At 69.0% G+C, this 57,671-nt stretch carries 49 protein-coding genes (1 of these 49 running past the window's edge); 33 read left to right on the top strand and 16 right to left on the bottom strand.

All coding sequences use genetic code 11. The features are described 5' to 3' along the window. Positions 1–831, bottom strand: partial view of an NADP-dependent phosphogluconate dehydrogenase gene (gene gnd, locus GGD82_RS13600; RefSeq protein ID WP_150062781.1) — the 5' portion only. It extends 612 nt beyond the left edge of the window; only the first 831 of its 1,443 coding nucleotides appear in the window; it begins with the start codon at positions 829–831; its stop codon lies off the left edge, out of view. A gap of 307 nt (positions 832–1,138) precedes the next feature. Here gnd and GGD82_RS13595 point away from each other — a divergent pair, with 307 nt between their 5' ends. Then, positions 1,139–2,179, top strand: coding sequence for a LacI family DNA-binding transcriptional regulator (locus GGD82_RS13595; protein WP_150062780.1), 1,041 nt, complete (start codon positions 1,139–1,141; stop codon positions 2,177–2,179). Positions 2,180–2,217: 38 nt separating this feature from the next. After that, positions 2,218–2,775, top strand: a complete 558-nt coding sequence (locus GGD82_RS13590; RefSeq protein ID WP_150062779.1) for a gluconokinase — start codon at positions 2,218–2,220, stop codon at positions 2,773–2,775. Between the two features lie 69 nt (positions 2,776–2,844). Here the strand turns inward: GGD82_RS13590 and grpE are convergent, their stop codons facing one another. Beyond that, positions 2,845–3,597, bottom strand: a complete 753-nt coding sequence (grpE, locus tag GGD82_RS13585) for a nucleotide exchange factor GrpE (protein WP_246163920.1) — start codon at positions 3,595–3,597, stop codon at positions 2,845–2,847. Between the two features lie 80 nt (positions 3,598–3,677). Continuing rightward, positions 3,678–4,742: a heat-inducible transcriptional repressor HrcA gene (hrcA, locus tag GGD82_RS13580; protein WP_260178428.1), complete on the bottom strand. Its 1,065-nt coding sequence runs from the start codon at positions 4,740–4,742 to the stop codon at positions 3,678–3,680. Positions 4,743–5,125: 383 nt separating this feature from the next. On the opposite strand from hrcA, the gene GGD82_RS13575 reads away from it, so the two are divergent. The 17 genes from GGD82_RS13575 (at position 5,126) to mobA (ending at position 24,064) form a co-directional block, all read left to right on the top strand. Beyond that, entirely contained in the window at positions 5,126–7,516 is a 2,391-nt protein-coding gene (locus GGD82_RS13575; RefSeq protein ID WP_184013282.1) for a YdgA family protein, read from the top strand. Between the two features lie 67 nt (positions 7,517–7,583). Continuing rightward, positions 7,584–10,070 carry an AAA family ATPase gene (locus GGD82_RS13570; protein ID WP_150062776.1) on the top strand — a complete coding sequence of 829 codons (2,487 nt, stop codon included), beginning with the start codon at positions 7,584–7,586 and terminating at the stop codon, positions 10,068–10,070. 340 nt (positions 10,071–10,410) lie between these two features. Continuing rightward, positions 10,411–11,427: a TRAP transporter substrate-binding protein gene (locus tag GGD82_RS13565; RefSeq protein ID WP_150062775.1), complete on the top strand. Its 1,017-nt coding sequence runs from the start codon at positions 10,411–10,413 to the stop codon at positions 11,425–11,427. A 130-nt stretch (positions 11,428–11,557) separates the two neighbouring features. Continuing rightward, positions 11,558–12,199 carry a TRAP transporter small permease gene (locus tag GGD82_RS13560; protein ID WP_150062774.1) on the top strand — a complete coding sequence of 214 codons (642 nt, stop codon included), beginning with the start codon at positions 11,558–11,560 and terminating at the stop codon, positions 12,197–12,199. A 4-nt stretch (positions 12,200–12,203) separates the two neighbouring features. Next, a complete protein-coding gene (locus GGD82_RS13555) occupies positions 12,204–13,568 on the top strand; it encodes a TRAP transporter large permease (RefSeq protein ID WP_150062773.1) in 1,365 nt (454 codons plus the stop codon). A gap of 32 nt (positions 13,569–13,600) precedes the next feature. After that, positions 13,601–14,197 carry a BON domain-containing protein gene (locus GGD82_RS13550; RefSeq protein ID WP_150062772.1) on the top strand — a complete coding sequence of 199 codons (597 nt, stop codon included), beginning with the start codon at positions 13,601–13,603 and terminating at the stop codon, positions 14,195–14,197. Between the two features lie 96 nt (positions 14,198–14,293). After that, the gene (locus GGD82_RS13545) at positions 14,294–15,067 is read left to right on the top strand and encodes a sulfite exporter TauE/SafE family protein (RefSeq protein ID WP_311731955.1); all 774 of its coding nucleotides are present in this window, start codon (positions 14,294–14,296) and stop codon (positions 15,065–15,067) included. Positions 15,068–15,104: 37 nt separating this feature from the next. Further along, positions 15,105–15,782, top strand: coding sequence for an SCO family protein (locus GGD82_RS13540; protein WP_150062770.1), 678 nt, complete (start codon positions 15,105–15,107; stop codon positions 15,780–15,782). Between the two features lie 103 nt (positions 15,783–15,885). Beyond that, positions 15,886–16,611 (top strand): heme ABC transporter permease, encoded by a 726-nt coding sequence (locus tag GGD82_RS13535; protein ID WP_150062769.1) that lies wholly within the window; start codon positions 15,886–15,888, stop codon positions 16,609–16,611. A gap of 86 nt (positions 16,612–16,697) precedes the next feature. Then, the gene (ccmD, locus tag GGD82_RS13530) at positions 16,698–16,988 is read left to right on the top strand and encodes a heme exporter protein CcmD (protein ID WP_150062768.1); all 291 of its coding nucleotides are present in this window, start codon (positions 16,698–16,700) and stop codon (positions 16,986–16,988) included. Next, the gene (gene ccmE, locus GGD82_RS13525; protein ID WP_150062767.1) at positions 16,985–17,443 is read left to right on the top strand and encodes a cytochrome c maturation protein CcmE; all 459 of its coding nucleotides are present in this window, start codon (positions 16,985–16,987) and stop codon (positions 17,441–17,443) included. Before ccmD ends, ccmE begins: the two co-directional genes overlap by 4 nt. 202 nt (positions 17,444–17,645) lie before the next feature. After that, entirely contained in the window at positions 17,646–19,706 is a 2,061-nt protein-coding gene (locus GGD82_RS13520; protein ID WP_150062766.1) for a heme lyase CcmF/NrfE family subunit, read from the top strand. A 16-nt stretch (positions 19,707–19,722) separates the two neighbouring features. Then, positions 19,723–20,265, top strand: a complete 543-nt coding sequence (locus tag GGD82_RS13515; protein WP_150062765.1) for a DsbE family thiol:disulfide interchange protein — start codon at positions 19,723–19,725, stop codon at positions 20,263–20,265. A 32-nt stretch (positions 20,266–20,297) separates the two neighbouring features. Continuing rightward, positions 20,298–20,927 (top strand): cytochrome c-type biogenesis protein, encoded by a 630-nt coding sequence (locus GGD82_RS13510; protein WP_311731954.1) that lies wholly within the window; start codon positions 20,298–20,300, stop codon positions 20,925–20,927. After that, positions 20,924–22,579 (top strand): c-type cytochrome biogenesis protein CcmI, encoded by a 1,656-nt coding sequence (gene ccmI, locus GGD82_RS13505; RefSeq protein ID WP_150062764.1) that lies wholly within the window; start codon positions 20,924–20,926, stop codon positions 22,577–22,579. Before GGD82_RS13510 ends, ccmI begins: the two co-directional genes overlap by 4 nt. A 43-nt stretch (positions 22,580–22,622) precedes the next feature. Next, a complete protein-coding gene (locus GGD82_RS13500) occupies positions 22,623–23,438 on the top strand; it encodes a HesA/MoeB/ThiF family protein (RefSeq protein WP_150062763.1) in 816 nt (271 codons plus the stop codon). Beyond that, the gene (mobA, locus tag GGD82_RS13495; protein WP_150062762.1) at positions 23,435–24,064 is read left to right on the top strand and encodes a molybdenum cofactor guanylyltransferase MobA; all 630 of its coding nucleotides are present in this window, start codon (positions 23,435–23,437) and stop codon (positions 24,062–24,064) included. Before GGD82_RS13500 ends, mobA begins: the two co-directional genes overlap by 4 nt. Here the strand turns inward: mobA and GGD82_RS13490 are convergent. The 4 genes from GGD82_RS13490 to xseA all read right to left on the bottom strand — a co-directional run bounded on the left by GGD82_RS13490 (position 24,009) and on the right by xseA (position 28,795). Continuing rightward, positions 24,009–25,292: an MFS transporter gene (locus GGD82_RS13490; RefSeq protein WP_246163919.1), complete on the bottom strand. Its 1,284-nt coding sequence runs from the start codon at positions 25,290–25,292 to the stop codon at positions 24,009–24,011. The two genes, mobA and GGD82_RS13490, sit on opposite strands and share 56 nt — an antisense overlap. Before the next feature lie 187 nt (positions 25,293–25,479). After that, positions 25,480–26,544, bottom strand: coding sequence for a cytochrome-c peroxidase (locus tag GGD82_RS13485; RefSeq protein ID WP_150062761.1), 1,065 nt, complete (start codon positions 26,542–26,544; stop codon positions 25,480–25,482). Positions 26,545–26,863: 319 nt separating this feature from the next. Further along, a complete protein-coding gene (locus tag GGD82_RS13480) occupies positions 26,864–27,151 on the bottom strand; it encodes a contact-dependent growth inhibition system immunity protein (RefSeq protein WP_150062760.1) in 288 nt (95 codons plus the stop codon). Positions 27,152–27,154: 3 nt separating this feature from the next. Further along, on the bottom strand, positions 27,155–28,795 hold the full coding sequence (gene xseA / locus GGD82_RS13475; protein ID WP_150062759.1) for an exodeoxyribonuclease VII large subunit: 1,641 nt from the start codon (positions 28,793–28,795) through the stop codon (positions 27,155–27,157). A gap of 99 nt (positions 28,796–28,894) precedes the next feature. Between xseA and purD the strand changes: the two genes are divergently transcribed. Continuing rightward, on the top strand, positions 28,895–30,190 hold the full coding sequence (gene purD / locus GGD82_RS13470; RefSeq protein WP_150062758.1) for a phosphoribosylamine--glycine ligase: 1,296 nt from the start codon (positions 28,895–28,897) through the stop codon (positions 30,188–30,190). Here purD and GGD82_RS13465 read toward each other — a convergent pair. Further along, on the bottom strand, positions 30,162–32,744 hold the full coding sequence (locus GGD82_RS13465; RefSeq protein WP_211364788.1) for a cation:proton antiporter: 2,583 nt from the start codon (positions 32,742–32,744) through the stop codon (positions 30,162–30,164). The genes purD and GGD82_RS13465 overlap by 29 nt on opposite strands. Before the next feature lie 298 nt (positions 32,745–33,042). Between GGD82_RS13465 and GGD82_RS21445 the strand changes: the two genes are divergently transcribed. Continuing rightward, positions 33,043–35,163 (top strand): methyl-accepting chemotaxis protein, encoded by a 2,121-nt coding sequence (locus tag GGD82_RS21445; RefSeq protein WP_150062757.1) that lies wholly within the window; start codon positions 33,043–33,045, stop codon positions 35,161–35,163. A 107-nt stretch (positions 35,164–35,270) separates the two neighbouring features. Here GGD82_RS21445 and GGD82_RS13455 read toward each other — a convergent pair whose 3' ends face one another. The 3 genes from GGD82_RS13455 to GGD82_RS13445 form a co-directional block, all read right to left on the bottom strand. Further along, positions 35,271–36,317, bottom strand: a complete 1,047-nt coding sequence (locus GGD82_RS13455; RefSeq protein ID WP_150062756.1) for a PocR ligand-binding domain-containing protein — start codon at positions 36,315–36,317, stop codon at positions 35,271–35,273. 400 nt (positions 36,318–36,717) lie between these two features. Then, on the bottom strand, positions 36,718–38,055 hold the full coding sequence (locus GGD82_RS13450; protein WP_150062755.1) for a globin-coupled sensor protein: 1,338 nt from the start codon (positions 38,053–38,055) through the stop codon (positions 36,718–36,720). Positions 38,056–38,623: 568 nt separating this feature from the next. Further along, on the bottom strand, positions 38,624–40,954 hold the full coding sequence (locus tag GGD82_RS13445) for an ATP-dependent helicase (protein ID WP_150062754.1): 2,331 nt from the start codon (positions 40,952–40,954) through the stop codon (positions 38,624–38,626). Positions 40,955–41,303: 349 nt separating this feature from the next. On the opposite strand from GGD82_RS13445, the gene GGD82_RS13440 reads away from it, so the two are divergent. Beyond that, positions 41,304–41,615: a HigA family addiction module antitoxin gene (locus tag GGD82_RS13440; RefSeq protein ID WP_150062753.1), complete on the top strand. Its 312-nt coding sequence runs from the start codon at positions 41,304–41,306 to the stop codon at positions 41,613–41,615. Positions 41,616–41,674: 59 nt separating this feature from the next. On the opposite strand, the gene GGD82_RS13435 is transcribed toward GGD82_RS13440, so the two are convergent. The 4 genes from GGD82_RS13435 to GGD82_RS13420 all read right to left on the bottom strand — a co-directional run bounded on the left by GGD82_RS13435 (position 41,675) and on the right by GGD82_RS13420 (position 46,084). After that, positions 41,675–42,313 (bottom strand): MBL fold metallo-hydrolase, encoded by a 639-nt coding sequence (locus GGD82_RS13435; RefSeq protein ID WP_150062752.1) that lies wholly within the window; start codon positions 42,311–42,313, stop codon positions 41,675–41,677. A 46-nt stretch (positions 42,314–42,359) separates the two neighbouring features. Continuing rightward, on the bottom strand, positions 42,360–43,796 hold the full coding sequence (locus GGD82_RS13430; RefSeq protein WP_150062751.1) for a leucyl aminopeptidase family protein: 1,437 nt from the start codon (positions 43,794–43,796) through the stop codon (positions 42,360–42,362). Positions 43,797–43,867: 71 nt separating this feature from the next. Next, on the bottom strand, positions 43,868–44,962 hold the full coding sequence (locus GGD82_RS13425) for a TAXI family TRAP transporter solute-binding subunit (RefSeq protein ID WP_150062750.1): 1,095 nt from the start codon (positions 44,960–44,962) through the stop codon (positions 43,868–43,870). A gap of 201 nt (positions 44,963–45,163) precedes the next feature. Next, on the bottom strand, positions 45,164–46,084 hold the full coding sequence (locus GGD82_RS13420; RefSeq protein WP_150062749.1) for a DMT family transporter: 921 nt from the start codon (positions 46,082–46,084) through the stop codon (positions 45,164–45,166). 310 nt (positions 46,085–46,394) lie between these two features. Between GGD82_RS13420 and rplU the strand changes: the two genes are divergently transcribed. The 6 genes from rplU to GGD82_RS13390 all read left to right on the top strand — a co-directional run bounded on the left by rplU (position 46,395) and on the right by GGD82_RS13390 (position 50,545). Then, a complete protein-coding gene (rplU, locus tag GGD82_RS13415; RefSeq protein ID WP_150062748.1) occupies positions 46,395–46,694 on the top strand; it encodes a 50S ribosomal protein L21 in 300 nt (99 codons plus the stop codon). A 131-nt stretch (positions 46,695–46,825) separates the two neighbouring features. Beyond that, entirely contained in the window at positions 46,826–47,098 is a 273-nt protein-coding gene (gene rpmA / locus GGD82_RS13410) for a 50S ribosomal protein L27 (protein WP_150062747.1), read from the top strand. A gap of 263 nt (positions 47,099–47,361) precedes the next feature. Beyond that, positions 47,362–48,486, top strand: a complete 1,125-nt coding sequence (gene alr, locus GGD82_RS13405) for an alanine racemase (protein WP_150062849.1) — start codon at positions 47,362–47,364, stop codon at positions 48,484–48,486. Positions 48,487–48,548: 62 nt separating this feature from the next. Continuing rightward, positions 48,549–49,322, top strand: coding sequence for an MlaE family ABC transporter permease (locus GGD82_RS13400; RefSeq protein ID WP_150062746.1), 774 nt, complete (start codon positions 48,549–48,551; stop codon positions 49,320–49,322). A 67-nt stretch (positions 49,323–49,389) separates the two neighbouring features. Then, positions 49,390–50,193: an ABC transporter ATP-binding protein gene (locus GGD82_RS13395; RefSeq protein ID WP_150062745.1), complete on the top strand. Its 804-nt coding sequence runs from the start codon at positions 49,390–49,392 to the stop codon at positions 50,191–50,193. A gap of 118 nt (positions 50,194–50,311) precedes the next feature. After that, on the top strand, positions 50,312–50,545 hold the full coding sequence (locus tag GGD82_RS13390; protein WP_150062744.1) for a BolA/IbaG family iron-sulfur metabolism protein: 234 nt from the start codon (positions 50,312–50,314) through the stop codon (positions 50,543–50,545). 67 nt (positions 50,546–50,612) lie between these two features. Here the strand turns inward: GGD82_RS13390 and GGD82_RS13385 are convergent, their stop codons facing one another. Continuing rightward, positions 50,613–51,167 (bottom strand): copper chaperone PCu(A)C, encoded by a 555-nt coding sequence (locus tag GGD82_RS13385; RefSeq protein WP_150062743.1) that lies wholly within the window; start codon positions 51,165–51,167, stop codon positions 50,613–50,615. A 193-nt stretch (positions 51,168–51,360) separates the two neighbouring features. On the opposite strand from GGD82_RS13385, the gene GGD82_RS13380 reads away from it, so the two are divergent. The 5 genes from GGD82_RS13380 to GGD82_RS13360 all read left to right on the top strand — a co-directional run bounded on the left by GGD82_RS13380 (position 51,361) and on the right by GGD82_RS13360 (position 57,563). Further along, positions 51,361–52,116, top strand: coding sequence for a PNPOx family protein (locus tag GGD82_RS13380; protein ID WP_170284321.1), 756 nt, complete (start codon positions 51,361–51,363; stop codon positions 52,114–52,116). 145 nt (positions 52,117–52,261) lie between these two features. Beyond that, entirely contained in the window at positions 52,262–54,094 is a 1,833-nt protein-coding gene (locus tag GGD82_RS13375; protein ID WP_150062741.1) for a phosphoenolpyruvate carboxykinase (GTP), read from the top strand. 358 nt (positions 54,095–54,452) lie between these two features. Further along, entirely contained in the window at positions 54,453–55,517 is a 1,065-nt protein-coding gene (locus GGD82_RS13370; protein ID WP_150062740.1) for a hypothetical protein, read from the top strand. Between the two features lie 182 nt (positions 55,518–55,699). After that, positions 55,700–57,223 (top strand): alkaline phosphatase D family protein, encoded by a 1,524-nt coding sequence (locus tag GGD82_RS13365; RefSeq protein WP_150062739.1) that lies wholly within the window; start codon positions 55,700–55,702, stop codon positions 57,221–57,223. A gap of 7 nt (positions 57,224–57,230) precedes the next feature. After that, the gene (locus GGD82_RS13360) at positions 57,231–57,563 is read left to right on the top strand and encodes a hypothetical protein (protein ID WP_150062738.1); all 333 of its coding nucleotides are present in this window, start codon (positions 57,231–57,233) and stop codon (positions 57,561–57,563) included. Positions 57,564–57,671 lie beyond the last annotated feature (108 nt).

Here is a 57,671-nt window from a genome sequence, read left to right as displayed (position 1 = left end):
GGCGGCCTCGGAGCTCCAGCGCCCCGTGCCCTTCTGCCCGGCGGTGTCCAGGATGGCCTCGACCAGCGGGCCGTCGTCCGCGCCCTCCGCGTCATCGCGCCGGTCCAGGATCACCGCCGTGATCTCGACCAGATAGGAGGCGAGCTCGGTCGCGTTCCAGCGCCGGAACACATCGGCCATGGCGGCATGGTCCAACCCGCCGACATCGCGGAGCAGCGCGAAGGCTTCCGCGAGGATCTGCATGATGCCGTATTCGACGCCGTTGTGGACCATCTTGACGAAGTGACCGGCGCCGTCGGTGCCCACGCGCGCGCAGCAGGGGACGCCGTCGAACCGCGCGGCGATCGCCTCCAGAACCGGGCGGCAGGCGGCATAGGCCTCGGGGGCGCCGCCGGCCATCAGGGACGGGCCATGACGCGCGCCCTCCTCGCCGCCGGACACGCCCAACCCAATGAACCGCAGCCCGCGTGCGCGCAACGCGGCCTCGCGGCGTTGCGTGTCCTGGTAGCGGGAGTTGCCGCCGTCGATGAGGACGTCTCCGGCCTCCAGGAGCGGCGCGAGGCCGTTCAGGGTGGCGTCGACCGGCTCGCCCGCTTTGACCATGATGAGGATGGCGCGCGGGCGGGGCAGGGCCTCCACCAGGGCGGCCAGCGTGTCCACCGGGGTAATGGTGATACCGGGCGTCGCGGCCAATTCGGCTTCAAACCGGTCCCGGGCCTCGACCCAGGGGTCGAAGACCGCCACTGTCGCCCCATGGTCGGCCATGTTGAGCGCGAGGTTGCGGCCCATCACACCCAGTCCGACCACGCCCATGCTCGTCTGTCCACTCATGATCCGGCTCCTCTGGGACGGTGGGCGCCATGGCGGCCGTTCCATCAGAGGACGGCGCCCGCACGGCGATGGAACCGTGACGATATCGATAACATGAGGCTTTGGCAACCGGCAGACCGCGCGCGGCATGTCCTTGAGACACCTCAAAAGCTCGATGATATCGTTAACAATTGACCGGGTGGGGAGCCTGGGGCATGCTCTGCTCAGCCACGTTGGCCCCCTGATGGCCGTCCGGTGCGGTTCCATGATCGAACGTTCTTCTCCTCGTGCCGATTCGGCGTCGCCAGGCTCGCGCCGGACGCCCACCATGGCCGACGTGGCCCGTCGGGCGGGGGTGTCCGCCATGACCGTGTCGCGCGCGTTGAAGGGCACCGGGACCGTGACGCCCGAAACGCAGGCGCGGATTCTCCAGGCGGTCGCGGAGCTGGGGTATGTGCTGGACAAATCCGCCGGGGCGCTGTCGTCCAAGAAGACGGGCTTCGTGTCCGTGTTGATTCCGTCTCTGAACAACTCCACGTTTTCCGACACGGTGCACGGTCTGATCGACGTGCTCGACACCCAGGCCATGCAGGTGCTGATCGGCACCACCGGCTATTCTCGCGCGCGCGAGGAGGCGGTGATCGAAACCATGCTTCAGCGCCGGCCGGAGGGCATTGTGGTCACCGGGGGCCGCCATACACCCCGCGCCCGGGCGATGCTGACGGCGGCGGGCGTGCCGGTGATCGAGACGTGGGAACAGCCGGCGGCGCCCATTGATCACGTCGTGGGGTTCTCCAACGCGGCCACGGTCGAGGATCTGATGGCCCGTCTGGTGGACCGGGGCTACCGGCGCATCGCGTTTATCGAGGGCGGGGAGGGCGATGATCCCCGGGGCGAAGACCGCCGGGCCGGTTACGAGCGGGCGGTGGCCCGCCATCGGCTGGAGCGCACCTGTGTGATCGCGGTCGGTCGGGTGCCGATCTCCATGGAGGACGGGGCCCGCGCCGTGGTTCAACTGGTGGAGACGTGGCCCGAGGTGGAGGCCGTGATCTGCGTGTCTGATGGGCCGGCGTTCGGGGCCATCATGGAATGCCATCGGCGCGGCTGGGCCGTTCCGGGCCGGTTGGCCATCGCCGGCTTTGGCGATTTCGAGCTGGCGCGCCAGTGTTGGCCGTCCATCACGACTGTGTCGGTCGGCAGCCGGGATCTCGGCCGTCAGGCCGGAAGCCTGATGCTGGAGGCGATCGCCGCCCGGTACGCGGGGGCGCCGCTGTCCCCCCGTCGTGTGACCGTGGCCCATACTCTGGTCGAGCGGGACAGCACCGCGCGGCGCGCGTCGCCCCCGACCTGGGCCGGGCGCGTGGCCTGATGGCAGACGGCGCGGAGAAAACCGGACAGGAGGTCCCCATGACGGCGGCGACGACAGCGGCATCCAGCGTGCGGTTCGAACGGCGGCCGGTCGTGGTCGTGATGGGCGTATCCGGCTCGGGAAAGTCCACTGTGGGCGCGGCCCTGGCGCTGCGTCTGGGCGTTCCGTTCCTGGATGCCGACGATTTCCACCCTCCGGCCAACGTCGACAAGATGTCGCGGGGGCTGCCCCTGACCGACGTGGACCGCTGGCCCTGGTTGGAGGCGCTGGGCGCGGCCATGGGCGCGCGCGCGGACGACGTCGGCGGTGTCGTGGCCGGCTGCTCGGCGCTCAAGCGGGCCTATCGTGCCCGTCTGACCGATACGGTGGGCCGGCCGCTTGTGTTCTTGGTTCTGGACGGCCGGCGGGAGACGCTGTTCGCTCGTATGAGCGCCCGCCAGGGGCACTACATGCCGCCCAGCCTGCTCGACAGCCAGTTGGCGGATCTGGAGCGCCCGGCCGACGACGAGCCGGCCCTGGTGCTGTCGATTGAGCAGGACGCGGACGCTCTGGTGGCGGAGGCGCTGGACGCCCTGGCGGCGATGACGCCGCCTTGACTGGTGTGGCGGCGCCCCTGACGCGGTCCGGAGAGCGGATGACGTAGGGGCGCCCGCCAGGGGCCGCCCTTACGCGCTCGTGTCCACGCCCTTCGGCGTGTCATCGGCGCTCGCGGCCGGGTCTGTCGCCGCCGTTGCCGCGGAGCGCTTGGGGCCACCCTTGGAGACCACCACCATCGCCGGCCGCAGCAGACGGTCGTGGATGACGTAGCCCTCCTGATACACCTGCACGACGGTGCCGGCCGGCACGTCCGGCCGCTCCATCTCCTGCATGGCCTGGTGCAGGTTCGGATCGAACGGCTGGTCCATGGCCTCGATCCGGCGCACGCCGTGCTGTCCCAGGGCGTTGATGAGTTCGCGGGCGGTCATCTCGACGCCGATGGCAAGGTTCTTCAGGTTCGGATCGGCCTCGCGCGCCTCGGCCGGCGCGGCGGCGGCGGCGCGGTCCAGGTTGTCGGCCACCGGCAGCACGGCCTTGGCGAGGTTCGACACGGCGTACTTGGTGTTGTCCTGAATGCGCTTGTCGGCCATCCGCTTGGCGTTCTGGGCCTCGGCAAGAGCGCTCAGGTAGTCGCGGCGCAGCGTTTCCACCTCGGCTTCAAGCTCGGCGCACCGGCTGTCGAGGTCGATGCCGGCATCGGCCTCGGATTCGGCGGCAGCGTCTTCGGCCGCCGCCTCCGGGGCCGATTCACCATAGTTCAGCATGTCCTCGGGGCCGACCACGAGGTCTTCCTCGTGCGGGTCGCGGGACTCCCCGGAGCCGGCCGCCTCGCCGGGCGCCGGGTTGGGGCGGGACGGGTCGTTGGCGGTGTTCTGGGTCATCGCGTGTCCGTTCATGTCTCTGGTTCAAACAAGGGTCCGGGGGTCACACAGGGCACCGGGCCGGGGCTCGGTCGGCCGCCTCATCCGATCAGGCGGCCGATGACCTTGGCGGTGTAGTCCACCAGCGGCACGATGCGTCGATAGTTGATCCGGGTGGGGCCGACAACGCCGATGGCGCCCACGATCTCCTCCCGGCTGTTCTGGTACGGCGCCACGATCATCGAGCACCCGGCCAGGGTGAAGAGGTCGTTTTCGGCGCCTATGAAGATCTGTACGCCGTCGGCGCAGATCACAAGGTCCAGCATGCGCAGCACCTGCTCCTTCGCCTCCAGGGCGTCGAACAGGGCGCGGATGCGGTCGATGTCCTGGGCCGCCGTGACGTCGTGCAGCAGATTGCCCTGGCCGCGCACGATCAGGGCGGCACCGCTGCGGTCGTCGGACCACGTGGCCAATCCCGCCGCGACCACCTTGCGCGACAGATCGTCCAGCAGGCTGCGGTCGCTTTCCAGTTCGCCCAGCACGGCCTCGCGGGCCTCGTCCAGGGTGCGTTCCGCCAGCCGCGCGTTCAGGTAGTTGGTGGCCTCCACCAGGGCGGACAGTGGGACGCCCGGCGGCACCTCCACCACCCGGTTTTCGACCACGCCGTTGGCCTCCACCATCACCACCAGGGCCCGGCCCGGGCCCAAATGCACGAACTCGATATGCTTGACCGGCGCATCCGCCTTCGGCGCGATGACCAGCCCGGCGCAGCGCGAGAGGCCGGACAGCAGGCGTGTGGCCTCCTCCAGCATGCCTTCCAGGCTGCGCCCGGCGGCCTGGCACAGGGTCGCGATATGCTCGCGCTCTCCGGCGTCGAGCGCGCCGACCTCCAGCAGGCCGTTGACGAACATGCGCAGGCCCAGCTCCGTCGGCAGGCGTCCGGCCGACGTGTGGGGCGCGTACAGCAACCCCCCTTGCTCCAGGTCGGCCATCACGTTGCGGATCGTGGCCGGCGAGACGCTGACCGACATCTTGCGCGCCAGGGTGCGCGACCCGACCGGCTCCCCCGTCTCGACAAAGGTGTCCACGAGGCGTTGGAACACCTCGCGCGAACGCGCGTCCAGGTCCATCAGGGGCGAGGTCGAGGGCGAAACCGGCATGACCATGGGTGTGTTGACGAGCCATCGCGGCGCCGGGACCTTCATTGCCCCGGCGAGAGCGGAAATCTAGGGAGCGGTCGGAGGCCCGTCAACGGCGCCCGGTGCGATTGACGCCGGGTGGCCCGGGGCACGACCGGTGGTTACGGTCCCGTGCGTGTCGGCCGTTGGCTGATTACGTTCCTCGGGTTAGCATGCACATCGCCCGGATGGTGGGGGGCGTTCGGTCCAAACGTATACACCGGTTCAGACCGGTTGGGTCTCACAAGTCGATGGGGTACGGAATGCTGTGTGTCGCTTCCCGTTTTCAGGCCGGTCCGAACGACGGCCGATCCGCCACCAGACCTCGGATGGGGCACCGGGGCGGGCGTCAGGCCCGACCGGTGCTTGGGGTGGCGATCCTCGCCGGGCTTCTCGTGGCGCAGACCGCGATGCCGCACGGCGGGTCCGCTTGGGCGCAATCGGCGGCCGAGGACGCCGCGCGCGCCGTGAGCCCGACCTCGGCGGGCGATCTGCCGCCGCTGCCGGCGCTTGATCCGGCCCTCAACACCGATGAGGGCATGGGGCGGACGGCCGCCGCCGTGCGTCAGCGGGTGCTGGTCAACGTCCGGCAGCTCTTTTCGCCCATGGAGGGCGACAGGATCGCGACGGACGGGCCGATCCTCGCGGAAGAGATGGGGAAGGGCGGCACCCGCGTCACCTTCCCGGATCTCTCGATACGGACGGGGACCCTGTCCGGCGATCCGACCCTGGTCGTCTTCGGTGATGTCGTGGCGGAGGCAACCGCTGGGGCCGATGGAGGCATCGAATACACCGCGAGCCTGAGCGGCCCGATCACCTTTTTCTCCAAGGGGGAGCAGATCGCCGACTTGGCGTTCGACCGCCTGACGATGAACGGGGCGTTCGATGCGGAGGCGCCGCTGCTGGGCGAGGACACGATTGCGGCCAAGGGCGTCACGCTCACCGTGCCGGCGGATGTGGGCGACCCAACGGTCGTCACGGCGGAGATCGTCGATCTGAACGGGCGCGCGGCGTCGGACGGCGACGGGACCATCGGCTCGACGTATACCGCGCGCGCGGTGTCGGTCGGGATTCGCCAGGGCGAGGGTGAGCCGACCGTGAACATCGAGAGGATTGGCGGCACCCTATCCGGCTCTGGGACGCCGGAGGCGTGGCTGGAGGGAGGGCGCCTGACCGCCCTTGGCGAGCGGTTCCCGCGGCCGGAGCAGGTTGTGGAGACGACCAGCCGGTTGCTTGGGACGCAGCCGCTCGGCAAGATGGTCGCCGCCGCCGAGCTGACCGGTATCGAAATCCACGGGTCTCCGACGGAGTCCGTGTCGATCGATCGGATCGGGCTGGACATGGCGGCCGATGAGCCCGCGTCCGGCACGCCCAGCGGAGCCTTCGGGATCGCGCTGGACACCATGCGCTCCCAGGGGGATCTGCCGGTGGCGGTCGACCTGGGCGCCCTGCGCATGTCGATCAAGGGACAGGACCTGGACGTCGCCCGCCTGCGCGGGCACATGGCGGATGTCCTGACGGCGCTGGGTCCGGCGATCGCGACGCCCGGGGCCGCGCCGGCGGACCTGCCCCCCGAACAGGAACAGGCTCTCCTCGCCGCACTGGTCGGGGTCATGAAGGATGTGGCCCTGGGCGAGGGCGACAGCCGGATGGTACTGTCCGGCCTCGACGTGCGGGACCGGGGCCGCACCATGTTCGGGCTCGATACCTTTGAAATGACGGCGGGATGGGCCGAAGACGATCAGGGGCGCCTGAGCGGCCCGTCCCGGTTGGCCTTGGCCGGCCTGAGGGTTGACGACCCGCAGGGGGGCATGCCCGTTCGGGTGGGGCGCCTCGACATCGACAGCGCCACCGAGGGCTTCGACCTGGCGGCCTATCGCGAGATGGTCGCCGCCCTGATCGAGCAATCCGTAGCCACGGGGCTGCCCCCCGACCCCATGACCATGACCCTCCCGAACAAACAACAGGCGGTGGCCGGCGGGTCGATGACCATGACTCTGGAGGACGTCGCCCTCGGCAATAAAATGAACCCGATGGGCGGCCTTTCGGGCCTGACCCTGACGTACACCATGGAGGCGGCCGAGCCTGGGGTGGACGCCGTGGGCGCGGATCTGTCCTTGGACATCCGGGGCCTCGACACCGGGCCGATGACGGCCCTCGTGGTGCCGCTGGAGTTGGTGCCCACGGACGCGACCCTTGCCGTGACGGGCCAACGCCTGCCTATCCCGGCGTTGGCGCGGTTGAGCATGGGCAATCCGGCGGCCGGTGGGCGTGACCCCGAGCGGGTGGCCGAGGCCCTGTTGGCCAAGCACCGGCCTGCCTTCACCGTGGACACGCTGACCGTCGGCGGGCCGATCTATGGGATCGAGGGGAACGGCGACATTACCGTAGCCGGCTCAGCGATGCCGGATTCCCAGGGCGCTTTCAACCTGACCGTGACCGGCCTGGACGAGACCATGGCCCTGTTGCAGGAGCAGGTGCAAATCGATCCGTCCTTGCAACAGCCGCTGTTGGCCCTGGTGGCCTTGCGGGGACTCGGTCGGGCCGACGAACCCGGCACGTATCGGTATGAGGTGGCGCTGGCGCCGGACACCGGGGTGGTGATCAACGGCACGCCGGCGGCGGCCTTGATGGTGGGCCCTCAACCCGGTACGACCCCGCCCGCGTCGCCGGGCATGGTGGAGCCGCCGTCGACGGAGAGCCCGGAGTCCGGCGGTGCACCGTCCCAAGGCGGTGCTGGCGAGGTGCGGAAGTCGCGCTAAGGCGCTAACGCGCTAAGGCGGGCCCGACGCGGCGCGGGGGCGTGGAACGGGGAGGTGTGTGGCGGCGATGAGCGAGATGCAGGACAGGGCGGACGAAGCCTGGGCGATGCCGGAGGTGGATGTCCTGGACCATTTCGCGTTCCGGCTCCCGCCGTTCGCCGACACGCCGGACCCCGAACCACCCTACGTGCCGGACGATGGCCTCGATCCGGCGGAAGCGGTCGAGGCGGCCCTGGACGACTCCTTGCGTGGGCCCCTCGATCCCGACGCGGACTCGGGTGCGGAGGCCGGTCCGGAGTCCTATGGTACGGCGGGGCGCGACCCGGATCCGGTGCCCGGAGACACGGGCCCCGCCGACAGGGATGCCGCCCACAGGGATGCTTCTGGGGCGCCGGACAGCACGTCCTCGCCGCCCGGTCAGGCGGTGCTGCTGATCGGCCCCCGGGGGATCGGCACCTCCCTAACCTGCCGCGCCCTGGTGCGCCGTCTGAAGGCGCGTCGGGCGGTGGCGCTTTTGGACGGGGCGTCCGTGAGCGAGTCCCAGGCGATGCCGATGGCGGTGTGTCGGGCGTTCGGGCTGCCCACCAGCGATACGCCGGTGGAGACGGTGCGCACGTTGCGCATTTTCCTGGAGGACCGGTTGGCGCGCGGCCGGCGCGGCCTGCTGGTCGTGGACCGGGCGGACGCCCTGGGGCTGACCGGGCTGGACCCGCTTGCGCGCCTGCTGGCGCTGGAGACGCTCGACGAACCGCTGTTGCAGGTGGTGCTGGCGGGACCCGGCGCGCTGGAGCCGCTGCTGGCCCGTCCGGCTCTGCGTGCGCTTGCCCAGGCGGTGGCCGCGAGTGTGGAGATCGGGCCGTTCACCCTCGCCCAGTCCTGCGCCTATATCGACCATCGGATTCGTCTCGCCCGCAGCGAGGGCGTCGATTTCGATCCCATGACGGACGACGCCAAGACCCGGATCGCCCAGGCGGCGGAGGGGGTGCCGGCCACGATCAATGCGTTGTGCCGTCAAGCGTTGCATCTGGCGGCCCAGGATGGCCTGCCGCGCGTCACGGCCGAGCAGGCCGACGCGGTGATCGCCCGTGCGGGGGCCGTCTCGGGTCCGTTTCGTGTGCCGGAGGTCGCCAGTGCCGAGGCGGCCACGCCCCGGCGCCGTGCCGGCCTAGCTTGGGCTGCGGCGGTCGGGGTCGGGGTCGCTCTGCTGGGCGGCGGCGCCTGGATCCTGCTGTCAGAGATGGAGGGGCCGGAGCCGGCGCGGCCTGTGGTGGCGTCGGCTCCAGACACACCGGCGGGACCGGACGCCTTCGATGGGGCGACCGCGCCGCCGTCCGCGTCCGCCGTGCCGGTGCCCGACAGGGGGCGAGCCGAGGGGGCTGGGGCTGATGCGCCGCCCCCGACGGACGAGGTCGAGGCGCCCGAGACCGCGCCGGTTTCGGCCCCGGCGACCGCAACGGCGCCGGATGTGGCGTCCGATACCGGGGAACCCGAGCGCGAGGGATCGGGGGATGAGATGTCCGGAGCGGAGGCGTCCGAGGCGGCCACGGCGGCACGGGATGTGAGGCCCGGCGATGCGGACCCGGATGTGGACGCTTCGCCCCATCTCGAACCGCCGGCGGTGCCCGCGCCCCCGGCCGTAGGTCCCGAGGATGCGCGCATCGCCGATGTGCTGGCACGGGCGGAGGCGTTGCGGGCACGGGCGGCCAACCGGGGTGAAGCCGCGGCCCCGGCGACCGACATGCCGAGCCCACCCACAGGCTCGGATTCGGAGACGGCGGATTCGGAGGCAGCGGGATCGGAGCCCCGGGATTCGGAGAGAGGGGCCGCCGCGCCATCCCTCCCTGCGGAGCATCCGGCCGCGCCGCACCTTGTTCTGACCGATCCCTGGTCGGGAAGCCGCCACGCCTCTCCGCCCGTTCCGGAGCCATCGTCGGCGCGGGGCGTTGCCGATCTGCGGTCCGGGGCGGTGTCCGCGCCGCGGCGGCTGGCACCACAGCCCCCCCCGACTGTGGCGGTGGTGAACCCCTGGGGGGGCGTCGGCGCCGCGCGGGAGGGGGCTCCGGAGGGAGATGCCGCGCCGCCGGGCATGGCCTCGGACGCTGTCCCCGACCCCACGCCCATGCTGGAGTCGACACCGGAGCCGACACCGGAGCCGACGCCGGAGCCTGGGCCCCCCGCCGCGCCCCAGCGGGAGCCTGCCCCCGTGCCCCCGCCGGAGGCCGCCTCGATGACTCCGGCTCCCGAACCGGTCCCTGAGCCGGGTCCTGAGCGGGTTCCTCGACCGGCGACCAAACCAGGGCCGCCGCCGCGGACGACGCTCGAAGACGAAATCGTGACCGAAACAGCGCCGACGCTGGATCAGGCCGCCGCGCCGGAACCATCGGTCGATCCGGCCCGTGCGGCTGACCTCAGACGCCGCGCGGAGGCGGATCGCCGGGAGACCGAGGCGTTGAACCGGCTCAGCCTTGAGGCCGCGCGCGAAGGCCTCGCGCCACCGCAGTTCCGCGCCTTTGAGAATCCCCCGATTCCCGCGACTCCATCGGGTTTGCCCTGACCGGGCCCCCGGCGGGCCGGGATGACGCGAGTCGGTTTGTGCACGTTCTATCCTCGCGCACGATGGGCGAACGCCTGAACAGGTTGTGTCGATCAAGAAACAAAAATTCGTTACGGTGGTCCGGGTCGAAGGGATCCTTGCTTGCGTGACCCGGAATTCTCACTATTGTGTGCCCGACCCGGAGCGAAGTAGGCCTTTTTGGGGCCGCTCTTCGCGCCGATGGACCAGAGATCACGCACCGCGCGGCCCGGTTCCGCCGCGCGGTTGCTCGTGCACCCGGGATTACGACCGGCGCAGATCCGGCCGGATCCATCCGAACCGCCTTGAGGGAGGACTCGTCATGAAGACCCTGAAGACCACCCTGGCCACCGCTGGCGTCGCGCTCGGTCTGGCTCTGACCACAGCGTCGACCGCCTGGGCACAGTGCGACGATGGCGAAATCGTCATCAAGTTCAGTCACGTCACCAACACCGACAAGCATCCGAAGGGTATCGCCGCCTCGCTGCTGGCCGACCGGGTCAACGAGGAGATGGACGGCACGGCCTGCATGGAGGTCTATCCGAACTCCACCCTGTACAACGACGACAAGGTGCTGGAGGCGATGCTCGCCGGCGACGTGCAGATGGCGGCGCCCTCCCTGTCGAAGTTCGAGAAGTTCACCAAGAAGTTCCGTCTGTTCGACCTGCCGTTCGTGTTCGAGGACATCAACGCGGTCAACCGGTTCCAGAACTCCGACGACGGTCAGGCCCTGATGGAGTCCATGAAGCGTCGTGGTCTGCTCGGCCTCGCGTTCTGGCACAACGGCATGAAGCAGCTCTCGGCCAACAAACCCCTGCTGGTGCCGGAAGACGCCGAGGGCCTGAAGTTCCGTATCCAGCAGTCCGACGTGCTGCAGGCGCAATTCGAGGCGCTGGGCGCCAACCCGCAGAAGATGGCCTTCTCCGAGGTGTACGGCGCGCTCCAGCAGGGCGTGGTCGACGGCCAGGAAAACACCTGGTCCAACATCTACGGCCAGAAGTTCTTCGAGGTGCAGGACGGCATCACCGAAACCGACCACGGCGTGCTCGACTATCTGGTCGTGACCTCCGCCGAGTGGTGGGACGATCTGCCGGAGGACGTGCGCGACCAGCTCGCCACCATCGTCCACGAGGTCACCGAGACCCGCAATGCCGAGTCGTACGCCGTCAACCAGCGCAACAAGAACCTCATCATCGAGGCCGGCAGCACCGTCCGCACCCTGACGCCCGAGCAGCGGGCCCAGTGGGTCGATGCCATGAAGCCCGTGTGGGAGCAGTTCATGGATGACATCGGCGAGGACCTGTTGAACGCGGCGCTGTCCTACAACACCGCGAACTAAACCACCGAAAGAGCCGAAACCGGCCTTCGTGACGGCGGCGCGCCCGGACACGGCTCCGGGGGCGTCGTCGCCGTGTTCGCCCCCGTTCTGTCCAGGGGGGACGCGGGCATGCGTCTGGGAGAGCAAGGTCATGCAGACCATAGACGGGCACCACCACAGTGATGTCGTGGACGCGATCGAGCGCACGGGGATTTCCATCGCCCTGGGATTAATGACGCTGGTGACCTTCGCCAACGTCGTGGCGCGCTACGTGTTCAACTCGAACATCCTGTGGGCTCTGGAAACCACGGTGTTCCTGTTCGCGTGGCTGGTGCTTCTGGGGGCGTCGCATCTGGTCAAGACATCGGGCCACATCGGGGTGGATCTGGTGCAGAACCTCGTGCCGCCCGGCCCGCGCAAGCTCATGGTTCTGCTGTCCGTGGCGTTGTGCGTGGTGTTCAGCGCCCTGCTGCTGGTCGGCGCCGTCCAGTACTGGTGGCCGTTCGCTACGGACCGGGCATGGTACGAGGTCAACGACATTCCGATGGTCCTCTTTCCGGACCTGTTTGCCGATGTGTTCAACGAAGGCGAATCCTACGAGAAAATGCCGCGTTTCCTTCCCTATGCCGCGCTGCCGCTGGGGATGCTTCTGCTGATGTTCCGGTTCCTGCAGGCCGGCTGGCATATCGCCACCAGCCGCCGCAGCATGCTGATCGCCAGCCACGAGGCCGAGGACATCGTCGCCGACGCGACGGAGGAAACCCGCAAACGCGATCAGGCCGGGGAGGGCTGAACCGATGTCCGTCGTTTTTCTGTTCGTGATGGTCATCGGCTTCATGCTGATCGGCGTGCCCATCGCCGTATCGCTCGGGCTCGCCAGCACCATCTTCCTGATCCTTTATTCCCACGCCTCGCTCGGCTCCATCGCGCAGACGCTGTTCGGGGCGTTTGACGGGCACTACACGCTGCTCGCCATTCCGTTCTTCATTCTGGCCTCGTCGTTCATGTCGACCGGCGGCGTGGCCCGGCGCATCATCCGCTTCGCCATCGCCTGCGTCGGGCACTTCAAGGGCGGGCTGGCCATCGCGGGCGTGTTCGCCTGCATGCTGTTCGCCGCGCTGTCCGGATCGTCCCCCGCGACCGTGGTGGCCATCGGGACCATCGTCATCGCCGGCATGCGCCAGGTGGGCTACACCCGCGATTTCGCCGCTGGTGTCATCTGCAACGCCGGCACGCTGGGGATCCTGATTCCGCCGTCTATCGTGATGGTGGTCTACGCGGCTTCGGTCGACGTGTCGGTCGGCCGCATGTTCCTGGCGGGTGTGATCCCGGGTCTGCTGGCCGGCGTGATGCTGATGGTCGGGATCTACGTGATCGCGCGCATCCGCAACCTGCCGGCGCAGGACTGGGGCGGATGGGGTGAGATCCTGCGGTCCGGCTGGGATGCCGTCTGGGGCCTGCTGTTGGTGGTCATCATCCTCGGCGGCATTTACGGCGGCGTGTTCACGCCGACGGAAGCGGCCGCCGTTGCTGCGGTGTATGCCTTCGTGATCGCCAATTTCGTCTATCGCGACATGGGGCCCTTCGCGCACGGGACGGGTCCGGTCTATCTGATCCCGTGGAAGGTCCTCAGCGTCCTGTGGCACGAAGACACGCGCAACGCGCTGTACGATGCCGGCAAGCTGTCCATCATGCTGATGTTCATCATCGCCAACGCGCTGATCCTGAAGCATGTGCTGACCGAGGAGCAGATTCCCCAGATGATCGCCGGCGCTATGCTGGACGCCGGCTTCGGTCCGATCATGTTCCTGGTGATCGTCAACATCATTCTGCTGCTCGGCGGGCAGTTCATGGAGCCTTCGGGCCTGATCGTGATCGTGGCGCCGTTGGTGTTCCCGATCGCCATTGAGCTGGGGGTTGACCCGATCCATCTGGGCATCATCATGGTCGTCAACATGGAGCTGGGGATGATCACCCCGCCTGTGGGCCTGAACCTGTTCGTGACATCGGGTGTCGCCGGCATGCCGATGTTCGACGTGGTGAAGGCCGCGCTGCCGTTCCTGCTGATCCTGTTCGTGTTCCTCATTCTGGTGACGTACGTGCCGTGGCTGTCCACCTTCCTGCCCACCCTGATGATGGGACCCGAGCTCATCACGCAATAGGTAACCGGTCCCGCCGGGCCGCCCGGTCGCCCATGGGGATGGGGACCGGCGGTCTGGCGCTCGGTCTGGCGCTCACGCTCTTGGGGGCGGCGGGCTGTACACCGATCGGTGCCGTGGTGGGTGCCGGCGCCATGGCCGGCACGGCGGCGAGCGAGGAACGCGGCCTCGGCGGTGCTGTTGATGATGCCGGCATCCAGGCCGAAATCAACCAGCTCTGGCTGTCGCATGACCTTGGCCTGTTTCGCCGCGTCGACATGACGGTGCGCGAGGGGCGCGTCCTGTTGACCGGCGCGGTCCCGGACCCCGAGACCCGGGTGGAGGCCGTGCGGCTGGCCTGGGAGGCGGAGGGCGTGCGCGAGGTCATCAACGAGATCGAGGTGGACGACACCTCGACCCTGGTGGATCAGGCCGCCGACGCCGCTATCGCCACCAAGCTGGAAACGCGGCTGATGTTCGACCGTGATGTCCGGGCCATCAACTACAGCGTCGACGTGGTCAACGGCACCGTCTATCTGATGGGTGTGGCTCAGGATCAGGGGGAGTTGAACCGCGCGGTGGCCTACGCCCGGGACATGCGTGGGGTGCGTCGGGTCATCAGCTACGTCCGCATGAAGGATGCGGGGGCATGATCGACTGCTCGCGTTGACGAACCGCATGGATCGCACCCCGCCGCGCCCGCACGATCGGTTTGGGCCGCCGCGTAAGGGGGCGGGGAACAGGGACCGTTGCCGTTGGACCCGAACGCCGAACTGATGGACCTACTCGCCTCCGGGCTCGCGCACTGTCATGTCGTCATCCGCGACGAGGGCGGGTTGCTGGCGAGTCTGGCGTTGGCCGGTCTGGCAGGTGGGTTTACGCATTGCGTCGGCATGTGCGGGCCGTTCGTGCTGTCCCAGACCACGGCGCGGTTGGAGGCGGTGCCGGCCGCCCGTATGCGGGAGTTCCATCGCCTGACCGGGGCCGCTCTGGTGCCCTACCACCTGGGGCGGATGACCACCTACGCCGCGTTGGGCGCGGCGCTCGCCGGGCTGGCCGGCACGATTCACCGCAGCGGCGTGCTCGACTGGGTCTCGGCGGCGCTGCTGCTGCTGGCGGCGCTGCTGTTCGTGGGCTACGCCCTGCCGCGCCTGAAGGTGGCGATTCCCGGCGGGTCCCGGCTGGAGGCGTGGTGGTCGGCCCATGTGGGCGATGCCGCGCGCCCGCTGTTCCGCGACCCGACGGGTTGGCGCGGGTATGGGCTCGGGCTGATGCTGGGGTTCATTCCCTGCGGGCTGCTGTATGGCGCGCTGGCGGCGGCGGCGTCGAGCGGCGAGGTCCTGACCGGCGCGGTCGCCATGGCCGTGTTCGCGCTCGGCACGGTGCCGAGTTTGCTGCTGGTCGGGCTGGTCGGTCAGGTGGCGGCGGCGCGGTTCCGGGGTGCGATGGCGGTGGCGGTGCCGGTTCTGATGATCCTGAACGCCGCCGTTCTGACGTATTTGGCGGCCAGTCTGGTGGTGTAAATTCCGGGGACCGGCGCGCGGACACAGGGAGCGAGTGATGCGACGGGGAAAAGTGGCCTCCATCGCGGGCGGCGTAGCCGTCGTGCTGGTGGTCGTGGCGGTGGGGCTGCTGCCGCGCCTGGGCCTCCTGGATGGTCTCCTGGATGGTCTCCTGAACGGGGGCGACTCCGTGTCGGACGCGGCGTCTTCCACGACGGGTACGACGGCGGGGGAGGCCGACATCGGCGGTCCCTTCACCCTGGTTAACGGGGCGGGGGAGACGGTGACGGAGGCCTCCTGGCCGGGGCAGTACCTGCTGATCTACTTCGGCTACACGTACTGTCCCGACGTCTGTCCCACCAGTCTGCAGACCATGACCCTGGCGCTGGACCAGTTGGATCCGGCGCTCGTGGAGAAGGTCCAGCCGGTGTTCATCTCCATTGATCCGGAGCGCGACCGGCCCGCCGACGTGGCCGAGTACGTCGGATTCTTCCACCCCAAGATGGTCGGCCTGACGGGCACGCCCGAGCAGGTCGCGGCCGCTGCCCAAGCCTACCGCGTGTATTACGCCAAGGTCGAGCAGCCGGAGAGTGAGGCCCCGTACCTGATGGACCACAGCGCCATCACGTACCTGATGGCGCCCGACGGCCGGCTGGCGGCGTTCTTCCGCCATGGCGAGGATCCGGCCGTCATGGCCGAGCAAATGCGAGCGATTCTCAACGGCAGCGAGAGTTGAACGCAGTCCGGAGATCGGATCCGGTTCGACTGGAAATCAGCTGGCGTTGGGGATAAGGTCCCGCCACCAAACCGTAACGCCCGACCCGGGGCCGGACACGACCATGCACCGCTACGCGAATCCCACCCGTTTCCTGCGCATCGCCAACGCCATCCTGCCATGGAGCACCGCGATCATGGTGATCGCGTTCGGTGTCGGGCTCGCCTACGCTTTGGTGGTGTCGCCGCCCGACTATCAGCAGGGCGAGACGGTGCGGATCATGTACGTGCACGTGCCGTCCGCCTGGATGGGGCTGTTCGTCTACACCGCGATGGCCATCGCCAGCGCCGTGGCCCTGATCTGGCGCCACCCGGTGGCGGATCTGGCCGCGCAGTGCTCGGCTCCGGTGGGGGCGGCGTTCACCTTCATCTGTCTGGTTACGGGATCGCTGTGGGGCAAGCCGATGTGGGGCGCGTGGTGGGTCTGGGATGCCCGCCTGACGTCCATGCTGATCCTGCTGTTCCTGTATCTGGGCTACATGGCGCTCGCCAATGCCTTCGATGACCGCCAGCGCGGATCGAAGGCCGCCGCCGTGCTGGCGCTGGTGGGCTGGGTCAACATTCCCATCATCAAGTTCTCGGTGGACTGGTGGAACACGCTGCACCAGCCGGCCAGTGTCAATCCGATGGGGCAGAGCGGCATCGCCATCGACGGCTCCATGCTGATCCCGCTGTTCGCCATGGCCATCGCCTTCAAGGCCTATTACGTGACCACCCTGCTGCTGGGGATGCGGCGGGAGATCGCGGCGGCCAAGGTGCGGGCGATGCGGATGGCGGCGGTGCACGGGTAACGGCGGCCCAGGGGGCGGCGCAGCCGGACCATCAGAGCGGCGCAGCCAGGACGTCAGCGCGGCGGCGCCAGAAAACGGGTGCGGGAGTGGACAGTCTGATCGCGTTTTTCGAGATGGGGGGCTACGCGCTGTTCGTGTGGTCGTCCTACGGTGTGGCGGCCGTGGTGATGGTCGCCCTGTTTGTTCATGTACGGGTCAGCCTGCGTCGGGAAGAGCGCGCGCTGGCCCAGCTCCAGGCCGCCGGGGGTGGCCGGCGTCGGCGGGCGGGGCCCGTCGGTGCCGGCGGGGCGACCGTTGCAGGGGACGCCGAGAGTCGGTCGGGCGCGGGGATCGCCCCGGCTGAGGCGACACGCCCCGAGGACGGAGGCCGAGTGTGACTCGTAAGAAACGGCGTTTGTATTTCATTGCCCTGGGCATGCTCGCCCTGGGCGCCGCCACGGCGTTGGTCTTGAGCGCCATCGGCGACAGCCTGCTGTACTTCTACAGCCCGACCGATCTGGAGGAACGCCCGGTGGCCGAGGGCCAGCGCTTCCGCCTGGGCGGTCTGGTCGAGGAGGGCAGCGTGGAGAAGGACGGCGAGACCGTCCGCTTTGTCGTCACCGACCTGATCCACACGGTGCCGGTCGCCTTCACGGGAATCCTGCCTGATCTGTTCCGCGAGGGGCAGGGCGTGGTGACCGAGGGGCGCCTGTCCGGCGCGGGTCTGTTCGTGGCCGACAGCGTGCTGGCCAAGCACGACGAGACCTACATGCCGAAGGAGGTGGCCGACTCCCTCAAGGACAGCGGCTACTGGAAGGAGGGCGCGGCGCCGGACGCGGGACCGGCCCAGTGAGGCGGCGGGACTCCGTTCGCTCCGTGACCGCACGCCGCTCCGCCTTTGCTTGCGCCCTGGGGGCGGATCGGTCAGTGTGTTCGCGGGGATTGACGGAACGCGCAACCGACCCTGGCAACGCCGGGGCCGCGTGTGTGGTCGTACGAGGATCACGCGCGAACGGGGGACGACACCCCGGGTTTCCGAACGGGAGGACTCCTGAATGATCCCCGAGATCGGCCATTACGCGCTGACCCTGGCGCTCTGCGTCGCGGTCGTGCAGGCCATCGTGCCGATGGTGGGTGCGCAGCGGGGCGATTTGGCCCTGATGAACCTGTGCCGCCCGGCGTCCGTGGCGCTGTTCCTGACCATCGCCGTGGCCTTCGCGGCCCTGACGCACAGCTACATCGTTTCCGACTTTTCCGTCGCCAACGTCTACCTCAACTCCCACACCGACAAGCCGCTGCTGTACAAGATCAGCGGCGTGTGGGGGAACCACGAGGGCTCGCTGCTGCTGTGGATCCTCATCCTGGCGGTGTTCAGCGTGGCGGTGTCGGTCTTCGGCCGGAATCTGCCGCCGGCGCTGCGGGCGCGGGCGCTGGCCGTTCAGGCCATGATCGTGGTCGGGTTCCTGCTGTTCATCCTGTTCACGTCCAATCCGTTCGAGCGCATCGATCCGGCTCCCCTGAACGGGCGCGGCCTCAACCCGCTGCTCCAGGACCCGGGCCTCGCCTTCCATCCGCCGATGCTCTACCTGGGCTACGTCGGGTTCTCGATGGCGTTCTCGTTCGCCATCGCGGCCCTGATCGAGGGCCGGGTGGATGCGGCCTGGGCGCGCTGGGTGCGGCCCTGGACGCTGCTGGCCTGGATCTTCCTGACCCTGGGCATCGCGCTGGGAAGCTGGTGGGCGTACTACGAACTCGGCTGGGGCGGCTGGTGGTACTGGGATCCGGTCGAGAACGCCTCGTTCATCCCGTGGCTGGCCGGCACCGCGTTGCTGCACTCCGCCATCGTAGTGGAGAAGCGCGACACGCTGAAAAGCTGGACCATCCTGCTGGCGATCGTGACCTTCTCGCTGTCGCTGCTGGGCACCTTCCTGGTGCGCTCCGGCGTCATCACCTCGGTGCATGCCTTCGCCACGGATCCGACGCGCGGTGTGTTCATTCTGGTGCTGCTGGCCGTGACGGTGGTGGGCTCGTTTAGCCTCTACGCCTGGCGGGCGCCGCAGATGAAGGGCGGCGGGGTGTTCGCGCCGATCTCGCGCGAGGGCACGCTGCTGCTGAACAACGTGCTGCTCAGTACGGCGGCCGCGACCGTGCTGCTCGGCACGCTCTATCCGCTGTTCGCCGACGCGCTCCATCTGGGCAAGGTCTCCGTCGGCCCGCCGTTCTTCAACGCCGTGTTCGTGCCGCTCATGGTGCCCATGCTGATCGTGATGGCGCTGGGGCCGCTGCTGGCGTGGAAGCGCGGCGACGCCCTGGGTGCCGCGAAGCGCCTGTGGTTGGCGCTGGTGGCGGCGGCCGGGGTGTTCGCGGCGACCTATGTGGCGGCGGGCGGTCAGGCGACGCACGTCGGCGCGGCCTTCGGCATGGGCGTCGGCGCGTGGCTGCTGATCGGCACGCTGGTCGAATGGGCGGAACGCGTGCATCTGTTCCGCGCCAGCCCGGGCGTGTCGTTGCGGCGCGCCGTGGGCCTGCCGCGCGCGGCCTACGGCATGACGCTGGCGCACATCGGGACCGCGCTTCTGGTCATGGGCGTGGTGGGCAACACGGCCTGGAAGACGGAATCCATCCAGGTCATGAGCCCCGGCGAGACGCTGGCGATGGCGGGACACATCTACCGCTTTGAGGGCGCCGACCGCGTGGACGGCCCGAACTACGACGCCATCCGGGGCCATTTCACGCTGCTGGATGGCGACGGTGACCGGATCACCGAGCTTGCGCCGGAGAAGCGGCGTTACACCCAGCCGCCACAGGCGACGACCGAGGCGGCCATTCATACCAGCGGCCTGCACGATTACTACGCGGTCATTGGCGACGCCGCCACGGACCATGGTGCGGGGGCCTACGTGACACGGTTCTATTATGAGCCCTTCGTCCCGCTCTTGTGGTATGGAGCCCTGCTGATGGGCGTGGGTGGGGTCGTGTCCCTGACCGACCGCCGTCACCGGATCGGCGCGCCGGCGCGCCGGCGGGCGGAGGCGGCGGCCCGGGCGGCGTCGACCCGGGCGTCCTCCGGTCCGTCGGGTGGATCGGGGGTCACGGCCCCCGGGCGTGCGTCGTGAGCGGGGGGCGACGGATATGAAAAAGGTCAAAGTCGTCTACTTTCTCCCCCTGATCGTGGTGGCCATCCTTCTGGTGTTCTTCATCGTGGGACTCCAGCGGGATCCGCGTGCTCTGCCGTCGGTGCTCCTGGACCGGCCGGTGCCGACCTTCTCGCTGCCCGGTCTGCCGGATCGCGATCCGGCGCTGACCGATCCGGGTGCGTTCCAGGGGAAGGTCGTGCTGCTGAACTTCTTCGGCTCCTGGTGCGTGGCGTGCCTCCAGGAGCATCCGGTGCTGAAGCGCATCCAGGCCGAGGGTCTGGTGCCGCTGCATGGCATCGCCTTCAAGGACAAGCCGGAGGACACCCTGCGCTGGCTGGGGCGGCACGGGGACCCCTACGACGCCATCGGGTACGACACCACAAACCGGATCGCCATCGAGTTCGGCGTGACCGGGGCCCCCGAGACCTTCGTGATCGACAAGCAGGGCGTCATCCGCCACAAGCACGTCGGCCCCATCACGGACGAGGTCTGGGTGAACACCTTACGACCGTTGATCGAGGACCTTCAGAACGGATGAAACCGGCAGAACAGATGAGACCGGGCCGCCTCGTGCCTTTTTTGTTCGATGCGGAGCGCCGTGCCCGTCTGGCCGGCGGTGACACGCGCGCCCGGCGCGGACAGGGCGCGGTGCCGTGCCGGGCGTTCCGGTATGGCGCGGCCGTGCGGGCGTTGGCGCTTGCGGGGGTCCTGGGAGTGGCGCTGGCCACGGTCGCGCCGACGCCGGGCTGGGCGGTCGAGCCCGACGAGATGCTTGACGATCCGGCCCTTGAAGCGCGCGCGCGCGAGGTCAGCCGCGACCTGCGCTGTGTGGTCTGCCAGAACGAGAGCATCGACGAATCGAACGCCGACATGGCCCGGGACATGCGCCTGCTGGTGCGCGACCGCATCGAGCAAGGCGATAGCAACGAGGAGGTCAAACAGTACCTCGTCGACCGCTACGGGGACTATGTGCTGCTGAAACCGCCATTCAAGCCCACGACCTATGTCCTGTGGTTCGGGCCGGCCTTGATCCTCGCGGCGGCGGCGGCGGCGGCGGTGTCATTCTATCGGCGCCGTGCGGCCGCGCCGCCGTCCCCGCCGCCCCTGAGTGCGGCGGAGCAGGCGCGCCTTCAGGCCCTTATCGACGAGTCGGAGGGGTCCAAGGACGACGACGGCGCGGGTCGGGGGGGCGCGGTATGATTTTGCTGTGGCTGATTGTCGCCGTCTTCTCCGCCCTGGTCATGGCTATGCTGATGTTCCCGCTGTTGCTGCGGAACGACGATAAGGCCGAGCCGGACCGCGCCGAATACGACATGACCGTGTACCGGGACCAGCTGTCGGAGATCGACCGCGACCTTGCGCGCGGCCTTCTGTCCGAGGAACAGGCGGCCGCCGCCCGGCTCGAGGTGCAGCGTCGCATGCTCGCGGCCGCCGGTCCGGATGCCGCCGCCGGGGACGGCGATGCGTCGGGCGATGTGGGGTCGGGCACGTCTCAGCAACCGCCCATCCGCTTCCTGGATCTGATCCCGCGCGCCATCGAACAAGGCCCCTGGGGTATTGCGACGCTTGCTGGCGTGCTGGCCGTGGTGCCCATGGGCGCGCTGGCGCTTTACCTCATCATCGGTTCTCCCATGCTGCCGGGCCAGCCGCATGCACAACGCATCGCCCAGGTGGAACAGGAAAGCCTGGAGGCGCTGCCGGCCGAGCTGCGCAACGCCATCGAAACGTTGCGGGCGGTGGTCGAGCAGCGGCCGGAGGACGCTCAGGCGTGGTTTGAGCTGGGCCGCGCCTATCGCCGCGCCGAACAACACGCCCGCGCCGTCAATGCGCTGGAAAAAGCCCGGGACCTCGGTGTGTCGGGGCCGACGCAAGCCACCGTGCTGGCTGAACTGGGCGAATCCCTGCTGCTGAGCCAGGAGGGCCGCGTGTCCGCGCACGTGCGCACCCTGTTCCTGGATGCCCTGCGTGAGGACCGCACCGAGCCGCGCGCCCGCTTCTATCTGGGTATGGCGGCGGCGCAGGAGGGCGATCCGGTGCGCGCGCTGGCCATCTGGCGCGATCTGGTGGCCGGCTCGCCCGCGAATGCGCCCTGGCTGGGCATGGTGCGGCAGAGCATGGCCATGGTCGCGCAGCAGAACGAGATTCCGCCCGCGACGGTGAAGCCCGCGCATCCGCTCGACCTGGAAGACGGTGCGCCCGTGGAGCGGGTGGAGGCCCCCGCCCCCGACGACGACGCAGACACCGCCGCCGACGCGGCCACGGACCCTCCATCAGACGATGACGGCGCGGCCGATACAGGCGCGGAGGGCGACGACGCGGCCGAGGCCACCGGGCCGGGATCGGACCGACCGGCGGGCCTTGACGTCTCGCCGGACGAGCGGGCGATGATCGAGGGCATGGTGGACGGCCTCGCCGCCCGCCTGGAGGAAAACCCCGAGGATGTGGACGGCTGGCTGCGTCTGGCCAAGTCCTACGGCGTGCTGGGGCGGTGGGACGAGGCGGTGGTCGCCAGCGCCCGCGCGGTGGAACAGGCGCCGGACGAACCCGATATCTTGGAGCACCATGCCGACGTTCTGATTGCGGCCGGGCAGGCGTCCGGCGCGACCGAGCCGCCCGACGAGGTCTTTGGCTTGTTCGCCAAAATCCTGGAGATTGAGCCGGACAACCCCAAGGCGCTCTACTTCGTTGGCCTCGGCGCGGCGCGCGCTGGTGACGTCGCGCGGGCGCGCACACTGTGGCAGCAGCTTCTGGACCGGATTCCGGCCGACCAGCCGGCCCGGGCGGCGATCCAGCGCCAGCTCGACTCCCTGCCAGAACGGGAACCGAGCCCGGACCCGGAACCGACCCAGTAGACCGGTCCTCCGGCCCCTTATGACGACGGAGCGCGTCCCGCCCATGGAGTTTTCCGAGGAGCAGATCCGCCGCTACGCCCGTCACATCGTGCTGCGCGAGGTCGGCGGGGAAGGGCAGGCGCGTTTGCTGGGGGCCCGCGTTCTCGTGGTCGGCGCCGGCGGGCTCGGCTCGCCGCTGATCCTGTACCTCGCGGCGGCCGGGGTCGGCGCCATCGGCGTGGTCGATCCAGACACGGTGGACGTCTCCAACCTGCAACGGCAGGTGCTGCACGGCGGCGACACGGTAGGTCAGCCAAAGGTGGAGAGCGCGCGCCGCGCCGTGGCGCGCCTGAACCCGGACGTCCGGCTGGTGCCGCACCCGACCCGCCTGACCATCGATACGGTCGAGGATCTGCTGGCGGGCTATGACTTGGTCTGCGACGGCAGCGACAACTTCCCGACCCGTTTCCTGCTCAACGACGCCTGCCACTTCGCCCGCAAGACGCTGGTGTCGGCGGCCGTGCTGCGCTTCGACGGCCAGCTTTCGGTCTACAAGACCCACGCGGGCGGCCCCTGCTACCGCTGCATCTTCCCCGCGCCGCCACCCCCGGACATGGTGCCGTCCTGCGGGGAGGCGGGCATTCTCGGTGCCGTTTCCGGAGTCATGGGTACGCTGCAGGCGACCGAGACGCTGAAGGAGATTCTGGGCATCGGCCGGTCCATGGCCGGGCGCCTGCTGATCCACGATGCGCTGGAGGGCGGCTTCCGCACGGTTACCGTGAAGCCGGATCCGACCTGCCCGCTGTGCGGCACCGCGCCGACCATCACGGACCTGTCGATCCACCGGGCCGGGACCGGCGCGGCGGCGCCCCCCTCATGACCACAACCGCGCTGGGCATCCTGGCGGGCGGCGCGGCCCGCCGGCTCGGCGGCGCGGACAAGGCCCTGCTGCCCCTGGGCGACGGTCGCCCGGTGTTGGGGCATGCGCTTGATCGCCTCCGCCCCTGGCCCGGGCCGGTGGTGCTGGTGGCGTCGGGCGATCCGGCCCGCTTCGCGCCTTTTGATCTGCCTGTGGTGGGCGATTCCGTGGCCGAGCCCGAGGGCGGCCGGGCCGGGCCGCTTGCCGGGATCCTGGCCGTGCTGGAATGGGTCCGCGACCACGCGCCGGACGTGGAGGCGGCGGTAACGGTGCCCTGCGATGGACCATGCCTGCCGCGCGACCTGTTGGCCCGGTTGCGGGCCGCGCGCGAGGTGGAGGGCGCCACGATCGCCATGGCGACCTCCGGGGGGCGGGTCCATCCGGTCGTCGCGCTGTGGCCGGTCGCGCTGGCGGCGGACCTGCGGCGCGCCGTGAGCCAGGAGGGCCTGCGGGCCGTCCACGCCTGGACCGCGCGCTATCCCGTCGCGGTCGTCGACTGGCCGGTGGCGCCCGTCGATCCGTTTCTCAACATCAACACGCCGGAGGAACTGACGCGGGCCCGTGCCTGGACCGCCGCGCCATCCTGAGCGGCGGAATGCCGAGCAGGCCGATCACCCCCAGCATCCCGAACGCGATGCCCCACGCCGTCATCGACTCCCGACCGCCGGCCAGATCCAGCACGATCCCGAAGCCCAGCGGCCCCAGGAACGCGGCGCCGAAGCCCAGCAGCGAGTGCACCGCCAGCGTGGCCCCGCGCCGGCCGGCGGGGGCGGTCTCCACCGCGCCTGTGGTCAGCGCGGCGGAATCGAGCTGGATCAGGCCCGCATAGACGATCGCCAGACCGGCGAGCAGGGGATAGGGCAGCCCCGCCAGCCAGCCGAACACCAGCGCCATGAGCGCCGAGGTCGCCATGTAGACCTGCGTGGTGCCGGCGCGCCCGAACCGGGTGGCGATCCGCGCGCCACCGATGCTGCACGCCATGGCGACCAGCGCTCCCCAGGTGGCGACCACGCCCGGCGCCAGCAGGCCCGCCGCGCCGCCGATGGCGGGGCCGGTCCCGGGGGCGCCGGGCAGAACGGCGGCGAAGCCCAGGAACGCCACGATCCAGGCGCGGAAGGCGAACAGCTCCCACATGTGCGCGACATAGCCGAGCGCGTAGCCCATCGTCGGCCGGCTCGCGAACACCGGGCGGAAGTCCAGGAGGGCTCCCGCGCCGCTGTCCTCAGGCTGTTCGGGGGGTCGCGCGGGCATCCAGCCGATCACCGCTACGGCGGCGAGGGCACTGATGCCGGCCACCGTGAAGGCGCCGCGCCAGCCCGCCAGTTCGGCGACCAGCACCGGGACGAGGTAGGATATGGCGCTGCCCAGGCTGAACGAGGCGGTGAACAGCGGCACCGCCCCGGCCCGCCGCGCGGCGGTGATGCGGTCCACCAGCACCCGCAGGCCCGGCATGTAGGTGCCCGCGAGGCCGACTCCGGCCAGGGCGCGCAACACCAGGGCGCTCCAGAATCCGTCGGCGACCAGCGCAAAGGCGAGGTTCGCCACGCCGGCCAGGAACGCGCCGGCCATGAACACGCGGCGCGCGTCGATGCGGTCGGTCAGCGCCACCAGGATCGGGGCGGCCCCCGCGTAGCCGGCGAACAGGATCCCGCCGAGCCATCCGGCCTGGGTGTTGGTCAGGTCCCATTCGGCCATGAACGCCGGTAGCAGGGCGGCGAACGCGAACACGCCAATCATGGTCAGCACCAGACCGGCGCAACTGGACAGGATGATCAAGTGGGGCGGAACGCCGCGTCTGGGATCGGGGCTGGTCACGGGAAAGCGGTCCTCGCGGTGAGCGTTGCCTCCTTCCGTACACCGGGGCCCGCCGCCCCCGCTAGGGCGGATCGTGCCGCGTCGCTGGACCCGAACGCCCCGCATCCACCAAAAACGCCCCCGACCGCACGGGTCGGGGGCGCATCGGTCACGGCTCATGGGCGAAGCCGCGCGGGTATGCGGACGCTTATTCGTCCATCGGCATCGGACGGGGCGTGTCGGCCGTGCTGGCCGGAAGCTGCGGCACGACGGTTTCGGGGATTTCCCCGTTCAGCGCCGTCAGGAAGGCCACGATGTCATCGACCTGCTGCGCGTTCAGCTCTTCGCCAAGCTGGGACACGCCCATCACGGCCACGGCCTGCTTCAGGTCCCAGACCCGGCCGGAGTGGAAGTACGGCGCGGTCCGCGCCACGTTGCGTAGCGCCGGGGCGCGGAACACGTATTGGTCGGTCGCCGTTTCGGTGACGGAAAAGCGGCCCTTGTCGTCTGGCGGCAGGATGTCGGAGCCCGGCTGCTCGACCACGCCGAACGGGTGGTACGACTGGCCGCCGACGTTCACGCCCGAATGGCAGGCGATGCAGCCGGTATCGATGAAGGTCTTCAGGCCGCGCTTCTGCGGCTCGGTCATCGCGTTCGTGTTGCCTTCCAGGTACTGGTCGAACGGGGAGGCGGGGGTCAGCAGGGTGGCCTCGAACGCCTCGATGGCGCGGGCGAGGTTGTCGAAGGTGACGGCGTCGTCCTCGTTCGGGAACGCGCGGTCGAAGTGCGCGACGTATTCCGGCATCGACTTCAACGTGGCGACGACGACGTCCGGGCGGCTGTTCATCTCGACACCGGCCTGGATCGGCCCCTTGGCCTGGGTCTTGAGATCTTCGGCGCGGCCGTCCCAGAACTGGGCGACGTTCAGCACCGCGTTGTACACGGTCGGGGCGTTGCGCGGGCCCGCCTGCCAGCCGTGACCGATGGAGGTTTCAAGATTGTCATCCCCGCCCATGGCGAGGTTGTGGCAGGTGTTGCAGGACAGGAGGTGACTGGACGACAGGCGCGGATCAAAGAACAGCATGCGGCCGAGTTCGATCTTCTCCTTGGTCACCGCATTGTCGTTGATTTTCGGGATCATATGCGGGATGGGCGAAAACAGCGCGGTGGCTTGTTCCAGAAGAGCGGAGTCGTCGATCGTCTGAGCCGAGGCGCCACCGGCTAAGAACAGCGTTCCGGCGGCCAGCAGAAGGCCCGTCTTCATCGGAGTCATGGTCCTGTCCTCTCGTTTTGTGCGGACATGGGTGTGCACAGGGCATGATTGGGAAGGGTCGGGACGACTCTTCTGGCGGTTGGTGCGTTCCCCGTCCCGGACCGGCCCCTCCGGAGCCGCGGGACACCCTTCAGTTCCGGCGCACGGGACGTACGCCGGTGTGGACGAATTGGGGGGGATGAGGCGCGCTCCCGGCCCCTCCGGCTCGCCTAGAGTGTCATTAGACCAATTCGAGACTGCGGGCATTGACCTGCCGCAAATCCGTCCTGGTCTTGATACGAGTCCGAGTGGGTCGGCGGGTATGGAGGGGGTGGTGGTGTTAACGGGCCGCGACCAGAAGCGCGTCGATCTCCCCGAACAGGGCGGCGGCGGTCTCGTCCGGCGCCGCGAGCGCGATGTCTCCGCCGTAGCGCCGGGTGTATTCGGCATCGGCGTCCGCGCCGTAGTGGGCGAGGAAACGCGTCATCTCCTGCCGCAGGGGCTCAACGCGGGACGGATCCGTGCGGGCAAAGTCGGCCACGGCCTCTTCGAAGGATCCGTGGACCGCGTCGAAATCCTGGTGGAGATAGCCGCCGAAAAGCTGATCGAGGTGTGGAAACGCGGCCATCCCTCACAGTCCGTCCAGCAGCGAACCCTGGCGGCCGTCGCGCGGTTTCTTCGTGGACGCGGCGCGGCGTTTCGGCGCGGCGGCAGGTGGCGGGGATGACGGCGGTGGTGTGCCGTCCTCGCCGCGCACGGTGGCGTCCACGCGCCCATCCGCGAATTGCAGCGCCACGCTCTGCCCGGGTCTCAGCGCGGCCGCCGCCGTCACCGGCCGGTCGTCGGCATCGCGAACCAGGGCGAAGCCCCGGTCCAGGACGGAGCGGAACGAATAGCTTTCCAGCAGCTTGCCGGCGGTGGCGAGGCGGCGTGCGGTCTCGTCCAGGGTCCGCGTCGCGGCGCCCTCCAGCGCGCCGGACAGTCGTGCCACGTCGGCGGCTTTGCGGTCGGCGTCCCGGACCAGCGGCTCCGGCCGCAGGCGGGCGGACAGGTGGTCGAGCGCCTGCGCGCGGGCGTCCACGGCCCGACGGGCCGCGCCGTCCAGAGCTCCGCGCAGATGCCCCACCTCGCTGGCGCGCAAGGCCACCACCTCGCGCGGGCTGCGCAGGCGGGCGAACAGGCGGTCGACCTCGGCCTGGCGGCGCTCCAGCAAGGCGGGCCATGCGAGGTCCAGGCGTTGAGCGCGGTCGTCCAGGCGCTGGGTCTGATCCTCGATCAACCGCACCGGGTCGGGCAGGCCGCGCAACAGGCCGGTTAGGCGGGCGTCGCCATCCTCCAACAGGCGCCCCATGGCGCCGAGCAGGCGGCGACCGTCGTCGGTCACCTGGGCCATCAGGTCCAGGCGCACCGGCACCACCATCTCGGCGGCGCCGGTCGGGGTGGGGGCGCGCAGGTCGGCGGCGAAGTCGATCAGGGTGGTGTCGGTCTCATGCCCGACCGCCGAGACCAGAGGAATGGCGGAGGCGGCGGCGGCGCGCACCACGCTTTCCTCGTTGAACGCCATCAGGTCTTCCAGGCTGCCACCGCCGCGCGCCACGATCAGCACGTCTGGGCGCGGCACCGCCCCGTCCGCCGTCAGCGTGTTGAACCCCTGGATGGCGGCGGTGATTTCCTCCGCCGCGCCGTCGCCCTGCACACGCACCGGCCAGACCAGCACATGCACCGGGAAGCGGTCGCCCAGCCGGTGCAGGATGTCGCGGATCACGGCGCCGGTGGGCGACGTCACGACACCCACCACCCGGGGCAGGAAGGGCAGGGGGCGTTTGCGCTCCGCCGCGAACAGGCCCTCGGCGGTCAGGCGGCGCTTGCGCTCCTCCAGCATCTTGAGCAGCGCGCCCTCGCCGGCCAGCTCCAGCGACTCGATGATGATCTGATAGCTCGACCGCCCGGGGTAGGTGGTCAGGCGGCCGGTGGCGACCACCTCCAACCCCTCTTCGGGGCGCAGCGACAGCTTCGCCATCGTGCCGCGCCAGATCACGCCGTCCAGCACCGCGCCGTCGTCCTTCAGGCGCAGATAGCAGTGGCCGGAGCCGGGGATCTTCGGCTGGCTGATCTCGCCGCGCACACGCACGCGGCCGAAGGCGTCCTCGACCGTGCGCTTCAGCGCCTGCGACAGGTCGGAGACGCTCAACTCCGGCAGGTTGTGTGCCGTCGTGGTTTCAGGACCGGTCTCGCGGGAGCCCGGTGAAGATGTCCGTGAGTCTGGGGTCATGGCGCGATGGTATGCTACACACGGCGCCCGGCGCAAAGCGCCAGACGCACTCCGCGGACGGAACGGGCGGACGGATTGGGCGGAACGAGGGACAGCGGCATGAATATCCTGGTGGTCGGTGGCGGTGGACGCGAGCACGCGGTGTGTTGGGCCTTGCGGCGTTCGGCTCGCTGCGGTGGGCTGTGGTGCGCGCCCGGCAACGCGGGCATCGCGTCGGTGGCGGCCTGTCTGCCCGATGTGGGGGCGGAGGACCTGGACGGCATCCTGAGCGCCTGCGCCACCCACGCCATTGACCTCGTGGTGGTCGGGCCGGAGGCCCCGCTGGTGGCCGGCCTCGTCGACCGGCTGGAAGCCGCCGGTATCGCCGCCGTCGGTCCCTCCGCCGCTGCCGCCCAGTTGGAGGGCTCCAAGGCGTTCATGAAAGCGGTGCTGGATCGCGCCGGTGTGCCCACGGCGCGCTTTCAGGCGTTCACCGACGCTGAGGCCGCCAAAGCCTATGTGATGGAGACCGGCGCGCCGCTGGTGGTGAAGGCCGATGGTCTGGCCGCCGGCAAAGGTGTTCTGATGTGCGAGACGGAGTCCGAAGCCCTCGCCGCCGTGGACGCCATGCTGTCGGAGGGCGCATTCGGCGCCGCCGGGGCCGCCATCGTCATCGAGGAATGGCTGCGGGGCGAGGAGGCCAGCGTCTTCGCCCTGTGCGACGGAACGACGGCTGTGTCGCTCGGCGCCGCCCAGGACCATAAGCGGGTGGGGGAGGGCGACACCGGCCCCAACACCGGCGGCATGGGCGCCTATGCCCCGGCGCCCGTGGTCGATCCGGCGATGGAACTGCGCATCATGACGGAGATCGTGCAGCCCACCATCGACGCCATGGCCGCCGCCGGCACGCCGTTCAAGGGCATCCTTTTCGCCGGCCTGATGATCGACGACGCCGGGCCGAAGGTGCTGGAGTTCAATGTGCGCTTCGGGGACCCGGAGTGTCAGGCGCTGATGGTCCGCCTGGACGGCGACCTGCTCGATTTGCTGGAGGCCGCCGCGCATGGCCGGTTGGAGGACGGGCCGCTGCCGCGTTGGCGCGACGAGGCCGCGCTGGTGGTGGTGATGGCCGCCGACGGGTATCCGGGCGCCTATCAGAAGGGTTCGGTGATCGGTGGCTTGGACGCGGCCGGGGCCGTGGACGGCGTAACCGTCTTCCACGCCGGCACCAAGGCGGGGCCGGATGGGGCCGTGCTGGCCGCCGGCGGGCGCGTGCTGGGGGTGACCGCGCTGGGGGCGAGCGTGGCCGAAGCCCAAGCTCGTGCCCACGCGGCCATCGACCGGCTGGACTGGCCGGAGGGCTTTTGCCGGCGTGATATCGGCTGGCGCGCTATCGCCCGGGAGGGCGGTCCTCGCTAAGGTCGGCCGTATCCGCCAGCAGAAGAGCCGGATCAACGCCCCGCTTCTCGCCGCTTTCCCGTACGGCGGCCTGAAGCGTCGGGCTGCGCCGCAGCAGGCGGCGAAACCGCGTATCGTCCAGCACCAGCAGCGTCGACGGCGCGATGGCCCGCACGTCCGCGCGGCGCGGCTTGTGCGTCAGGATCGCCATCTGTCCAAACATCTCGCCCCGGCCCAGGCGCCAGGTTTGGCCGGCGGTCTCCACCTCCACCGCGCCCGAGGCGATGAAGTAGACACTGTGCGCCGCGCTGTCCTTACGGATGAGCACCTCCCCCGGATCGGCGTGGCGGGTGACCAGCGTGCGGCTCAGACGCTTCCGGATCGTGTCGTCCAGGTCGGCGAACAGCGGGAAGCGACGGATCAGGTCCTCGCGCTGCATCACCACGTCCAGGCGCGGCCGCTCCTCCACCGCCTGCCGTCGCGTCTCAAGGTCCTGCATCAGCGCGGTGTGCAGCTCGGCCTCGATCAGGCCGTCCTCGCGCATGGCGGCGTACTCGCGTTCTTCCAGGCGCAGGGCGGTGCGGCGGATGATGCTGCGCTCTAGGGTTTCGGCATACCCGGGATATTGCAGGCGCAGGCCCTCGATGGCGGTGGTTACGGCCTCCTCCCGCTTGGCCAGCAGGCCGTGCAGGTGGTCCGCCACACCGCGCCCGTGAATGCGGCGGATGCGCCGGTCGATGAAGCGGTCCAGGTCGCGCAGCAGCATGCGTTGCGACAGCAGGCTTTCGAAGCGGGCGGCGGTCATGCGCGCCAGCGGCGCGGAAAGCCACAGCCGGTTGTGCAGGAACACGGCGGTCCGGAACGCCCGCCCATAGCCCAAGCCGGCCTTGGCCGCGCGCTCATAGCCGGCGCTGCCGTTGGCGCGGGTCGCCTCGATCAGGTGGTCGGCATGCGACAGCAGATCGTCGGCCAGCCGGGCGGGGATCATCCGGTCGCGCATCAGGGCGAACAGGGTGTCGCGCTCCGCGCCGGCCAGCGCCAGCAGGCCCAGGGTGACCCGGTCGCGGTCGAGGATCTCGGCGTTGGCTTCGGCCGCTTGCACGGCCTCGTCCAGGTGGTCGCCGAAGCGCTTGGCTTCCGTGCGGACGATGTCGTGGGTCAGCTGGTAGGTGTCCGTCATGGTCGCCACGTCCTCGCGCACGGTCTGCAACGCGACCGCGATGACCTGTCCGGACAGCGCCTGATCCAGCGGCGAGAGCTTGTCGAGCCCGAGCCAGCCGATGACGACGCGCAGGGTCGTGCCCTGCACGATCAGGGTGAAGAGCGTGAACCCCGTTGCCAGGATGCCGACCAACCGCTTGATTTCGTCCGGCACCAGCCGGCTTTCGGTGACGGCCAGCGCCAAGGCCAGCGTGACCGCGCCCCGCAGGCCGCCCCACAGGATGGCGACGCGATACGGCGGCTCGATCATCGGCGAAATTCGCGCCGCCGACATGAGGGGCAGCAGGCCGAACAGGATCAGTGCCCGGGCGGCGATGGCGGCGCCGGTCACCACGGCGATCAGGACCACGTCGTCGAGCCGGATTTCCTCCAGCAGGCGCGGGATCAGCAGCGCGGCCAAAATGAAGATCAGCGCACCGGACCAGTGCGCGAGCAGATCCCAGACTTCGCGCAGGTTGCCCCAGGCGGTCGGCCCCAGGCGCCCGGGGCCGGCGACGTTCAGGGTCAGCCCCGCCACGACCACGGCGATCACGCCCGAGGCGCCCACGCTCTGCTCGGCGCCGATATAGGCGAGGTAGGGCAGGGCGACCGAGACGGAGATCTGCGCCAGGGCGTAGCGGCTGAACAGGGCCATGACCCACACGGCAATGCGCGCCGCGACCCACCCCGTGACCGCGCCCCCCGCGATGAGCACCGGAAACCGCGTCAGCCCGTCCGTCAGCGTCGGGTTCGGCACACCTAGCATGACGAAGCCCATGAACAGGCCGAACAGGGCGATCGCTGCCGCGTCGTTCAGCAGGCTCTCGCCCTCGATGATGCGGGCGAGCCGGCGGGGCGCGGCGATGGAGCGGAAAATGCCCACCACCGCCGATGGGTCGGTGGTGGAGACGATGGAGCCGACCAGCAGGCAGGCGGTCAGCGGCAGGGCGCTCGCCCAGGCCAGCGCGGACCCGACCGACAGCGTGGCGACCACCACCGCCACCACGGCCAGAACCAGGATCGGCACCCAGTCGTCCATCATCCGCCGCACGTTGACCCCCAGTGTGACCTGGAACAGCAGGGTCGGCAGGAAGACGTACAGGAACACGTTCGACCGGATCGGCAGGTCCAGGATCGCCTCGGCCACCGGGTTCAGGGCGTCGGTCAGCGTCGTGCGCAGGAAGAAGACGGCGCCGGCACCGACCAGGATACCGAGCCCGGCCAGGATGACGCTGTAGGGCAGCCGGACGCGCCCGGCCAGCGGTTCCGCCACCGCGATCAGCAGGAAAAGGGCCGCAATGATGGTGGTCAGAACAATAATGTCCATGACGTCGACATACCGGGAATCGCGGGGCTTGAGAAGCGACTTCCCCACCGGTTTCCGACCGGGCGGCGCAGGGCGGCTGGGGCGGGGCCGTCGGGATCGAGCGCAGACGTGGAGAGGCACGTATAGGGTAAAAATATATTATTTAAATACCTTAAAGTAAAGATCGCGCTGCGCGGCAAAGCTGTAAAGTGGCGACGCCAATCCGACTATCGTGTTGACAGGCCTAAAACATATATGGGATTGGCATAAGCTTGGTTCGCGAAGACGGGCCGAGTCAAAAGAGCAAAATAAAATAAAATGCGAACAAAAGAATGAACAGGGTGATGCGTCAGGGAGGAGGCACCGCGTGTTCCAGTTATCTCTCACCCACAAGATCGGGGCAATTGTGGGCATCTTAAGTCTCGGGCTGTTGATCGAGGCAGGTCTAACCGGATGGGGCGCGTGGCGGGGTGTCCAGGACAACTATACCGCAGAACGGATCAACACGGCGGCCCAGATCCTGGTCGACGCGGCCACCGGGCTCGCCGTCGAGCGCAGTGCCGCCATCAGCGTGCTCAACGACCTGTCCGGGGCCGACCCCGACACCATCGCGATGGTGAACAGCGCGCGCGCCGAGGCGATGACCGGCCTGAGCGAGGCCTTGGAGCATGCCCGGGCGTTGGACACGTCCGCGCTTGGGCCGTATCTGTCCGCCGTTGAGGGGCACCGCGAGACCGTCAACGCCCTCCGTCAGGATCTCGATGCCGTCATGGCGGCACGCGACGGCGGGGCGGTCGGCGATCATCTCAAGAGCTGGGATCAGGGTATGACCGCCCTGATCATGGCGACCGGGGCGTTGAACATGGCGCTGGAAAACGCCCTGCCCGAGTCGATCCCGCCCCATCTGGTCACATCGTTCGAGCTGCGGTCCGAACTGTGGGAGATCGCGGAGTACGCCGGGCGTCAGCGCGGCACTTTGGCGGGCGTCATCGCCGCCAAGGCGCTGCTGACGCGGCAGGTGCAGGAAACCGCCTACCGGACGGACGGCGTGATCGAGGCGACCTGGGCCTCGGCCCTGCTGCGGGCGGGGCAACTCTCCCCCACTGTCGCGACCGCGGTCCAGGACGCCCGGGCGGTGTTCGACGAGAGTTTTGTCGCCACCCGCGATTCGGTGTACGCGGCGGGGTCGAGCTTCGGGGCCTATCCGGTCACGACGTCGGAGTGGCTGGCGGCCGCGACTCGCGGCATTGCCGCAACTGGGGCGGCGGGTGAAGCGGCCGCCGCCGCCGTGGTGGACGCGATCGCGGAGGGGATCGACCGGGCCTTCGGTCAGCTTTGGCTCGCCGGCGCGATGGGGGCGCTGTCCCTGGGCGCCGTGGCCGGGGCCGCCCTGTTCGCGCAGCGCGGAATCGCGCGGCCGATCCAGCGGACCACCGCGGCGATGGAGGCCGTCGCCGCCGGGAATCTGGATGCGCCGATCACCGGCCAGCAGCGCACGGACGAGATCGGTCGGCTCGCGCAAACGCTGGCGATGCTGCGGGAGGCCGCGCGGGAGCGCAATGTCCTGCGCGAGGAACAGGCGCGCGCGGAACAGCGCGCCAAGGACGACCAGCGGCAGGCCCTGCGGGAGATGGCTGACACGATCGAAACGTCCAGCCAGGCGGCGCTGGACGCGGTGGGCGCCCTGGCCGAAACCCTGACCAGCGATGCCGAACATCTCAAGGCGTCCTCGGAGCGGGTGTCGACCAACGCCGCGAACGTCGCGACGGCCACGCAGCAGGCGCTGGCCAACGCGCAGGTCGTGGCCGCTTCGGCGGAACAGCTCGCCGCCTCGATCCAGCGCATCAGCGGGCAGGTGCGCCAGTCGGCGGACATCGCCAACACGGCGGTGGATCGGGCGCGGGAAACCCAGGATGTTGTCGGCCGCTTGAGCGACGTCGGCGACAGCATCGGCGAGGTCGTGAAGCTGATCGGGGAGATCGCCGATCAAACCAACCTGCTCGCCCTGAATGCCACCATCGAAGCGGCCCGGGCGGGGGACGCCGGCAAGGGCTTCGCGGTGGTCGCCAGCGAGGTCAAATCGCTGGCCCAGCAGACCGCACGCTCGACCAACGACATCCAGACCCGCGTGTCGGAGATCCAGACCGTCTCGCGGCAGGCCGCCACCGCCATCAGCGGCGTCGGCGGCACGATCGAGGAGATGAACACCATCACCCGGTCGGTGGCCGAGGCGATCGCGGAACAGATGACGGCGACTCGCGATATCGCCTCGAACGTCCAGCAAAGCACCGAGATGACGCAGGAGATCGCGCGCCTGATCGAGGCGGTGGCCGACGAGGCGAGCGGAGCCAAGGCCTCGGCCGACACGGTGGAGACGGTGTCGCGGGAGGTGAACGAGGCCGTGACCAACTTCGGCACCACGGTTACCCGGGTGGTGCGCGCCTCGACGACCGAGTCCGACCCCACGCCCGTGCGGCTGGCGTCGTAACGCCGGCAGGCGTGGGCGCCAGGGGCACCGGGGGGACACCCCGATCCGGTCGGCCCCCGTCCCGCACGGGAGCGCGCCCGTGCGGGGGCGCTTCACGGGTCAGGGTTTCAGTCCCGGCGCTTCTGGACCAGGGCGCCGATTTCCATGGCGTCGCGGGAGATGCGGTCGCACACGTCCTCCAGTGTCACGACGGACGCCGCCTGCTGATCGAGCGCCGTGGCCAAGGTGGAGACAGCGCCGATGATGGTCTCGGTGTCGGCCTGGATGTTGGCGGTGAAGGATTCGATCTCGTCCACCGTGCGGCGGGAGTGCTCCGACAGCGCCCGGACCTCCTGCGCGATGATGTTGAATCCCAGGCCGACGTGTCCGGCCCGCGCCGCCTCGATGGAGGCGTTCAGCCCCAGAAGGCGGGTCTGCCCGGCGATGGTGCGGATCCCGGTCAGAACCCCGTTGATGTTCTCCAGGGTGGCGCGGATATCGGTGATGCCTGCTTCCAGATCGGTCTGGGTCGAGCGGGTGGCGGCGCTGTCGGTTTGCAGTTGGCCGGTGGCGTCGCGGATGCCGGCGACATCCGAATGAATTGCTTCCGAAATATTCGCGATGGTGCGCTGCTGGTGCCACGTATTGCCGATTTCCGTGGCGATCAGATAGAGCAGATCCGCCGCCGCCTCGACCCGGGCGCGGGTCGTCCGAGGAACCGCGCGCAGCGCCTCGATGTAGGTGTCGGGGTTGATGTCCAACTCTTCGGCATAGCGGCGGAATGCCGCCTCGTCGGGCTCCTGGGTCAGCACCTGCCCGCCGATCACCGAACCGACCTGCTCCCCGTCCACGATGATCGGGGCGGCCATGTCGACCAGCCCGGCGTGGCAGTCATAGACCGACGGCCGGCCGGTTTCGCGCGAATGCTTGCCGCCGTTCAGATCACACTCCATGCAGCGGCGCAGGCCCTCGGGGCTCTTGCGCACGAGGTCCATGCAGAACCGGGTGAAGTTGCTGGGGTTGGAGACCGGTTTTTCCGTATCCACCGTCACGGCGGCGAGGCCGGTCGCCTTCGAAAAGGCGTCTTGGAGCCGTTGCCAGAACTGCGGTTCCATGATGTCCGACAGTTCGACGGCCGGGGGCGCGGGGTCCTCCGCAAGCATGGCATTGGCCATCACGTTTCCACCTTTTTTGTACGCATGTGGTCGAACGAACAGAATCCGACCCTGTGTGAGGATGCCGGTGACGATCAGGAGAACGCCAGAGGCCGATTTGCCCAATGGGTGTGTTCTTTTGTCCTGTTCGTGCAACCTGCCGCGCCGGTCGGTGCTGGGGGTAGCGCGGCAGGTCGCGACCCTTTTTCGGATCGGCGAGTGACCGGGCCCCGCCGCTCACTCGCCTCGGCCACGTCGCCGCGCCGGTGCGGTCACACCGGCCTGGCGATGGATAGAGTCGGCTCATGCGTTGGCAGGGATGAGAGCAAATCCCGAGCGATATGGAGCCGGTCGCAACGACGATGTGCCTAAACATCAGACCTATAGAGCGTCCGGCGCGTCAGCGGTCACGTCCAATGCTTTAGTCGGACCGGATCCGGTCCAGGAACTGGCCGACCTGTTTGGAGAGGAGGGCGGTCTGCGTGGACAGTGTGCCGACCGCCATGGACAACTCCTGCGCCGTGCCGTCGGTCTTTTCGGCGAGGGCGTTGACCTGTTCGATCGTCGCGGTGACCTGCTGGCCCCCCTGCGCCGCCTCGTCCACGCGCCGGCCGATCTCCCGGGTCGAGGCGCGCTGTTCCTCCACGGCGGACGCAACGGTGGCCGAGATCGCGTTGATGTTGCCAATGGTCCCGCCGATGCCCTGAATCGCGTCGACGGCGTCGCGGGTCGCGCCCTGAACCGCGGCGATCTGGCCGGAGATTTCGTCGGTGGCGCGCGAGGTCTGGTTGGCGAGGCTCTTGACCTCGCTGGCGACCACCGCGAAGCCCTTGCCGGCGTCGCCCGCGCGCGCGGCCTCTATGGTTGCGTTCAGGGCCAGCAGGTTGGTCTGGCTGGCGATGTCGTTGATCAGTTTGACCACGTCGCCGATCTTGCCCACGGCCTCGGCCAGCCCCTGAACGAGCTGGTCCGTCCGTTGGGCTTCCTGGACCGCCTTGTCCGTGATGTCCGTCGCCTGGCCCATCTGACCGGAAATTTCCTGGATGGAGGCGGACAACTGGTCCGCCGCCGAGGCGACAGCGCCGATGTTCTCGCTCGTGCGGGATGCCACCTGTGCCGCGTCGCTGGTCTCGCGCGCCGACGTGTTCGCGGCGTCGATCATGACCTGTGCGGCGGTCGAAACCGTCTGGACCGACCCGGAGACCTCTTCGACAACGCCGAACACCTCCCGCTCGAAGTCGCTGGCCGCCGCCTTGAGCGCGACCGCAACCTGTTCCTGAGCGGAGTGCATGTAGGCCGCCGACGCGACCTCGATCTCGAACATGACGGCGCGGGTCAGGGCATCGATTGCCGCTTGCATTTTGTCTTTGTCACGCCGGTAGTGCGGCTGCACGGCGAGAATGAACCGGCGCAGCATGTTGGCGTAGAACACAAAGAACCAGCGCAGTGGTAGACCCTGGCGTTGCCGCTTGGCGAACAAATCGGCGCCATTCCGGATCTGCTGTTCATCAAACGTACCGGCAAAGACATCATGGAGCCAGTGCTTGCGCTGAGACGCGCACGCATCTTCGATGCGAATCCCCGAGTACGCTTTTTGAACATCCGGATAATTCAGGATGAGTTTGTAGCTTTCCAGAATTGCGTCATCGATAATCGTTTCAATGACAGGCCGGCACTCCACCAGAATACGGCATGTGGGCGTATCAAGGCCCATGGCTTTGAGGCGAGTGCGCAAATCGAGATCAAGCGGCCGTGCCATGTTTTTCTCCTTGGGAATAAAGACCAAGATCTGTTGTCGATCATGATGTCTTTATTCATTGGAAATGCGTGAAGTCAGAAGATGGCCAATCTGGAATCCGATTTCGGCTATCCTATTGTCTTTATAGGGGACGGCCCGATCCTGTTCAAATTCAAAAATTTGACGCAATATATCGAGAAAGCGAAAATATCGAGAAAGCGAAACAGTTGAGGTCTTTGCCTCGGCGTACGCGCCCCCGCCGGCCATCGTATGGCGCGGCAAGGCCGCGAAATCAAGGCACTCCGGCGGCGCAGATCCGGCCCGATGGGGTGGGGCCGCGTGCCGCAGGGGGGTGGGGCATGGTGTCCGAGGGATGACGTTGGGCATGGAGGCGCCGAAAAAAAAGCGGCGTTCCGACGTGTGGCGCGGGCGGGGTGTGCGTCGCGAGCGTGGCGTCGCACGCGCGCCCAATCGCAATGGGCGTGATGCGAGAGTCATCGAAACGCGCGCTTCCGCGCCCGAATCGAAGCCGGGCCGGTCGAGACTCGGCCGGCCCGGATTAGGCCGGTCCAGATTAGGCTGGCCCGATTTACGCCGGTTCGACGAACCCGGCGACGACGGTCTTGCGGCCGGCTTTTTCGAAGTTCACCGCCAGTTTGCCGCCCTCCGCCGATTGCACCGTGCCGTAGCCGAACTTCTGGTGAAACACCCGCTGGCCCACGCGGATGCCCTGGCCGTCGCCGGAGCGGTCGCGCACCTTCCAGGTTCCGGTGCCCGGGGCCACCCGCCCGGCGCTCCCGCCCGATCCGGCCGCCAGGGTGCGGCGGGGATGGCGGGTGCCCCAGCCGCCGAACTCCTCGGCGAAGCCGGCGGTCACGGCGCCGTAGAGGCCCGTGTCGCTGGTCTTGTCGACGAAGGCGTCGGGCAGTTCGTCGACGAACCGGCTGGGCATCGAGGCCTGCCAGTTGTTGAAGATGCGGCGGTTGGCGGCGAAGGACACGAACGCCCGGGTGCGCGCCCGGGTCAGGCCGACATAGGCCAGCCGCCGCTCTTCTTCCAGCGAGGCCTGGCCACCCTCGTCCAGGGCGCGCTTGTGCGGGAACAGGTCCTCTTCCCACCCGGGCAGGAACACGACGTCGAACTCCAGCCCCTTGGCGGCGTGCAGGGTCATCAGGGTGACCCCGGCGGCAGCACCCTTGCTCTCCGTCTCCATCACCAGGGCGATGTGCTCCAGGAAGGCGTCGAGCGTCTCGAACTCGGCCACCGCGCCGACCAGTTCCTCCAGGTTCTCGACCCGGCCCGGGGCCTCGGGGCTCTTATCCGCCTTCCACATGGCGGCGTAGCCGCTTTCCTCCAGGATGGTGGCGCACACCTCGGACGGTGGCATGCCGCCGACCAGGGCGCGCCAGCGGTCCACATCGGCGACAAACGCCCCCAGCGCGGTGCGGGCGCGCGGCTTCAACTCGTCGCTGGCGGCCAGATCGCGGGCGGCGGCCAGGAGCGGAATGCCGGCGGCGCGGGCCATGATCTGCAACGTTTGAAGGCTGGTCTCGCCCAGGCCGCGCTTGGGTGTGTTCACGATGCGCTCGAACGCGAGGTCGTCGTCGGGCTGGGCGACCAAGCGCAGGTAGGCCAGTGCGTCGCGGATCTCCAGCCGCTCATAGAACCGCGGGCCGCCGATCACATGATAGGGCACGCCGCAGGTCATCAGGCGGTCTTCGAACTCGCGCATCTGGAAGGTGGCGCGGACCAGGATGGCGGTGCCGGCGGCGGCATTGCCGGTGCCATTGCCGCTTCCGCGCATCTCGTGGCCCAGGGCCTCGATTTCCTCGACCACCCAGCGGGCTTCCGCCTCGCCGTCCCACAGGCCGCGCACCGTGACCTTGCGCACGTCCGGATCGTCGGCGGCGGCCCCAGCGGCGATCAGGTCCTTGCCCAGGCGGTCGGTGTTGTGCCGGATCAGCCCGGCGGCCGCGCCCAGGATGGTGGGCGTGGAGCGGTAGTTGCGCTCCAGCCGGACCACGGCCGCGCCCGGGTAGTCGGTATCGAAGCGCAGGATGTTGCCGACTTCGGCGCCGCGCCAGGAGTAGATCGACTGGTCGTCGTCGCCCACGCAGCACAGATTGCGGTGCCCGGCGGCCAGCAGCCGCAGCCACAGGTACTGCGCCACGTTGGTGTCCTGGTACTCGTCCACCAGGATGTAGTCGAACTTGCGTTGGTACTCGGCGGCGATGTCCGGATGGGCCTGAAGGATGGCCAGGGTGTGCAACAGCAGGTCGCCGAAGTCGCAGGCGTTCAGCTCCAGCAACCGCGTTTGATAGCGCGTATACAGCTCCCGCGCGCGTCGCGCGGCGCCCTCGCGCGCATCCGCGTCGGGCACGCGGTCGGGGGTGAGGCCGCGATCCTTCCAGCGCTGGATGCGGCCCATCAGCGCCTTGGGCGGGTCGCGCTTGGGGTCCATGTTGGCGTCGACCATGAGCTGCTTGAGCAGCCGAAGCTGGTCGTCGGCGTCGAGGATGCTGAAGCCGTCGCGCAGGCCGACCTTCTCGGCGTGGCGGCGCAGCATGCGCAGCGACAGGGCGTGGAAGGTGCCCAGCCAGACGCTTTCGGCCACCGGCCCGATCATGGCGGCCAGACGTTCGCGCATCTCCCGCGCGGCGCGGTTGGTAAAGGTCACCGCCAGAACGCGCCACGGCTGGGCGCGGCGCAGATGCAGGATGTGTGCGATCCGCGTGGTGAGCACCCGCGTCTTGCCGGTGCCCGCCCCGGACAGAACCAGCACCGGGCCGTCCAGGGTCTCCACCGCGCGTCGCTGTTCCGGGTTGAGCCCCGCCAGCCAGGGGGGCTCGGGCGGCGGGGTCTCGGGATCGCCGGGCGCCGCGTCCAGGTCGTCGTCGGTCAGGTCGAACGGATCGGTCATAGCGGTCCCGGAAGCGAGGAGAAACACGTGGGCGAGGAGAAACACGGGGGACTCGGCGGGGGCGGTGCGGCCCTGGGCACGCCCGACCCCCCCCGAACACAAGCGAGATATGGTGCGGAACAGATAGGGCCCCACCATATCGGCGTCGAGGGACGGCCGCAACCACGCGCCGGGCGGCGGGCAAATTGACTTCCGCCGGTCCGCCCCCTAGCGTGGGGTGGTGGCGGACAGAAGGGCCCGCCTCTCCGACTCGCGGACCGTTCCGGTCTCCCGCCCCGGCGGGCGCGGACCCGTGTGCTCCTGGCAGCACGGTGATCCGGCCTTGGGCTTTTCCTGGTGGATCCCGCGTATGGTTTCCCATTCCGACAGCTCGCAGCATCCCGGTACCGTCCTGCGCAAGCGGTTCATGGGACCGCACGGCCTGGATGTCGAGACCCTGGCGGCCGACCTTGGTCTGCCGGTCAACCGGCTGGAGGATGTGCTCGCCGGACAGCGGTCGATCACCGCCGACATGGCGCTCCGGCTGGCGCGGTATTTCGGCACCTCGCCGCTGTACTGGATGAATCTGCAAAGCCGCTTCGACCTGCACGTCACGGGCAAGGTGCTGGCGCAGGAGATCGAACGCGACGTGCGCCCGCGCCTGACCCGGGACGTGGCTTAAGGCCTTCGGTGGGTGCGTGTGACGCACCCACCGGATTCGGCACCAGCCCGCTCCCCCACCTACCGCAAAAACGGATTCGTCTGCCGCTCGTCGCCGAAGGTGGAGGCCGGGCCGTGCCCCGGCACGAACGTGATGTCGTCGCCCAGGGGCAGCAAGGTTTCGGTGATCGCCCGGATCAAGGCGGGCGGATCGGACATGGGAAAGTCCGTTCGCCCCACCGAGCCCGCGAACAGCACATCGCCCACGAAGGCGACGCGTGCCTTCGGGTCCACGAACACCACATGACCGGGGGTGTGGCCGGGGGCGCGGTACACGTCGAGCGTGACACCGCCCACCGTGACGGTGTCGCCCGTGTCGAGCCACCGGGTGGGGACGACCGGCTCGGGCGTCTCCGGCCAGCCGAACATGCGCGCCTGCTGGCCGAGCTGGTCGATCCAGAACGCGTCGTCCGCCTGCGGACCCTCGACCGGTACGCCGAGGGTGCGCGCCAACGCCCCGACGGCGCCGATGTGGTCGAGATGGCCGTGGGTCACCAGGATTTTCTCGAGGGTCACGCCCTTCTCGCGGGCGACGTCGAGCAACCGATCCTCCTCGCCGCCGGGATCGACCAAGGCGCCGGTCATGGTGGCGTCGTCCCAGATCAGGGAGCAGTTCTGCTGGAACGGCGTGACGGGAATGACAACGACGGAAAGCGCCATGGCGGGGATCCTGTGTGCGGGCGAAGGCGAAGGGGCGGGGGGGCGTTTACTCTTCCATCGAGCCGAACCGCTGCTCGATCACCGCGAACAGGGCGTTGAGGGCCTGCGACGTTCCGCCCTCCGGACGGCCGGGACGGGACGACGGCGCCCAGGCGAACAGGTCGAGGTGCGCCCAGGGCGTGGCCGGTCCGACGAACTCAGCCAGGAACAGGGCCGCCGTGATGGCCCCGGCGAAGGAGCCGGTGCCGATGCTGCTCAGATCGGCCACCGGACTGTCGAGCATGCGCCGATAGGGGGCGTGCAGCGGCAGGCGCCACAGCGGCTCCCCGGTCTGCTCCCCCGCCGCCATCAGGTCGGCGGCGAGCGTGTCGTGCCGCGTGAACACGGCAGGCACGTCCGGTCCCAACGCCACCCGCGCGGCGCCGGTCAGGGTGGCCATGTCGATCAGCAGGGCCGGGGATTCCGTGTCCGCCTCGGCCAGGGCGTCGGCCAGGATCAGACGGCCCTCGGCATCGGTGTCGCCGACCTCGACGGTCAGGCCCTTGCGGGTCTCCAGCACGTCAAGCGGGCGGAAGGCGGAGCCCGATGGCATGTTCTCGACCGCCGGGATGAGCACGCGCAGCCGCACCGGCAGGCCGGCGTCCATCACCGCATGGGCGAGTCCGAGCGCATGAGCCGCACCGCCCATGTCCTTTTTCATCAGCTTCATGCCGGCGGAGGGCTTCAGGTTCAGGCCGCCGGAATCGAACACCACGCCCTTGCCCACCAGGGTGACGCGCGGATGGTCCGCGTTGCCCCAGCGCAGGTCGATCAGGCGGGGCGGGCGGGTGCTGCCCCGGCCGACGGCGTGCACGGCCGGCCAGCCCTCGTCCAGAAGGGCGTCGCCGACGATGTCGTTCAGCGTGGCGCCGTGATGCTCCGCCAGGGCGCGCGCCACCCCGGCGAGGTCCGCCGGGCCGAGGTCGGAGGCTGGCGTGTTGACCAGATCCCGGGCCAGGGCGGCGGCCCCCACGCGGCGGGCCACAGCGGCGCGGTCCACGCCCTCGGGCCACACCAGACGGGCGGGGGCGGAGGGCGCGTCGCTCTTGTAGCGGTCGAAGCGATAGGCGCCGAGCGCCCAGGCCTCCGCGATCACGGCGGCGTCGGCGGCGGGCGTCTCCGGCGGCAGCGCGACGCACAGCGGGGCCAGACGCTCCGGCAGGCCGGCGAGCGCCCAGCGGTCGGTGCCGTCGCCGAGGCCGGCCAGCACGGCGGCGATGCTTCCGTCCGCGCTGGGAAGGCAGACGGTGGAGCCCGCCGCGCCGCGAAAGCCGCTGGCCGCGACCCAGGCGGCCCGCTCCGCCGGCTGGTCGGTGCACCAGGCCGCCAGATCGGTCTCGGTCAGCGGCAGCAGGGGCACGGCGGCCGCATCATCGGGGGCCGGCGGGTCGATCAGGGCGCCGAGACACGGATGATGGGGCCGGAACAGGGGACGGGCGGCCATGGGAACGAGCCTCCGGAGCAGACGGCGGACAGGGATGGGCGGGGCGCCGGCCAAGCGGCACGGCGCGGCGGTCAGGGCAGGTGCCCTTCGTCCTCGTAGTACCGTTGCGCGCCCGGGTGCAAGGGGATGCCGGTGCCCCGCGGGGCGTCGCGGGCGCTCATGGCGTGGCCGATGCCATCGTCGAGGAAGCGGTGGCGCACGTTGGGATGCCAGATGCCCCGCACGATTCCATAGGCCGTGTCGTCGTCGATCGCGTCCGTGGCGACCAGGACCGCGCCGACGGACAATGTGGGCACGGCGCGCGGAATGCCAGCATACACCGCGCCAGGGATGACGCCTTGGGTGAGGTAGGCATGCCGTCCGGCCATGCGCGCGATCAGCGGCCCGGATAGACCGATCAGCCGGATTGGCACCGCCTGGGCCAGATCGGCGACCACGGCGACCGGGGCGGCGCCGATGAAGAACAGCGCGTCGATCTCTCCGGCCACCAGCAGATCGGCGGCCGGTCCGGGCTTGTCGTAGACCGGAAGCACATCGGCCTCCGACAGCCCATGCGCGTCGAGCAGCAGGCGCGCGTCGGCCAGCGTGCCGGAGCCGCGCTCGCCCACGGCCACGCGCCGGTCGCGCAGGTCCTCGACGCCCTCAATGTCGCTCTCGGCGCGCACCACGAGATGGATTTTTTCCTGATACAGCCGGGCCAGCGCCAGCAGTTCCGGCATGGGCCCGCTGTCCGTGAACACGCCCGAGCCGGTGCGCGCCCAATACGCGATATCCGCCTGACAGAGCGCGAGGTCGACCGTGTGATCCTTCAGCAGGCGGATGTTATCGACGGATCCCTCGGTGGATTGGGCCACCGCGATCAGGCCGGGCACGCCGCAGCTTCCGCCCTTATCGCAGGGGCGCGCGCCCGGTGGGCGGCTGATGGCGTTGGCAATCAGGCCGCCGATCGGGAAGTACATGCCGGCGGTCGAGCCGGTCCCGATGCGCATGAAGCGCAGACCGATGGCGGTGTCCGGAGCCTGGGCGTTGGCGGGCGGACCGGCCCCGAGACTCGCAAGGCCCCCGGTCAGGCCGAACCCGGCGCCAAGACCGACCGCCCGACCGAGGACCGCACGCCGTGAAAGGGGCTGTCCGTCCGTGCCGTCGCCGTCCCGATCCGTCGCCATCGTGCCCAACCCATGCCCTGCCGCGCCGCGCGCCGCCCCTGCGCCTGCCCAAATCGGCGCCGATCCGTCTCGTAACTCCCATCCTGCCCTAAGATGTGGGTGTTTTTTGGGCAAAAAAAGGCGCGGGCGTGACAATTGCGCATCGGGTGTCTTTCGCGCCACGCTTCCGCGGCCGGAGGCCGTGTCCAGATCCCCACGACCCTAGGCCGCCTTGGGGCGCCTCCGGCCTGAGGTCATCGCCACGCCCAGCACCGCCACCGCCATGCCCGACAGCGCGACCGGTCCCAGCCGCTCGTCGAACAGCAGCCAGGCGATCAACGCCGTGACCGGCGGCACGAGGTAGAACAGGCTGGCGACCCGGGCCGCCTCGCCCATCCGCAGCAGCACCATCAGCAGCGTGACCGCGCCCACCGACAGAACCACCACCAGCCAGACCAGCCCAAACACGAATTCGGGCGTCCACGCGATGGTGGTGTCCTCGCCGGTCAGCAGCGCCAGCGCCACCATGAGTACGGTGCCGGCTCCGAACTGGACCACCGCGCCGGTGCGCGGATCGAGGCCGTTGCAAAACCGCTTCTGATACAGGGTGCCGGCCGTGATCCCCACCAGGGCGAACAGGCAGACGGCGACAGCCGGCCAGCCGAAGCCCTGGAACAGCGTCGCGCCCGCCGGGGCCATCTTCTCGCCCAGCACCAGGACGACGCCGGCCAGCCCGAGTCCCAGGCCGGCCCACTGCCGGGCCGAGATGCGCTCGCCTAGCAGCGGCCCCGCCGCTACGGCGGTCAACAGCGGCTGAAGGCCGACGATCAGCGAGGCCAGACCCGCCGGCATGCCCCATTCGATGCCCTGGAACACCCCGGCCAGATAGATGCCGTGGAGCAGCAGCCCGGTTACGGCGGCGTGGCCGAACAGCGCCGGCCGGCTGGGCCAGCGCGCGCGGGTCAGCCAGACCACCGGTAGGAACAGCACGGCGGTGAGGGCGAAGCGAAGCGCCAGGAACGTCAGCGGTTCGGAATGGGGCAGGACGAAGCGCGCGCCAATGAAGCCGGTGCTCCACAGGACGACGAACAGCGCCGGCATGGCGGCGATTAGAAGGGCGCGCGGGGTGGCTGTGGTCGGCATGGGGGACGGGATCAGGGCTGAGGACGAGGATGACGGCAGCGGCAAGGCCACGGTATGGTAGCGGCGCGCGTTACCATGGGGTATCCGGGCGCGGGCGCCAAGCGATTTAGGTTGAGGGGGGGGGCGGTCACGGGCGGGCCGCGAAAACGCTTGACTCCGGAGGGGCCATCATTAGAGTGTCGCGCTCCCGAGGCGGCGCTGTTCAGCGGCTGCCCGGGTCGTTATTGCCCGCCGCGTCGTGAAGGCCCGCCTATAAAAGGGGTCAGTGCGCGGCGACCCTGTTCCCCGTGCTCCAACGAGTGACGACGTCATGTTCGCAGTGATCAAGACCGGCGGCAAGCAGTACAAGGTCGCCAAGGACGATGTCCTTGACATCGAGAAGCTGGAAGTCGAGGACGGCGCCAGCATCACGTTCGACGAAGTGCTGATGGTCGGCGACAAGGTCGGCGCTCCGACCGTGGCTGGCGCCTCGGTTTCGGCCACCGTGGAACGCACCTTCAAGGACAAGAAGGTGATCGTGTTCAAGAAGCAGCGGCGCCAGAACCACCGCCGCAAGCGCGGTCATCGGCAGACCCTGACCCGCGTGCGCATCACCGATATCGCCGGCTAAGGCATTTGCCGGCCAAGGGATTCGGTGGATCCATCGGGCGGTGCCCTCCGGTGACGCGACCGCGCGCGCCGGGTGGATGACCGCACGGGCGCGTTTTGAAAGCGCGCCCGGGACGAGTTGAGGAGAGCATCATGGCTCATAAGAAGGCAGGCGGGTCCTCCCGCAACGGGCGCGACTCCGCAGGTCGTCGCCTCGGCGTCAAGAAGTACGGGGACGAGGCCGTCCTCGCCGGCAACATCATCGTGCGCCAGCGCGGGACCAAGTGGCACCCGGGCGAGAACGTCGGTATCGGCAAGGACCATACCCTGTTCGCACTGACCAACGGTCGCGTGAAGTTCACCAAGGGCTTCAAGCGTCGCACCTTCGTGTCGGTCGAGCCCGTGGTGGCCGAAGCCGCCGAGTGATCGGCGGACCGTGCCCCGTGTCGGCGGACCGGGGCGCGTGCGATACCCCGACGCTTTCAAAAGCGGACGGCGCGCCATCCAGGCCCCGAGCGGGGCGGAGTGGCGCCGTCCGCTTTTGTGTGCCGGGGGCGGGCGGGCGTGACGTCGCCGGCCCGAGGCCCCCGGAGCCGGGCTTTGTTCCGCCCGCGGACCTTGTCCGTGCACCCCCGCCCGCTTACGAGGAGACCGGAGCCGTGACCGGACCCGCCTCGACCGTTCCGGCGATGGACGCCCTTGCCGATCCCCGCGCCGGCGGCATCCTGACCGTCGATCTCGGTGCGCTGGCCGCGAACTGGCGGACCCTGCGCGCGCGGCTGGCGCCGGGCGCCGAGTGTGGCGGCGTCATTAAGGCCAATGGCTATGGGCTGGGCGCGGTCACGGTGGCCCATGCGCTTTGCGGTGCGGGCTGCCGCACGTTCTTCGTCGCTCAGCTTGAGGAAGGTCTCCGGGTGGCCCCGACGCTGCCCGCCGACGCCCGCGTGTTTGTGCTCTCGGGTCCGACCCCGGGCACGGAGCCGGAGTTCGTCGCCGCGGGGCTGATTCCCGTGCTCAACAGTCCGGAGCAGATGGAGGGGTGGGCGGCTCACGCCCGGGTCCGCGAGCGGGCGTTGCCGGCCGCGCTGCACGTCGACACCGGCATGACCCGTCTGGGCCTGAGCGCAAAGGAACTGGCCGCGCTGGTGGCCGCCGGTGGGCCCCCCCCGGCGGTGCCGCTGGTGCTGGTGATGAGCCATCTGGCCTGCGCCGATGAACCCGGGCATCCCCTGACGCCGCGCCAGCTCGAAACCTTCCGGGCGGCGCGCGCGGCCTTGCCCGGCGTGCCGGGAAGCCTCGCCAACTCCTCGGGCATCTTCATCGGGGTGGACGCGCACCACGATCTGGTGCGTCCGGGCGTGGCGCTGTACGGCGTTAACCCGACGTCCGGTCGGCCGAATCCGATGGCCGACGTGATCCGTCTTCAGGCCCGGGTGCTGCAGGTGCGCCACGTTGACGCTCCCGCGACCGTTGGATATGGTGCCGGACACAGGGCCGCGACGGGTACGCGGATTGCGACCGTGGGAGTCGGGTATGCTGACGGTCTCCCCCGTGCGTCGAGCGGCCTGATCGTGGGTTACATAGGGGAGACACCCGTGCCGCTGGTCGGGCGGGTGTCCATGGATCTGGTGACCTTCGATGTCAGTGCGGTGCCCGACGACCGACCGGTCCGGGCCGGCGACCTGATTGACTTAATCGGGCCGTTCAACCCGGTGGACGATCTGGCGGCGCGGGCCGGCACCATCGGTTATGAAATCCTGACCACGCTGGGGCCGCGCTTCGCCCGGCACCACGTGCACCGCCCCGTGCCCTAAACCGGCCGGAGGGCGGCTGCGTGGGGGGGGAGCGTGGACGGGGACGGAAAGGACAGGACGGCGTGAACTTTCTGGCCATCGTGGGGCGTGTGTTTCTGGCGTTCGTGCTCCAGGTCGGGCGCTTTTCCATCTTCACGGGGCGCGCCGTCAGCCACATGGTGCGGCCGCCGTTCTATCCGCGTTTGATCGCCCGTCAGATGGTGGAGATCGGGTACTACTCGCTGCCCGTGGTCGGGCTGACCACCCTGTTCTCCGGGATGGTGCTGGCGCTGCAAAGCCACACCGGCTTCGCCCGCTTTTCGGCCGAGGGCGCGGTGGCCACGGTGGTGGTGATCTCCCTGACCCGCGAGTTGGGGCCGGTGCTGGCGGGCCTGATGGTCGCCGGGCGCATCGGCGCGGCCATGGCCGCCGAGATCGGCACCATGCGGGTGACCGAGCAGATCGACGCCCTGTCGACGTTGTCGACCAACCCGTTCAAGTACCTGGTGGCGCCGCGCCTGATCGCTGGCGTGACCATGCTGCCGCTGCTGGTGCTGGTGGGCGACATCATCGGCGTGTTCGGCGGCTATGTGATCGGCACGACCAAGCTGGGCTTCAACCCCGCCACCTACATCGCGCGAACCGCCGAGTTCCTGCAGGTTCTGGACGTCGTCTCCGGCCTCATCAAGGCGGCTGTGTTCGGTTTCGTCATCGCGCTGATGGGCTGCTACCACGGCTACCATTCGCGGGGTGGCGCGCAGGGTGTGGGCGCGGCGACGACCAACGCGGTGGTCAGCGCCTCGATCCTGATCCTGATCCTGAACTACATGATCACCGAGCTTTTCTTCGCCCAGTAAGGGGCGTGTCGCCGGGCAAAGGACGGCCGCACCGGCGGCGCCGGTGTGAACCACGGACGGACGGACCATGAACGGACCCAATGCCTCCGACCCCGATGCGCCGAAACTCCGCCTGCGCGATGTCCGCAAGCGGTTCGGGGCCAACGTCGTGCTCGACGGCATCGGCTTGGATATCGCCGCTGGGGAGTCGATGGTGGTGATCGGTGGCTCGGGCACCGGCAAGTCCGTGCTGCTGAAGTGCGTGCTGGGTCTGCTGCGGCCGGACTCCGGCTCCATCGAGGTCGACGGCGCCGAGACCGTCGGCCTGACCGGGCGCGCCCGTGACCGTGTCAACGCGCACATCGGCATGCTGTTCCAGGGCGCGGCGCTGTTCGACAGCCTTCCGGTGTGGGAGAACGTGGCCTTCGGCCTGATCCAGGGCCGGCAGACCAGCCGTTTCGCGGCGCGTGCCCGCGCCATGGACTGTCTGGACCAGGTCGGGCTGCGCCGCCGGGTTGCCGATCTATACCCGGCGGAGCTGTCCGGCGGCATGCAGAAGCGCGTCGGTCTGGCCCGGGCCATCGCCGCGCAACCCGACATCGTGTTCTTCGACGAGCCCACGACCGGTCTGGATCCGATCATGGCCGACGTCATCAACGACCTGATCGTGGCGACGACCAAGGAGCTGGGCGCCACTGCGCTGTCGATTACCCACGACATGGCCAGCGCCACCAAGATCGGCGACCGCATCGCCATGCTCTACAAGGGGCGGCTCATCTGGGTCGGCGCCGCCAAGGAGGTGTTCGACAGCGGCAACGCGCACGTGGACCAGTTCGTCCATGGGCGCGCCGACGGTCCCATCACCGAAGAGGCGGAGGCCCAAGCCGGATGATGGCGGCCGGCTGACGGCAGCGCACAACGGTGACGGGATAGGCTGGCGGGATGGCCGGGGATTGGATAGGGTGTGACCCAGGCTTCACCCCACACCCCATTGAGGAGCACCCCCGACCATGGCCATGGACGCCGGTACCCTGAAGAGCATGATCGTGGAAGCGTTCCCCGACGCTCAGGTGGAGATCGACGACTTCCAGGGGGACGGCGACCACTACGCCGCCAACATCGTCGCGGAGGCCTTTCGGGGCAAGACGCGCGTGCAGCAGCACCAGATGGTCTATGCCGCGCTCAAGGGCAAGGTCGGCGGCGAGCTGCACGCCCTGGCGCTCCAGACCAAGGCGCCGGACTAACCTGGGCGGGACCCCACGCCGGCCGGAGGGACAACGCGCCCTCCGGACCAGCCGGCCGACCGCCTCCTCAGTCCATCGGGGCGTCGTGGGTCATGTCGCCCCCCTCCGGTCCGCCATGCCCGTCGGCCCCCATGGCACCAACGCCGGTGACCGTCACCTGAACATCGACCGTCCCGGCCTGTTCGAACGTCAGCGACAGCGGAAACGTCTGGCCCTCGGCGAGCGGGGCATGCAGGTCGATCAACATGACATGCAAACCACCCGGTTGCAGCGTGGTGGTTTCCCCACCCGGCACGTCGATGGCGTCCACCTTGCGCATGCGCATGACGTCGCCATCCATGATGTGGGTGTGCAGTTCCACGACGCGGGAGACATCGGCATCCGCCGCGATCAGCCGGTCGGCGGCGCCGTCGTTGCGGATGGTGACGAAGGCCGCGCCGGCGCGCGCCATGCCGGCGGACGCACGGGCCCAAGCGTCGGTGACCGTCAGGTCGCCAACGATGGCTTCAGGGGTCACGGCGGCAGCCTGGGCCGGTGTGGCGGCGGTCAGGGGAGCGGCGGCGATTGCGAGCGCCAGGGGCAAGGCTGACAGGACGGCGAACGGAGACGGGCGGACAGCCATGGGCCGAGTTCCTTTGCTGTGACGGGATCCCCGGGCGTCGCGGGACCTCCGGGAGCTTCAAACATGCTGTTGCGGCCGGACCAGGGCAAGACAGATGCGTCGTTGCGGGCACGGAATCATGCGCCAAACGCATATGATGCAATCGCTTAATCGCTCTGGACCCTCTCGCACAAAAAGGGCAGACTGCGCCGCCATGTCGGACCCGAGTGCCCCCCGTCCTGAATTCTCCCGGTCCCACGCCGCGCGCCGTTTGGTGCGGGGCGCCGATCGGGCGGCCCTGTCCACGATCGGGGCGGGACTTGAACCGGAAGGGGGCGCTCCGTTTGCGTCTCTCGTGACCCTTGCGACGAACGGAGCGGGTGCCCCGCTTCTGCTGTTGTCCTCCTTGGCCGAGCACACCCGTAACGTGATCGCCGACTCCCGCTCCGCCCTGCTGATCACCGACTCCACGGTGCCGCATGCGAACCCGCAGGAGGACGCGCGAGTCACCCTGGTCGGCCGGCTTCACGCCGACCCAGAGCCGGCGTCTCGCGGGCGCTTCCTGGCCCGTCACCCCGCCGCCGCGCGCTATGCGGCGTTTGCCGATTTCGCCATGTACCGGCTGGCCGTGGACCGGGTCCACGTTGTCGAGGGGTTCGGAGTCGCCTACCAGATCGACGATCCGGCCGCCTATCGGGTGCCGCCGGCCATCGCGGCGGCGTTTTCAGCCGCCGAAGCCGACGCCTGCGCGCGGCTGAACGAAACCCGCGGCCGCGATCTGGCGCGCCTTTGTCGGGGGCGCGCGGTGCGTGCCGTGGCGCTTGACGCGGACGGGCTCGATCTCTGTCCCGAATCCGCGTCTGATCCGGACTCCGCCGCTCCGGCGTACCGGGTGGCCTTTCCCGGTCCACTGGACGGACCGGAGGCTCTGGATGCCGCTCTCGATACCATCCTGGACGGTGCGCCGTGACCCCGCCGTCGCGGCGCCGTCGTCCGCCGCCGGTCTGCGCCCAAAACAGGCCTGATCCTGTTGTTCGGCCGGCCGGATCTGATTACCCTTTTGCTCAGTATGCTTCGAACTTGCATGATCTTATGCACCAACGGGAGGTGACGAGATGACCGGTGCCCCGACAAAACACGCCAAGCTGCTCGCCTGGGTGGACGAAATCGCCGCCCTGACCAAGCCGGACCGCATTGAATGGTGCGACGGCAGCCAGGAAGAATATGATCGCCTGTGCGCCCTTCTGGTCGAGGGCGGCTCGTACATCCGCCTGAATCCGGAAAAGCGCGGCAACAGCTTCCTCTGCCGCTCCGACCCCAGCGACGTCGCCCGCGTCGAAAGCCGGACCTTCATCTGTTCGGAAACCAAGGAAGACGCCGGGCCGACCAACAACTGGATGGCTCCGGCCGAGATGCGCTCCACGCTGAACGGCCTGTTCGACGGCTGTATGCGCGGCCGCACCATGTACGTGATTCCGTTCTCCATGGGGCCGCTCGGCTCTGATATTTCGGAGATCGGCGTGGAGATTTCCGACTCCGCCTACGTCGCGACCAACATGCGCATCATGACCCGCATGGGGCAGGCCGCGCTGGACGTGCTGGGCGATGACGGCGAGTTCATCCCCTGCGTCCACTCGGTCGGCATGCCGCTGGCCGACGGGGTCCAGGACGTGGCCTGGCCCTGCAACGACACCAAGTACATCGTGCACTATCCGGAGACGCGCGAGATCTGGTCCTTCGGGTCCGGCTACGGCGGCAACGCTCTGCTGGGCAAGAAGTGCTTCGCGCTGCGCATCGCCTCGGTGAAGGCCCGCGACGAGGGCTGGATGGCCGAGCACATGCTCATCCTGGGCGTGAAGAACCCGCGCGGCGAGAAGACCTACGTCTGCGGCGCCTTCCCCAGCGCCTGCGGCAAGACCAACTTCGCCATGCTGATCCCGCCCAAGGGCTACGAGGGCTGGGAGGTCACGACCGTTGGCGACGACATCGCCTGGATCAAGCCGGACGCCGAGGGTCGCCTGCGCGCGATCAACCCGGAATACGGCTTCTTCGGCGTGGCGCCGGGCACGTCCATGAAGTCCAACCCGAACGCCATGGAGTCGCTGCACTCCAACTGCATCTTCACCAACGTCGCGCTGACCGACGACGGGGACGTGTGGTGGGAAGGCATGACCGACGAGGCGCCGGCGCACCTGATCGATTGGAAGGGCCAGGACTGGACCCCGGGCTGCGGTCGTCCGGCGGCGCACCCGAACGCCCGCTTCACCGCGCCGCTCAGCCAGTGCCCGTCCCTGGACGAGGCCTGGGAGGACCCCGCCGGCGTGCCGGTCGAGGCGTTCCTGTTCGGGGGGCGCGTGGCCTCCAACTTCCCGCTGGTGTTCGAGGCCAAGGACTGGACCCACGGCGTCTACCTCGCCGCCACCATGGGCTCCGAGATGACGGCCGCTGCCGAGGGCAAGCCGGGCGACCTGCGGCGTGATCCGTTCGCCATGCTGCCGTTCTGCGGCTACAACATGGCCGACTACTGGCAGCACTGGCTGACCCTGGGTCACAAGCTGGCCGGAAACCTGCCGCACATCTACCGGGTCAACTGGTTCCGCAAGGACGAGAACGGCAAGTTCATCTGGCCGGGCTTCGGCGACAACATGCGCGCGCTGGAGTGGATCGTGGACCGTGTCAAGGGCCGCGCCCATGCCGTGGAAAGCCCGCTCGGCAACGTGCCGGCCTACACGGACATCAACTGGAACGGTCTGACCTTCGACCAGGCGCTCTACAACCGCATCATGACCGTGGAGAAGGAAAAGGCTCTGCGCGAGGTGCAGACCCAGGCCGATCTGTTCGATAAGTTCGGCGATCGCCTTCCGAAGGAAATCGCCTCCATGCGCGACCTGATGCTGGCCGAGCTGGAAAGTGCGCCGGAGGTCTGGGAACTGCCCAAGTCGGCGTAATCACCTCGGCGTAATCACGTCGGCATAAGCCGTCGTATGTTCGCGGCGGGCTGATCCGGAGCCCTTGCCCTATCGGTGGGGAGATGGGGTGGCGACCACGCCGCGCCGACAAGACCACGCCCCCGTCGGATGTCCGTCCGGCGGGGGTGTTTTTTGGGAGGACGTGCTTTCCGGCGTCCCCCTCTCGCGCCGTCCCGAAGCGGCCGACTCCCGCGTGGGAACGCCGTCGATGGGCACCCCAAGCCCGTATCCTCCTGTATACCCATAGTCCAGGGCGTCGGTTTCCCATGGGCACCGGGGGCTGAACCCGGTACCATGACGCCGTACAGAATGTTGCCAAATAGGGGAGAGTGAACCCATGACGGTCTCGGGGGGCTATGAAGCCGAGCCGAAAGGCCTCAATCCCATCGAGGACGGGGACATGGACTCCCTGTTCACCCTGCCCCTGTCCTTCATTCCGCTGAAGACGCCCGCGCTGCGTCAGGCGCGGATGATCAAGAACGCGCAGCTTCGCAGCGTGATTGAGTTGTTCTCGGATGTGCAGACCGGCAGCGGCCAGATCGAGATTTCGGACCTGCCCAAGCTCCTGAACTGGCCGACGGACGAGGTCCATCCCGACCACGTCATTATCCGCAAGCTTTCCACCCTGCACAGCTATGACGTGTTTTCGCTGCGGATCATGCTGCGCAAGATCGGTGTGCCGCTGGCCAACGCCGCCGACCTTCAGCTCTCGCCGGAAAAGAACCAGGAACTGACCCACTACATGACGCAGTTCACCCGCCCGCTGATCGCCGAGATCTACGGTGGGGAAGACGTCCAGGTGGAGCGGTTCGAGGACGTCGTCGGCCTGTTCCGCGACCCGGATATCAAGCGCGCGCGCCAGCGTCTGCAACAGATGGCCGATGCCCTGGGCATCGAAATCCTTGAGGTGCCGACCTTCCTGGAAGATTACGGCGACATCTTCCTGTCGCTGTCGTACTACAAGCAGTGCCTGGATCGGCTGACGCCGCTGCTCGATGTATTCCTGGCCTCCATGTACGACATCCGCAAGAACTACCAGTTGCGCCAGGACCAGAACCTGCTGCGCAACTGCGACATGATCGAAAACACCATAAACGAGCTGACGGCCGCCATCACCGGCCGGTTCGAAAACTTCGAACGCTCGACCAAGGCCATGTGGGAGGACATCTCCGCCGACCGGTTCCAGAAGGTCAAGGAGCTGATTCAGGCCTACCACGTCACCATCGGCGGCGTGCTGTGCGGCCTGACGGTGAAGATGAATGCGTGGATTCGGCTGTTCCCGAAGCCTACCACCGGCGGCCCGGTCAAGCGCTCGGAGTTCATCATGTCCGACATCCGCCAGGGCCTCGACAACATCACCAAGATCGAGGATTCGGCGCCGATGATGGCGTTGCTGAGCTGACGGCCGCCGCCGGTCGCACGCCTTCGGCGATCCCCTTCACGGTTTCAGGATTCACGGCAAGTTCAACGACCGGTCACGGGGCCGCAACGCAGGGATCCTAAACTGGGAACCCTGCGGGACAGCTCCGGGACGACGGGGCCGCTCGCGCTGCCCGTCCATGTCGTGCTCCTGGAGGAACCGCCGTGATCTTTTCGATCCGTTTCGGGCTGGCCTCGACCGCCGTCGCGCTCGCGTTGGCCGTCGCGTCGCCGGTCCGCGCCACCGATGTCCCCACCCAGCCCTATGGGGTGCAGAGCGGTGATGTGACCGCCGACTCCGCCGTCATCTGGGGGCGCGCCGACCGCGAGGCGCGGATGATCGTGGAATGGTGCACCGACGCGGACTTCGCCGACGCGACCCGCGTGGTCGGTCCGGCCGCGCTGGAGACCAGCGACCTGACCGCGAAGATGGTCCTGGAGGGCCTCCCGGCCGGTCAGACGATCCACTACCGCGTCATCTTCCAGGACTTGGCGGACCAGACAGTGGAAAGCGCGCCGGTGGAGGGGGCATTCAAGACCGCGCCCACCGATCGCGCGCCGGTGCGGTTTGTGTGGTCGGGTGACACCGCCGGCCAGGGTTGGGGCATCAACGAAGCCTGGGGCGGCATGCGTATTTACGAGACGATGCGCCAAGTCGAGCCCGATTTCTTCATTCACTCCGGTGACTACATCTACGCCGACGGCCCGATCAAGGCCGAGGTGGCGTTGCCCGACGGCACCACCTGGACCAACGTGACGATTCTGGAGAAGGAAAAGGTCGCCGAGACGCTGGACGAGTTCCGCGGCGCCTACCGCTACAATATGATGGACGCGAACGTGCGCGCCTTCAACGCGGCGGTGCCCATCTTCGCGCAGTGGGACGACCACGAGACGCTGAACAACTGGTACCCACAGGAGGTGCTGGCGGACGACCGCTATACGGTCAAGAGCGTCGCCCTGCTGTCCGCCCGCGCCAAGCAGGCGTTCGCCGAGTACACGCCGAGCCGCATCGACGCGACCACCGAGCGGATCTATCGCACGCTTTCGTATGGTCCGCTGCTGGACGTCTTCTTCATCGATATGCGCACCTATCGTGGCCCGAACTCCGCGAACCTTCAGGAGACCGCGTCCGACGCCACTGCGTTCCTCGGCGCCGACCAGGTGGCGTGGCTGAAGCGCGAACTGAAGACCTCCACCGCAACGTGGAAGGTCATCGCCTCCGACATGCCGATCGGTTTGGTGGTGCGCGACGGCGACCACTTCGAGAACCTCGCCAACGCCGACGATGGGGCGCCGAAGGGCCGCGAGCTGGAAATGGCCGACCTGCTGCACTTCATCAAGGCGGAGGATATCGCCAACGTGGTCTGGCTGACCGCCGATGTGCACTACACGGCGGCGCACTACTACGACCCGGAAAAGGCCGCGTATCCAGACTTCAAGGGCTTCTGGGAGTTCGTGTCCGGCCCGCTCAACGCTGGCACCTTCGGCCCCAACGACAAGGACGGCACGTTCGGCATCACCGTCGACTACGAGAAGGCGCCGGAGGGGGGCATGGCCAACCTGCCGCCATCGGCCGGCCTGCAGTTCTTCGGCCAGATCGACATCGCCGCCGACGGGATGATGTCGGTCCAGCTCAAGGATCTGGCGGGGGAGACGCTGCACACCGTGACCCTGACCCCCGAGTCCTGAGGATCGCATGATCCCCGGGCGTCTTCAGCCTGCCCTGGGTGTGGCGGCCGTCCTTGTGATGGCCGTCCTTCCCATTGGGGCGCACGCGGCGGAGGCTTCGGATGGTGAGCCCCGCCGCATCATCGCGGAGCATTGCGTCCGGTGTCATCCGCCCTTGCCGGATGGCGCGGGGTGGATGCTGCTGACGGAGCAACGGCGGGACCGGGCCGCCTGGGCGTCGGAGGTGCGCCGCATGAGCGAGGCCTACGACACGCACCCCAACACGGACGAGCGCCGCGTTCTGCTCGACTATCTGGCCACCGCCTGGGGGCCGACGCCGGCCGCTCCGGCGACCGAATAAACCACGCTCGCCCTTAGGGTCAAAACTCAATTAAGGTATTGAGATATTGCACCTGCCGTGATTCAAGGGAAGAAACGGCAGGGTTTGGATCATGGCAAGCGAATTTTG

The organism is Roseospira marina (genome assembly GCF_014197855.1).
Classification (GTDB): Bacteria; Pseudomonadota; Alphaproteobacteria; order Rhodospirillales; family Rhodospirillaceae; genus Rhodospira; species Rhodospira marina.
Note: the sequence above shows the minus strand (reverse complement) of the source record. Positions and strands in the feature narration are given on the sequence as shown.

What these genes read in the sequence shown, in the direction of transcription:
- GGD82_RS13595 (WP_150062780.1), top strand. Translation starts at nt 1,139, where the DNA reads ATGGCCGACGTGGCCCGTCGGGCGGGGGTGTCCGCCATGACCGTGTCG.
- GGD82_RS13590 (WP_150062779.1), top strand. Translation starts at nt 2,218, where the DNA reads ATGACGGCGGCGACGACAGCGGCATCCAGCGTGCGGTTCGAACGGCGG.
- grpE (WP_246163920.1), bottom strand. Translation starts at nt 3,597, where the DNA reads ATGACCCAGAACACCGCCAACGACCCGTCCCGCCCCAACCCGGCGCCC.
- hrcA (WP_260178428.1), bottom strand. Translation starts at nt 4,742, where the DNA reads ATGGTCATGCCGGTTTCGCCCTCGACCTCGCCCCTGATGGACCTGGAC.
- GGD82_RS13570 (WP_150062776.1), top strand. Translation starts at nt 7,584, where the DNA reads ATGAGCGAGATGCAGGACAGGGCGGACGAAGCCTGGGCGATGCCGGAG.
- GGD82_RS13565 (WP_150062775.1), top strand. Translation starts at nt 10,411, where the DNA reads ATGAAGACCCTGAAGACCACCCTGGCCACCGCTGGCGTCGCGCTCGGT.
- GGD82_RS13560 (WP_150062774.1), top strand. Translation starts at nt 11,558, where the DNA reads ATGCAGACCATAGACGGGCACCACCACAGTGATGTCGTGGACGCGATC.
- GGD82_RS13555 (WP_150062773.1), top strand. Translation starts at nt 12,204, where the DNA reads ATGTCCGTCGTTTTTCTGTTCGTGATGGTCATCGGCTTCATGCTGATC.
- GGD82_RS13550 (WP_150062772.1), top strand. Translation starts at nt 13,601, where the DNA reads ATGGGGATGGGGACCGGCGGTCTGGCGCTCGGTCTGGCGCTCACGCTC.
- GGD82_RS13540 (WP_150062770.1), top strand. Translation starts at nt 15,105, where the DNA reads ATGCGACGGGGAAAAGTGGCCTCCATCGCGGGCGGCGTAGCCGTCGTG.
- GGD82_RS13535 (WP_150062769.1), top strand. Translation starts at nt 15,886, where the DNA reads ATGCACCGCTACGCGAATCCCACCCGTTTCCTGCGCATCGCCAACGCC.
- GGD82_RS13520 (WP_150062766.1), top strand. Translation starts at nt 17,646, where the DNA reads ATGATCCCCGAGATCGGCCATTACGCGCTGACCCTGGCGCTCTGCGTC.
- GGD82_RS13515 (WP_150062765.1), top strand. Translation starts at nt 19,723, where the DNA reads ATGAAAAAGGTCAAAGTCGTCTACTTTCTCCCCCTGATCGTGGTGGCC.
- ccmI (WP_150062764.1), top strand. Translation starts at nt 20,924, where the DNA reads ATGATTTTGCTGTGGCTGATTGTCGCCGTCTTCTCCGCCCTGGTCATG.
- GGD82_RS13500 (WP_150062763.1), top strand. Translation starts at nt 22,623, where the DNA reads ATGGAGTTTTCCGAGGAGCAGATCCGCCGCTACGCCCGTCACATCGTG.
- mobA (WP_150062762.1), top strand. Translation starts at nt 23,435, where the DNA reads ATGACCACAACCGCGCTGGGCATCCTGGCGGGCGGCGCGGCCCGCCGG.
- GGD82_RS13485 (WP_150062761.1), bottom strand. Translation starts at nt 26,544, where the DNA reads ATGACTCCGATGAAGACGGGCCTTCTGCTGGCCGCCGGAACGCTGTTC.
- GGD82_RS13480 (WP_150062760.1), bottom strand. Translation starts at nt 27,151, where the DNA reads ATGGCCGCGTTTCCACACCTCGATCAGCTTTTCGGCGGCTATCTCCAC.
- xseA (WP_150062759.1), bottom strand. Translation starts at nt 28,795, where the DNA reads ATGACCCCAGACTCACGGACATCTTCACCGGGCTCCCGCGAGACCGGT.
- purD (WP_150062758.1), top strand. Translation starts at nt 28,895, where the DNA reads ATGAATATCCTGGTGGTCGGTGGCGGTGGACGCGAGCACGCGGTGTGT.
- GGD82_RS13455 (WP_150062756.1), bottom strand. Translation starts at nt 36,317, where the DNA reads ATGGCCAATGCCATGCTTGCGGAGGACCCCGCGCCCCCGGCCGTCGAA.
- GGD82_RS13450 (WP_150062755.1), bottom strand. Translation starts at nt 38,055, where the DNA reads ATGGCACGGCCGCTTGATCTCGATTTGCGCACTCGCCTCAAAGCCATG.
- GGD82_RS13445 (WP_150062754.1), bottom strand. Translation starts at nt 40,954, where the DNA reads ATGACCGATCCGTTCGACCTGACCGACGACGACCTGGACGCGGCGCCC.
- GGD82_RS13440 (WP_150062753.1), top strand. Translation starts at nt 41,304, where the DNA reads ATGGTTTCCCATTCCGACAGCTCGCAGCATCCCGGTACCGTCCTGCGC.
- GGD82_RS13435 (WP_150062752.1), bottom strand. Translation starts at nt 42,313, where the DNA reads ATGGCGCTTTCCGTCGTTGTCATTCCCGTCACGCCGTTCCAGCAGAAC.
- GGD82_RS13430 (WP_150062751.1), bottom strand. Translation starts at nt 43,796, where the DNA reads ATGGCCGCCCGTCCCCTGTTCCGGCCCCATCATCCGTGTCTCGGCGCC.
- GGD82_RS13425 (WP_150062750.1), bottom strand. Translation starts at nt 44,962, where the DNA reads ATGGCGACGGATCGGGACGGCGACGGCACGGACGGACAGCCCCTTTCA.
- GGD82_RS13420 (WP_150062749.1), bottom strand. Translation starts at nt 46,084, where the DNA reads ATGCCGACCACAGCCACCCCGCGCGCCCTTCTAATCGCCGCCATGCCG.
- rplU (WP_150062748.1), top strand. Translation starts at nt 46,395, where the DNA reads ATGTTCGCAGTGATCAAGACCGGCGGCAAGCAGTACAAGGTCGCCAAG.
- rpmA (WP_150062747.1), top strand. Translation starts at nt 46,826, where the DNA reads ATGGCTCATAAGAAGGCAGGCGGGTCCTCCCGCAACGGGCGCGACTCC.
- alr (WP_150062849.1), top strand. Translation starts at nt 47,362, where the DNA reads ATGGACGCCCTTGCCGATCCCCGCGCCGGCGGCATCCTGACCGTCGAT.
- GGD82_RS13395 (WP_150062745.1), top strand. Translation starts at nt 49,390, where the DNA reads ATGAACGGACCCAATGCCTCCGACCCCGATGCGCCGAAACTCCGCCTG.
- GGD82_RS13390 (WP_150062744.1), top strand. Translation starts at nt 50,312, where the DNA reads ATGGCCATGGACGCCGGTACCCTGAAGAGCATGATCGTGGAAGCGTTC.
- GGD82_RS13385 (WP_150062743.1), bottom strand. Translation starts at nt 51,167, where the DNA reads ATGGCTGTCCGCCCGTCTCCGTTCGCCGTCCTGTCAGCCTTGCCCCTG.
- GGD82_RS13380 (WP_170284321.1), top strand. Translation starts at nt 51,361, where the DNA reads ATGTCGGACCCGAGTGCCCCCCGTCCTGAATTCTCCCGGTCCCACGCC.
- GGD82_RS13375 (WP_150062741.1), top strand. Translation starts at nt 52,262, where the DNA reads ATGACCGGTGCCCCGACAAAACACGCCAAGCTGCTCGCCTGGGTGGAC.
- GGD82_RS13370 (WP_150062740.1), top strand. Translation starts at nt 54,453, where the DNA reads ATGACGGTCTCGGGGGGCTATGAAGCCGAGCCGAAAGGCCTCAATCCC.
- GGD82_RS13360 (WP_150062738.1), top strand. Translation starts at nt 57,231, where the DNA reads ATGATCCCCGGGCGTCTTCAGCCTGCCCTGGGTGTGGCGGCCGTCCTT.